Genomic DNA, 44,838 nt, shown 5'->3' with positions numbered 1-44,838 from the left:
GGCCGGACGAACTCCCACTCGACATCGGACAGTTCATGGCGACGTATCACCCGACCATGATCCACCATCCAAGATCAATTGAAGACACCGCCTAGAACACCTTCGCCAGGCGGCGAGCCTGTACGGCTGAGGCGGGTTGGACGGCCCTGTTGCGCCGCCACTCACAGAACCGCGACAGCGCAACGGGGCCGCACGCATAGGCCATACGGGTGACGCACGTCGCCGAAGAAGACCGGCGACACCCACACAACCGCCCGGGGCGACCTCATCGTAGAAGTCGTGGCGGGCAGCACTCGGCGCCGCGTCACCCTTCGGCCGCCACGACATGTCCGGGAGACTCTGGTGGGGACGGTTTCGATGGCTCGTGCGGCCAGCTGTTGCGCGGGCACGGGCCATAGGCGGCAGCCAGTTAACCCACCTGGCGGGACGCGGCTGTGCCGATCAGCGTTCCACGAGGTCTCCTGTGCTTCCATCGCGCCAGGAGGCATATGACATGGCTGAAAAGCGACAGCAGGACACCCACTCCCGGCTCACCCCGTCCGGGCGCCGTACGCTGGCCGCGGCCGCCGTTGCGCCGGTATTCACCAGTGTGCCTGCCAGGGCGCGCGCCCTGTCCGCCGGACCGGAGGACCCCTCCCCGGCCGAGCCGGTCATGACCCAGCCGACGGGCTGGGCGGGCGTGGGTGACGCTCTCGGCCCGACCGGCGACCTGAGGCGGTTCATGCACCACACGGGCTTGCCGTGCCGGGACCGCACGGCCTTCTCTCGCGGCACTCGGATCAACCGCTCGCTCGTTGTGGGCACGCGCGTGTCCTTCATCCGTCACCCGGATGGCAGCACGCTTTTGATGGGCGACGCCGTGGTCACCGAGCGCGAACTGCAGATTTTCAGATGTCCACCGCGAGACTGTCGCCGACGGCCGTGCGATCCTGCCTCCGAGACCGGTCGCCACCACTTCCGTCAACTTCCAGCCGCTCGGCGGCGGAAAGGCTGCCCCCAGCGGTGACCTGGTCGTGATCGCCAAGGAAGTCCAACCCGTCCTCGTGGCCCAGCCGCGCGGTGGCGTCAAGCTCGTCGAGGCGCGCTACCACAACCTCACCGACGATCCACACATGTTCTTCGTCCACTACTGGGCCGTCGGCGATGCCGTCAGCCTCGCCAAGGCCATTCGCCGGGCCGTGGACACCACCAACGTCGTACCCATGCCCGGAGGAGCCGCCTGATGACCGCGGACAACAAGACAAACATCTGCCCGTTCGACTTCAGCGAAGCCCTGGAGTTCGACCCTGTGCTCGCGGACCTGATGGACCGCGATTCCCCCACTCGCATCCGGCTTCCCTACGGCGATTCGGACGTCTGGCTGATCACCGGATTCGACGCCGTCAAGCAGGTGACCACCGATCACCGGCTCAGCCGGGCCGCCATCATCGGCCACGACTACCCCCGGCTGACCCCGGAGCCCATCGTCTCGCCCGAATCCATCAACGTGATGGACCCGCCGCACAGCAGCCGTGTCCGCCAGCTGGCCTCGCAGGCCTTCACCCAGCAGCAGGTCGACGGAATGCGGAGCCGGATCATCTGGCTCGCGGACGTCCTGCTGGACAGGATGGAGGAGGACGGCTCGCCGGCGGACCTGGTTCAGTACCTCTCCAACCCGCTTCCCCAGCACACCATCCTGGACCTCCTCGGCGTCGAACAGGAGGACTGGCCCCAGATGCAGGAGTCCGTGCGCCAGTTGCTCGTCGTCGGCGCGGGCAACAAGGAGGCCGCGGCCAGCGCCAAGGCCGACCTGACGGCCTACTTCGCCAAACTCGTCGAGCAGCGCCGGAGCTCCCCCGGCAAGGACCTCATCAGCGCGATGGCCGCAGCGCGAGACGGCGAGGATCAGCTTGACGACAGGGAACTGGCGGTCATGGCACTGACGCTGACACTCAGCGGCCAGGACACGGCAACATGCCAGATCAGCGACATCGCCTACCTGCTCCTGACGCGTCCCGAGCTGATGGAACACCTCAGGCGTCGGCCGGAGTCCCTGACTGACGTCCTGCAGGAGATGCTCCGCCACATCCCGTTCCGCAAGGGGGTCGGCATCCCCCGGGTGGCCCTTGAGGACGTGGAGCTGGACGGCGTACGGATCAAGGCGGGCGAGTTCGTCCACGTGTCGTACCTGACGGCCAACCGTGACCCGAAACGCTTCCCGGACTCACACGTCCTCGACCCCGACCGGCCGTACCAGCCGCACATGACGTTCGGCTGGGGCGGACACCGGTGCATCGCGGTGCCCTTGGCCATGGCGGAGATGGAAGTGGCAATCGGGCGCCTCTTGAAGCGCTTCCCCGGGCTGCGGCTTGCGGTGCCGCCTGAGGAAGTACGGTGGGACACGGAGACGATCCGGCGCTTTCCGCTGGAGCTGCCGGTGACCTGGTAAGAACAGGTGTCAGTAGCATCCTCGTCCACCCCTTGTACGAGCCCTGGTACCGGGCTCAACGATGGGGGGCGAGGATGCCCACAAGACTCAGAGCAGCCACTGAAGCAACCGAGCGGCCGACAGCGATGAGGTCCGGACAGCGCGCGACTCGCCGCTCTCCGTGCCGAAACGACCTGAACCACCTCCGGCGCCGCCCGCCGTGCGGCCTGGACGACGTCGGCACAGCGATCGCCTTCCTCGACGATGACACCACCCCGCTGGTTCCACGGCAGTGGCCGTCGGCGCCGGGCCGTGACCCACGTGCTGGCGGAGACCACCCGGCACGCGGGACACCTGGACGTCAACGCCCGGGCCAGGACGCATCTCGGACTGCCGAGGAGGTATTCCTCGTCGCGCGCGTTGCGGCGGCCATACCATCGCGCCAGGCGTCGACGTACCTGGTGCCATGACCGGATGGGTTCGCCGGTTGCAGTCCTTGGACGGACAGCGTCATGCGATGGCTGGCGACCGGCCGAGCGGACAGTCGGTCGCGGCCAGGGCCATGTGCGACGACCACATCGCCCACTGGACCAGACACGGCTACGGCGACTTCGCGGTCAGGGATGCGGCAACGCACGCGTTTCTGGGTCGGGTGGGACTGGGCAATCGGGCCCAGCACGGAATCAACGCCCCTGGCCACCTCGCCGAAGCAGAAGAAGCGGTGGCTGCCGCCGCACTGGTCGCGGCGCAATGCCCCGAAGACGAACCCGTCGACACGCCCTTCGGCCCAGAGACACCCATGCCGGTGTTTCGGGAAGCATTGCGTCCCAGGCGGCCGGTGAGCATCTCGCCGAAGTCGCGGACATGCCCGGCTGCGGCGTCCAGCTCGGGGCGGCGGGCCAGGACGTCCCGCAAGGCGACGCGCTCCTCCTCGCCCAGGACCGTGGGATGGCGGGTGAGAACGGACGTCACCGCCGGTCCAACCGCTCGAACCACTGGGACCACTCGAACCACCAAGGCCTGCGAACCTATGTGGTCACAGCATCAGGCGGCCGTCTCGGCTCACCGGAGATGCCCGGCGAGGAAATCGGTGGCGCCTCGTGAGGTGAGCCGTTAGCTTCCGCCTGAGCGCGGTGAGGTACGAGGCGCGACGGCGAAGGGAACCAATGCATGGAGACCGAAGGCGTGCGGACCGACCGTTTGGGCTTGCTGCTCAGCCAGTTCGACCAGGCCAGGGAGATGGCGCAGGTGCGGCTGACAGGGCTCGGCGACGAGGAGTACTTGTGGGAGCCGGCGCCTGGTTGCTGGTCGATCCGGCGCCGGGGCGAGGCGGCGACGCCCAGGGCGTTCGGGCCGGGCGAGTGGGTGCTCGACTTGGGCGTGGCGGACATCCCGGCGAGCGAGTACGCCGAGGTCGCCCGGCAGGCCGCCGGCGGCATGACCGTCGCCAAGATCGCCGATGACTGGAGTGTGAGTGCCGAGCGGGTCGAGCAGATCCTCGCCCACACCGGTACGCCGGAGCCCGACACGACGCCGATCACGACCATCGCGTGGCGGCTGGCGCATCTGCACTTCCACTTCGCGGGGGGATGGGAGTGGACCTTCGGTGAACGCCGACAGGAGCCGAAAACGCTGGTCGACTTCACTCCCTCCGCCGCCGTGGCACTCGAGCGGTTCTGGGTGCTGATCGGCCGCTGGCGCGACGACGTCGCCGCCCTCACCGACGAGCGACTCGACATGGTCGGTTTCTCGCAGTACCCGTACGGCTCCGACCCCGACGACCCATACATTGCCGTGCTGTCGGGGGCCAACCTCGAATTCATCCATCACATGGCCGAGATCGCGTTGCTCCGCGACCTGTGGCGGGCCCGCTTCGCCACTCCCGGGTAGGCCTGGGCGCGCCGCGAGGGTGTCGAATGGCGTTTCCGGCCCATACGCCGACTTGCGGTGCGTACCTCCAGCGTGAGCTGGCCAGTTGAGCTGACAGGGCAGCGAAGCACCTGGTAGGTGGGTTTCGGCTGAGAAATCCGTCTCCACCAGGGACTTCCTGTACGCCTCTCCCGCCCGGCAGCAACGTTCCAGCACCACCCTGCGCTTGCCGTCCGCTCGCGGAGGAGGGCATGCCGAGCGGCCCGGTCCGAGACCAGGCCGCCCGTCGCGGCCACGACCTCGAGCAGGATTTCCTGACGGCCGAGCCAGCCTTGCAGCGACCGCCGCTGCCTCGGCTCGGCAGTGGCGCGTTCCACCATGATCCACCGCTGGGAGCGGCGGCGGCTGTCATAGGTCTCGGCGTACGCGCACAGTCCTCCCACGTACGCGGCCGCAGACCGGCTCGTGTCGTACAGTTCGGCCAGCGCCTGACGCGGCAACTGGAAGGGCGCCACGACGAGTGTCACGACTACCTGGTCGACGCACACCAGATCGTGGTTCGGGGTCCGGCGGCAGGCGCACGTACCCGGTCACACGGGCGGCGCGAGACGAGCGTACTGCGACATGTCGCGCGTACCCCTGGCAATGCCACGCCCTCAATGCGCTCAGGAGTCGTCGCCATGACCGCAGGCGGCCCCGCAGGACTGATCGCGGGGCGTCAGCCCAGTACGACCTCGCCCGCGTGGACCGCGCGCAGGGCGCGCGCGACAGTCTCCTGGTTTTCGCCGACCGGAGCCACGTACCCGATGACGTTGCGCGCGGCGTCCTCCCCGAGCATCCGGGTGATCACCCATGTGGCGAGATACTGGGACGCCAGACAGCCGCCCGCTGTAGCGATGTTCCCCTCGGCGTGGAACGGCGCGTCCAGCACGGTGACGTCGCAGGCCTCGACAAAGGGCCGGCTCGTCATGTCCGTGCAAGCCGGCATGCCACCCAGCAACCCGAGGCGCGCGAGCACCAGTGCGCCGGAGCACTGTGAACCGATCAGCTGTCGCGAAGGGTCGAGCGGCAGCCTGGAGATCAGCCGGTCGTCGGCGACCACGTCTCGCGCCTTCACTCCGCTGCCGATCAGCACGACGTCGGCTTCGGTCACGAACTCCATCGGGCGCTGCCCGGTCACCTCGACGCCGTTCATCGACGTGACCACCGGCGTCGGCGTCGTGATGAAGGCTTCCAAGCCGTCCTTACGGCACCGGTTGATCAGCGCGGAAGCGATGAAGCTGTCGAGCTCGTTGAACCCGTCGAAGGTGACCACGGCTACCTGCATCACAACTCCTTCAAGTACGGCATCAGGTCCGCAGTCTCCCTAGCGCGCCGTTGCGGAGCGAGGGCCAATCAGCGGCCGGTGGCATGCCTACCGGCGCTCTGCGCTCCGAGCTCCGATCCTCGAGCCTCAGCTCAGCTCAGCTCAGCTCAGCTCAGCTCAGCTCAGCTCAGCTCAGCTCAGCTCAGCTCAGCTCAGCTCAGCTCAGCGAGAGCGAAATCGTGCTCGCCCTCATCAGTGGGCGCGCACGCGACTGTCCGTCGGCAATCTGCGCTCCATCAAGTGCAGCCTCCTCGACGCTCTCACGCAGTTCTGTCTGATCCAGCACTTCGGCCGGTACCGGCACGCCCGAGACCAGGGCCGATGTACCACCGGTGTCGTCCTCAGGCCGGCCGACACCTCTGTGTCGAGCGTGGTGCCCGCGAGCACGTGGTCGTGGCTGCGGCGCTCAGGCACCTCGGCATGATCGGCAGCACTGTCTGGGACCGGTCCAGCGCCTGGATCTGCGACTTCTCGTCCACGCACAGCACCCGTTTCGTGACACACCGGTCCCTGGCTCGTCGCACAGGCAGTCGAGCCGACTGACCAGGAGACGCCGGTGCCAGACACGCACAGTGTCGGTGGTGATGCCCAGCCGCCGGGCGACATCCGCAATCGCCTGCCCGTCCGCACTCTCCAGGACGATCCGCGACCTCAGCACCAACGACCGGGCACTCGAACGACGACGCGCCCACGACTGCAACACCGCCCGCTCGGCATCGGACAGCACCACCGGCGGGATCTTCGGCCCAGGACGACTCACACCAGACCAACGACACATCTCCGACTCAGGACACCAGGGCCTGTCCGGCGGCTCCCCCTGGGGCGTCCGCCCCAGGCTCATCTACGAGAGCCAAAAAAGAATCGGACGGCGATGTCGAGAAACCGTGGCTGGCTCCGTCCCCGTAGTGAACGCGACCACAATGGGTCGGACCAGCACCGAGGAGAAACACGATGGCCAAGTACTTGCTGCTCAAGCACTACCGCGGCGCTCCGGCTGCGGTCAACGACGTGCCCATGGACCAGTGGGCGCCGGAGGAGATCTCGGCCCACGTGCAGTACATGAACGACTTCGCGGCCCGGCTCGAGAAGACCGGCGAGTTCATCGACGGTCAGGCGCTCGCGCCCGAGGGGACGTGGGTCCGGTATGACGGCGAGGGGCGCCCGCCGGTCACCGACGGACCGTTCGCCGAGACCAAGGACCTGATCGCCGGCTGGATGGTGATCGACGTCGACAGCTACGAGCGCGCCGTGGAGCTGGCCGGAGAGCTGTCGGCCGCCCCTGGGGCGGGCGGGAAGCCGATCCACGAGTGGCTGGAGCTGCGTCCGTTCCTCGGCGTGCAGCACACCATCACGGAATGATCGCCGACGTGAACGAGGCTCTCCTCCGGAGCCTCACACCGAGCGTGCTCGGCATCCTCGTCCGCCGCGGAGCCGACTTCGCGGCGGCCGAGGACGCCGTGCAGGACGCGCTGGTCGAGGCGGTCCGCGTCTGGCCGGACGATCCGCCACGGGACCCGAAGGGCTGGCTGATCACCGTGGCCTGGCGCCGGTTCCTCGACGCGACCCGGGCGGATGCCGCCCGCCGCCGGCGCGAGGACCTCGTCGACGAGGAGCCGGCACCCGGGCCCGCGCCCGCGGTGGACGACACGCTCCAGCTCTACTTCCTGTGCGCCCACCCGTCGCTGACGCCGTCGTCCGCGGTCGCGCTCACGCTGCGGGCCGTCGGCGGGCTGACCACCCGCCAGATCGCCCAGGCCTACCTGGTACCCGAGGCGACCATGGCGCAGCGCATCAGCCGGGCCAAGCGCACTGTCTCCGGCGTACGGCTCGACCAGCCAGGTGACGTCGCCACCGTGCTGCGCGTCCTCTACCTGGTCTTCAACGAGGGCTACTCCGGCGACGTCGACCTCGCCGCCGAGGCCATCCGGCTCACCCGGCAACTCGCGGCCGCGATCGACCACCCGGAGGTGGCGGGGCTGCTCGCCCTCATGCTGCTCCACCACGCCCGGCGCGCCGCCCGGACCGCGCCCGACGGCAGCCTGGTGCCGCTCGCCGAGCAGGACCGCGGCCGGTGGGACACCGAGTCGATCGCCGAGGGCGTCGAGATCCTGCAGGCGGCCCTCGTCCGCGACCGGCTGGGCGAATTCCAGGCCCAGGCCGCCATCGCGGCACTCCACGCCGACGCGCCCACCGCCCAGGAGACTGACTGGGTGCAGATCGTCGAGTGGTACGACGAGCTCGCGCGCCTCACCGACAGTCCGGTCGTCCGGCTCAACCGCGCGGTGGCCGTCGGCGAGGCTGACGGACCGCGCGCCGGCCTGGCCGCGCTCGCGGCACTGGACGACGCACTGCCCCGCCACAGCGCGGTGGCGGCCTACCTCCACGAGCGCGACGGCGACCTGACCACGGCGGCACGGCTGTACACCAAGGCGGCCCAGAAGGCACCCAACCTCGCCGAACGCGACCACTTGACGCGCCAGGCCGCCCGGCTCAACGCCCGCGGGGGTCGCTGACGGTCGCAGTCGGGCACCGCGAGTCTCTTTCCCTTGAGTCGGTGCCTTACCGGCTCTCCCTCGTAGGGAACAGTGGGACCGTCCGTTGCGGGCTCGCCCGCACGGCGGAAGCGTGTTGGCCTACCCACGTCATGCGAAGGAGGGTGTGCGGCACCCACGTCGGTGGGGCCTTCTTGCCGGCATTGCGTGGGCGAAGACTCGGGTTGTCGGTGATCGCCGATACCCGGATTCACCCCACTCCGGAGGGTCCTGCGACCACGACTTCCATCCCGCCCGACCGCAAGATCGTCCTCGTGACAGGAGCGTCCAGCGGCATCGGCGAGGCGACCGCCCGCGTCGACATGCGGCTGCGCGCCCGTTCCGGCATCCGCGTGGAGCCAAGGCGGCGGCCGGGTTCGCGTTCGGACGTCGTTGGAACGACTCGGGCGGTCGCTTCACACGGTCACTGGCTTTCCCCGCAACGTAGCGAGTGCATCTCGACGGTGTTTCCGGCGGTGTACCGAACTTGGGATTTGGTCAAGAATGAGATTCAAGCCTTGTCGCCCGTCGGATCACCGACACACCATGTGCCGAACATAACGACCTTGTCAGCAGGAGGCCCGGGTGTCCGCTGGTCTGTCCAAAATAGAGATGGATACCACCACTCTCGCAGCGGAGTCCGAGCGGAACAAACTCCGCAAACACTTCGGCCGCTTCGACATCCTGTTCTTCCTGGTCTGCACCCTCGTCGGCCTCGACACCATCGGTACGGTAGCCGCCTCCGGAGCGGAGGCGTTCACCTGGCTGATCGTGCTGGCCGTCATCTTTTTCGTCCCGTCAGCACTGCTCACCGCGGAGCTGGGCACGGCCTTCGCCGAGGAGGGCGGCCCGTACATCTGGACCAGCCGGGCCTTCGGGCGGCTGGCCGGAGCAGTCAACAACTTCCTCTACTGGGTGACCAATCCGGTCTGGCTCGGCGGCACTCTCTCCGTCTCGGCGGTCGCCGCGTTCACCACCTTCTTCAATGACGGCAAGGATCTGAGCACGCCCGCCTTCTACGTCTTCACCCTGCTATTCATCTGGGTGGGCGTGCTCGCGGCGATCCTCTCCTTCGACGTCGGCAAGTGGATCCCCACCGCCGGGGCGTGGTCCCGTTTCGTGCTGCTCGGCCTGTTCACGCTCACCGTGGTCATCTACGCCTTCAAGCACGGCCTGCATGGTTTCGGCTTCGGCGACTTCTCCCCGACGTATGCCGGATTCGTCGGTCTGGTCCCGGTCCTGATGTTCAACTACGTCGGCTTCGAATTGCCCAACACCGCGGGCGACGAGATGACCGACGCGCAGAAGGACGTCCCGTACGGCATCTTCCGCGCCGCCGGGCTCGGCGTGCTGCTGTACGGTCTGCCGATTCTCGGCATCCTGCTGGTCCTCCCAGTCAAGGCCATCACCGGTCTTGGCGGCTTCCTCGACGCCATCCGCCAGGTTTTCACCGTCTACGGCGGCCACGTCGCCTCCGACGGCACGGTCACCCTCAGTGGGGCCGGGTCCGTGCTGGGCGATCTGGCCGCGGTGATGTTCATCCTGACCGTGCTCTCCTCGGGCGTCACCTGGATCATGGGATCGGACCGTGCGCTGGCGGTCTCCGGGTACGACGGTGCCGCGCCGCGCGGCCTGGGTGTGATCTCCGAACGGTTCGGCACGCCGGTGCGGGTCAACCTGCTCAGCGGAGTGCTCTCCACCGGCGTGCTGGTCCTCGCCCACCAGCTCACCGGTGGTGACGCGGGCAAGCTCTTCGGCGCCGTGCTCGGGCTCGCCGTCTCCACGACGCTCATCAGCTATCTCGGCATCTTCCCGGCGCTGCCGGTGCTCCGCCGCAAGTACCCACAGGTGGAGCGGGCCTACCGGGCTCCCGCTGCCTGGCCGATCACGATCGTGCTGACGCTGCTGATCCTGTTCGCCTCGGTGCAACTGCTGGTCCCGGGCGCGCCCTTCGACTGGTTCAGGTCGGACTTCCGACCCGACGGCTGGAGTTACAGCGAGCGCTGGACCTATCTGCTGACGGAGGCGGTGCCGCTGGCCGTCTTCATCGTCACGGGCGTGATCTTCTGGGCACTCGGCGCACCGACCCGCGCCAAGACCAAGAAGACAGCCGCCACAGGAGTGACCCCGGGTTGAGCGCCCGCTCGCCCTCGCCCATCGGTCCCGGTCACGACCTACACCATCTCCCGGCGAGCCGGCCCGGCCACTGGCCGACGTCGGAGTCCGCGCTCGCTGCGGTGAACCGCGCCCTGAAGGCACCCTGCCAGGCCTGGACCCGCTGATACTGATGCTCAATCCGCCTTGGCAGAGCCGTACGACGCGACGACGTCACTGACCGTGAGCCATTCATCCGACGTGAGGCACGGAGGCCCAGCCCGCTGACCTGGACGCCCTGCCGCAGGGAACTGGCCGGTGACCCCACCACTGAGAGGGGTCGTCGACCGCGCATGTCATGCCTGGCGACGACTGATTCATGCTCACTTCCTGACGCCTCAGGCTGCCCCGCAATGATCAACTGACTCGACGCCGTCAGCATCGGGGATGTGCTCCTCTTTCCAGACCGGGAGTTCGGCCCACGCATTGATCATGTCACCGTGGCCTGGGCCAGGCCCCTCATCCAGATTCTCGACCGCCGGCCAGACGGCGTCGCCACCACAGGTCAGGACGCCACTGCCGATGAGCGGCGAACGGATCCGGCAGCGTGCGCTCGGCGTACCTGGTGTCCAGGGCACGCACTCGGTGTTCCAGCTCAGCGTGGGCTCGGGCGGGCAACTGCCGCAGGACCTCCCCGAGCACGTCGCGTGCGTGCCGCACGTCGTCGAAGGAGCAGCCGCGGCATGAACACTCCGCATCCTGCGGATACAGGGGTCGTCGGCCGGGTGGTTGCAGAAACGCCCGATACCGCCGCAGCGCACGGTCGGTGGCGCCGGGGTAGACGTAATAGTCGTCCGAGAGCCTCTCTACTCGCCCTATCGCGAGGCTGGTTCGGGCAGAGAGGCCGTGGATCCGGTCCGGAGGCAAGCCCCACGCGACCCGGAGAGACTGTTCAGCGCGCAGCGCGCCGGGCCGCTTACGCGGCATCGGCCTTTCGGCACATGGACATGAGCATCATCATGTCAGCGCATACGGTCCGACGGATGTCAGGACGCCGCATCCGGTGTCGGTCACCCCCAGGGCTCAAACCGGCATGTTGTCCGGGGCGGAGTGCTGTGCGTGGCCATTACGCCCGTCAATGCCCAGGGGGCCATACAGGTGATCTACGAGAAGACAGGAGGGGCGCCGATCTACGGACATCTGGCCGACTTGGATCGGTCCTGGTTACGTGGAAGGTGCCTTGTCGTCAGACCGGTACGGGCGTCTCAGCACCGGGTATGTGAAGGTGAACTGACGGCTGTTGACCCGATCGGCAAGATGCCGGAGGCCCCGGTGTTCCAGAGGCCCACGGTGGTCGCAGTCGGTCAGGGCTGTCGAGGGGCTGGGGTGCACCGGCCCGCAGCCGCATTGACACACCGTTGATCACATGCCGGTGATCCCGCCAGTGGCTCTGCTCAGACGGTCGACCGGCTCTGAACCGCAACACCCTGTGTGACGACGCAGCGCCGCGATGTCCGTGTCAGGACCTACCCTGGACGCATGATCACTGGTGGGCACATCATCGTATACAGCCGTGATGCGGAAGCGGACCGGGTCTTCTTCAGGGATGTTCTGGAGTATCCGCATGTCGACGTGGGAGGTGGCTGGCTGATCTTCAAGCTTCCGCCGACCGAGATCGCCGTGCATCCCACGGACGGCCCGGAGACACAGGAGCTCTATCTGATGTGCGACGACGTCGACGCAACCGTGCAGAGCCTGACCTCGAAGGGAGTGGAGTTCACGCAGCCCGTCACCGACGCGCGCTGGGGGCGGCTGACCAAGTTCCGTCTGCCGGGTGGCGGCGAGGTGGGCCTGTACGAGCCCCGCCATGAGCTGGCTATCGACTTGTGAGCCATCCCGGCACTCGGGATTCGTTCCCGACCTCGCCAAAGGCCGACGAGCGGAGAAGTCACCAGCAGGAGCGCGCCCCTGGAACGCCTGCGTCAGATGCCCTGCCGGTCGTCACTGCGGCTGGCGCAGTCCGGCGATGAGGAGACCGACGAGTCGGCGTGCGTCGTAGCGCGGATCGCTGTCCGCACCGACGCAGAGGTTGCCCACTCCTCGCATCAGCTCAAGGCCTTCCAGGCCGGAGAGGATCTCGCCGCGACCGGCCGCGGCGTCGAGCAGTTGGTTGCACACGGGCACGAGCCGGTCGAGGAAGTAGGCGTGCAGCGTGTCGAAACCGGCGTTGTCGGGCTGCAGCACGGCAGCGAGTCCGTGCTTCGTGACGAGGAAGTCGACGAAGAGGTCGATCCACTGCCCCAGCGCGGCGTATGGAGTGGCGCAGCTCGCCAGTAGAACCGGACCGGCCTCGGCGCAGGCGTCGACCTGGTGACGGTAGACCGCGATGATGAGGTCCGCGCGTGTCGGGAAATGCCGGTAGATCGTGCCCATACCCACGCCGGCCATGGCCGCGATGTCGCGTACCGGCGCCTCTACGCCCGAGGTGACGAAGACTGCGGCGGCAGCATCCAGCAGGGTCTGTCGATTACGCCGGGCATCCTTGCGCTGGGATCCCGGTGCACTTCCCGCGCCCTGACCGCTGTCGTTCACCGCGGCGATCCTTCCATGAGACTTGCGAAACGGAACGGTGCCTCGTATCGCCTACGGAGCGAAGTTCCGTTTTCCTGCATTGTGGCAGACCACGGGATGGGCTCCCAAGCCGTCTGCCGCCAACAGGCTTCGCCCGGACGAACACCCCGAGCGCAGAGAAGATCGAGGACCGCCAGGTCCGTGTGTCCGCTCCTGCCGCCAGAAACGATCTTCCCGTCCTCGTCGTCCCGCACGACTTCGGGCTGCCGATCCAGGACGCTCGGCCTTCCTGTTGAGGCCCCCCACACAGTGGCCGGCCACTCCTGCGGAGCCGAGACGGCGGGCACGTTGCCGGGCGCGCATCCTCGACTTCGACGGTGTTCCCGGTGAGGACATGTCCGACTCCCGCGTCACGGCGGGTGGCCTGCTCACCCTGGCCGGCCTGTGCGCCGGCCTGACCCCGTTCACCGTTGAGCCAGTCGCTTCGCCGGCTCGCTGCGACACGAGTGAGGCGGGCTGTTGGTGAGCCGAGCGTGAAGATCACAACACGTACCCTTATGCACATGGTTGAGCATCGAATGGTTGACGTGAACGGCGTTCGGCTGCACATCGCCGAGCAAGGCGACGGCCCCTTGGTAGTGCTCCTGCACGGCTTCCCTGAGTCATGGCACTCCTGGCACCGCCAGTTCGGCCCTCTGGTCGATGCGGGCTTCCGAGTGGTCGCCCCGGACCAGCGTGGATACGGACGCAGCGACCATCCCGACGACGTCGACGCGTACACCATCCTCCACTTGGTCGGCGACGTCGTCGGACTGATCCATGCCCTGGGCGCGGAGAAGGCGTACGTCGTCGGGCACGACTGGGGCGCGCCGGTCGCCTGGCACACCGCGCTGCTGCGACCGGACATCGTGCTCGGGGTGGCGGGCCTGAGCGTGCCGCCCCCGTTCCGGGGGACGGAGCCTCCGCTGGCGGCCATGGAGAAGAGGTTCGAAGGCCGCTTCTACTGGAACTACTTCAACCGCCCCGGTGTCGCCGACGCCGAGTTCGCCAAGGACACCCGCACCGCGTTGCGGAAGTTCTTCTATTCGGCCTCCGGCGACGCTCCGGGCACCCGCGAGGGCATGCAGCCGCTGGTCGACCCCGAGCGGGGCTGGCTCGCGGCCATGCCGGACCCCGAGGTGCTGCCGGACTGGTTCACCGAGGAGGATCTCGACGCGCTCACCGAGAGTTTCTCCAAGGGCTTCACCGGGGCCCTCAACTGGTACCGCAACCTCGACCGCAACTGGGAACTGACCGCTCCCTGGCACGGCGCCGTCGTCACCCCGCCCGCCCTGTACATCTACGGCGACCGCGACTTGGTTCCGGCGTTCCCCGGCACTCCCGAACTCATCGAGCGCCTCCCCGACCTCATGCCCAACCTCTGGCGCAAGCCCCTCAAACTGGCCGGCTGTGGACACTGGACTCAGCAGGAACGCCCGGACGAGGTGAGCGCGGCGCTCATCGAATTCCTCAGGTCCCGTGCCTGAGCCCGGACTGAGGTGGCTCTTCAGGCCCATTGTGCTGGTGGGATCCGTGATGGCGAACGGTGGTGCTGGGTAGTTCTCCCGCGGGGCGTCGCGCCCGCCGTGGTGAGGAGATCGGCAGTTTCGGGATAAGGGCCTTTGAGTGCCCACTCCAGTGGGGGCCAGCCTGTGCCGTGATCTTCTCGGAGATTCGGATCGGCGCCGTGCGCCAGCAGTTCGCGCACTGTCTCGGTGTGCCCCCAGCATGCGGCCGCGCACAGGGGTGTGCCGTCCGCGCCGAGTCCGCTGCTCTCGGTGTCAGGAGAGGCCCCGGCCGCCAGGAGCAGGCGGGCGATCTCGGCTTCCCCGTTCACGGATGCCTCGTAGAGAGGGGTGGTGCCCTCGCTGTCGGCTCGTTCTGGGTCGGCTCCAGCCCTCAGAACCGCCTTCACGCGGGCGGTGTCACCCACCAGAATCGCTTCGAAGAGACGATGGGTGAGCTTCTTCTGCTGCCGCTGGTTCATGACGGCCGAGGTTAGTGGCCGGGCGCGTGGCGGGGCCAGTCAGTTCCACCCGTTGATGGCCGCGACCAGCATGGTTGCCGCCCAGCGGACCGCAAGCTTGAAATTTCCCTTGGGAACGTCGCACGCGCCACGGCAGGATGGTCGCGTCACCAGCCATACGAGGGGAACGGTGAATGAGGCGAAACCTGCTTGGGAAAAGCAAGGTGCAGGTCACAGAACTGGGCTTCGGTGGCGGACCACTCGGGGGACTCTTCGCTCCGCTGGACGACGAGACCGCCGCGGCAGCCCTTGAGGCAGCCTGGGACAGCGGGATCCGCTACTTCGACACCTCTCCGCACTACGGCATCGGGCACTCCGAGCGCCGTACCGGTGGTCTGTTGCGCGGCAAGCCGCGTGAGGAGGTGACGCTGTCGACGAAGGTCGGCAGACTGCTGGTCCCGCAGGACCCGGCGGGCCGGATGGACGAAAGCTTCATGGTGCCCGCCACACATCGTCGGGTGTGGGACTTCACGCGGGACGGCATTCTGCGCAGCATGGAGGACTCGCTCGAGCGGACAGGCGTCGACCGTATCGACGTGCTGTTCCTGCACGACGCGGAGCAGCATTTCGAGGATGCGTTGCGCGAGGGCTATCCGGCGCTCGCCGAACTACGCGGCCAGGGAGTGGTGGGCGCGATCGGCGCGGGGATGTACCACCCCGGCAAACTGACCAGGCTGGTCAAGGAGTCGGACGTCGATGTAGTCATGCTCTCCGGCCGCTACACGCTTCTGGACCAGAGCGCCCTCGACGAACTGCTGCCCGCCTGCACGGACCGGGCGGTTTCGGTACTCGCGGCGTCGGTCTTCAACTCCGGGCTGCTCGCCACGGCCCGACCTGTCGAGGGTGCCACCTTCGACTACGCGCCCGCCGCGCCGCGGACGCTGGAGCGGGCGCATCGCATCGCCGATGTCTGCGAACCCTACGGTGTGACCCTCCCGGAGCTGGCCATGGCCTTTCCGCTCCGTCACCCCGCCGTCTCGGGCATCGTGGTCGGCATGCGCACCGCCGACGAAGTACGCCGCAACATGGCGGCGTTCGGCGCGAAGATCCCCGCTCAGGTCTGGGACGATCTGCGCAGCGAAGGCCTCTTGGACGAGCGGGCACCCGTGCACGTATGACGATCACCGGACCCATGATGCGCCGACCAACCCTCAGGCCCCGCCCAACGTGTCTCCCCGGCCCGGCAGTTCGCGGCCGAGCGGTGTGACTTGGCGCAGGGCCTCATCAACCAGGACGTGTCGCATGCCGACATCGCTGGATTCGGGCCGTGACGATGAGGCAGCGTCGCATGCGGGCGGTCGGTTCCGCGTGTTGTCGGGCTCGACGCGGGGGTGAGCGGGCTGGAGGGCGGCGAGCCGATTGCAGCGTACCTACCGGCTTTCGGCGGCTACGCCGAGGTGATGACCGCGGACACTCGGTTCGTCAGGTCACCGCGTACCGGGGCGGGAGTGGCCGGCCTGGCCGAGGCAGCGGGGCTGAGCGATCGACCGGTTCCCAGCATGCTGGTGAGCCCGGCAGGAGGTGGAGTCCACGCTCACCCTCACCGTCGACCAGTCGACACGGCCTTGCGCGTCAGCGTCCGCGAGGACGGCAGCGAGAGTTTGTCCCACGTGCCGTCCGCCGACCAGCGCCGATGCCGCTCGTAGACAGTTCTCCACTTGCCGGAACGCACAGGCAGACCTCGCCAACCATCTACGTCACCGAACACCTCACCACCAGCAGCATCGGCACCCACCCCGGTAGACAGCTCAGCCGACTCCCCGCTCGTGGCCCTCCCAATACGGCTCCCGCAGCTTGTACTTCTGGAGCTTGCCGGTCGTCGTACGCGCCAACTCCTCGCGGAACTCCACCGAAGTAGGCGCCTTGAATCCGGCAAGACGCTCCTTGCAGAACCGGATCAGCTCGTCCTGCGTCACCCGCACACCGGGAGCAAGAACCACCAGCGCCTTCACGGTCTCGCCCCACTTCTCGTCAGGCACCCCGATCACCGCGACCTCGGCAACCGCCGGATGGCTGAACAGGACGTCCTCCACCTCGATCGACGACACGTTCTCCCCGCCCGTGATGATCACGTCCTTCTTCCGGTCACTGATCGTCAAATGTCCGTACTCGCCGATCGATCCCCCGTCCCCCGTGTGGAACCAGCCCCCGGACAACGCCCGCGCACTCTCCTGAGGCTGCTCCCAGTACCCCTCCAGAACCACGTTCGAGCGCGCAAGAACCTCACCCTCGGCGTCCGTCCTGAGCGTCACGCCCAGTGCGGGAGCACCGGCCCGCACCAGCTTCTCCGCCCGCTCCGCAGCGCCGAGGCCGTCCCACTCGGCGCGGGCACGGTTGACGGTCAGCAGCGGCGAGGTCTCGGTCAGGCCGTAGATCTGAATGAACTCCCACCCCAGCTCCGACTCCACACGCGCGACCGTCTGGGTCGGCGGCGGAGCGCCCGCGACGATGATCCGCACCCGATCACGGCCGGGGATCTCCCCCTCCCAGGACCCGGCGGCCGCCAGCACCGCACCCACGACCGCGGGCGCCGCGCACATCACCGTCACACCGTGCTCGGCCACCCGGCGCAGGATCTCGGCCCCGTCCACCTTGCGCAGCACGATCTGTGGCACGCCCAGGGCCGACATCGCGAACGGCATGCCCCAGCCGTTGGCATGGAACATCGGCAACGTGTGCAGATACACGTCCCGGTCCGTCACCCCGGCGTGCAACGCGAAGGTGACCGCGTTCACCCAGATGTTGCGATGGGTGATCTGCACCCCCTTGGGCCGGGCCGTCGTACCACTGGTGTAGTTGATGGTCGCGGTGGCGTTCTCGTCCGGCTCCCAGGCCCGCGGGGCAGTGCCGAAGCGGTACAGCTCGGCGTCGGCCGCGGCGCCGAGCGTGAAACGGTGCCTGCAGTCGACATCGGCCAGACGCTCCGTCAACTCCGGATCGACAAGGAGCACATCGGCCCCCGAGTGACCGACGATGTAGCTCACCTCGTCCGCCGTCAGGCGGAAGTTGACCGGGACCAGCACCCGCCCGTAACCACTCACACCGAAGAACGACGTCAGAAGCCGCGCGCTGTTCGGCGAGACCACCGCCACGCGAGCGCCCAGCGGCACACCCAGCGCATCCAGCCCGGCAGCCTGAGCCCGCGCCAGCTCCCCGACCCGCCCGTACGTCAGCCCCTCCCAGACCTCGGCCGGTTGGTCCGGCTCGTCCACCACACCCACCCGGTCGGCATACACAGTGACGGCACGGTCCAGGAAATCATGGACCCCGAACGGGACGATCATCACAGCCTCCGAAGCTTGAACGACACAGAGCCTCTATCCCGCCACGCCCTCGCGTATCCCTACAAGCCATCCGACACCCTGCGAACAGATCCCGATGTGGTTGCCTACGAGCCGGTTGTCGCGGAGTGCGGGAACTCTGGGACACCTGATCACGAGCCTGCTTCCCTCTGACGGACGACCGGCGGACCTCGAGCGGATCGCCGTGCATGTTCGGCGGTCGGCCGCAGGGCTGACGCGGTGGAGACGGTCCGGTCCCCGTTGCGATCCGCCGCTATCGTGCCGGCGTGACTGGCTCTCCGCAGCATCCGCTGCTGTTTCTCGATGTCGACGGACCGCTCATCCCGTTCGGTGCGGCGCCCGAGCAGTATCCGGCCCATGCCACCTGCCTCGAACCGCTCGATGCCGATGCGAATCCGCTCCTGGCCCGGCTCGATCCCGAGCACGGGCCTCGGCTGGCGGCGCTCCCGTGCGAGGTGGTCTGGGCCACGACATGGATGGCCGACGCAAACGAATGCATCGCCCCGCGCATTGGTCTGCCACAGCTGCCCGTGGTGGCCTGGCCGGAACCGTCCGACATCGATGATCAGGACGAGCGGAACGGACTGCACTGGAAGACCCGCACCCTTGTCGAATGGGCGGCGGGACGCCCGTTCGTCTGGGTCGACGACGAGATCACCGACACCGATCGGGCCTGGGTCGCCGCTCACCATCCAGCGAACGCCCTGCTCCACCGGGTCGACCCCCGCCGTGGTCTCACTGATCACGACTATGCGGCGATCGACTCCTGGCTGAGGCGGTTGTTCTGACTCCCCGTCCGGTTGGCGCCGCACGCGAGCCGAGCGATGGGCAACCGCGCCGCATCCATGCCCTGCTGGTCGGAGCACCGAGGAGGCGGGGCGGGCCCGCTCCGCGGCCTCCTCGCCGGACGTGACCCACATCACGCGCCGGAAGTGCATAGCGAGGTGCTCACCAACGTCTTTCCCCAGGTGTACGAAGCTGGCAAGTGCGGGGACGGTGCGGATGGAACAGGCTCAGGCCGAGAGTTTCGACGGGTTCGTTGTGGCCCGTTGGTCGGCGTTGTTCCACCTCGCCCGGCTGCTCTGCGGAGGTGACCGGCACCGTGCCGAGGACCTGCTCCAGGAAGCCCTGGTCAAGCTCTGGTTCGTCTGGCCGAAGGTCGCGGACGAGGCGCCCGAGGCGTACGTACGCAAGGTCCTGGCCCGCGCGGCCGCCCGTTCCGCCCGCCGGCGGTGGTGGGGCGAGCGGCCCGTGGAGCAGCTGCCCGACCTGGCGCAGACCGGGGACGAGTCCGCCGCCGTGGTGGAGCGGACGCGGCTGGAAGCGGCCCTCGCTCAGCTGCCACCCCGGCAGCGGGCCGCCGTGGTGCTGCGTTACTACCAGGACCTGCCCGAGAAACAGGTCGCGGAGGTGCTGGGATGCCCGCTGGGCACCGCCCGGTCCCATGCGTCACGCGGTGTGGCGCGACTGCGTCAGATCCTGGCCGATGTCATCGAGCCGGTGGGGTGAAAGGAAGCATGGATCACTTCGAACGGGAGTTGGCGCGGATGATGCGCGACGCCCAGGAGTACACCCCTTTTGAGCCCGCACAGCAGGACCGGCTCAGGACGGGAGTCCTCGTCCGTCGTCGGGTCCGCGCGGCGCAGAAGGCCGTGGGCTCCGTACTGGTGGCCGCCGGGCTCGGCGTAGGCCTGGTCCTGCTGCCCCACGCGACGGACCGCGACCAGCCCCAGGCTCCCGCGCCGCGGCCCTCGACCGGCTCCTCCTCCCCGACCAGCACGCTGTCTCCGACCCCGCCCCCCAGCAGCAGCTCTACCGAGTCGGCCCCCACCACGCCCACGGCACCGATCACGACGGAGAGTGCGGTGGGGAGTTCGAGCTCGGTCGGCACCGGTCCGTCCGGGACCGCGACTGTCGGTCCACCAGCCACCATCACGGCCACGCCGAGCGGAAGCATCATGTCGTCGTCCCCGTCGACGACGACAGGCGAGCCCTCGTCGTCCGTCAGCGCGACCGGCGTCGGGTAGCCGCCGAGCGCACGGCCGGCCGTCCCGGCCGCTCACCCACTGAATTTCCGCACCGCCCCTTATCCCCGCTCCGCACCGGCCGTACTCCCACATCCCTGCTCCGCCCCGGCCGTACTCCCTGGTCGCAGCTCCGCCGTGAGCGCCTTCGGTATGCCCTGCGACAGCACAGAAACCTGGATGATCCATGACCAAGACCGCACGGTCCGCCCCGATGAACCTCTCGACGGGACTACCCATGGACCGACTGCCGCTCCGCCTGCCGCTGCCGGCGGACCACCCGGAACCCGTACTGGACGTGGTCGTCCCCGTGTTCAACGAGGAGACGGATCTGGAACCGAGCGTGCGGCGGCTGCACGCGCATCTGCGTGAGACCTTCCCGTACCCGTTCCGCATCACCGTCGCCGACAACGCCAGCACCGACGACACCCCGCGGATCGCGGCCCGGCTGGCGACCGAACTCCCGGAGGCCGAGTGGATACGGCTGGCCGAGAAGGGGCGCGGCCGTGCCCTGCGCGTCGCCTGGTCGCGCTCGCGGGCCCCGGTACTGGCCTACCTGGACGTGGACCTGTCCACCGAACTGAACGCGCTGCTTCCGCTGGTCGCCCCGCTGATCTCCGGCCACTCCGACATAGCCATCGGCACCCGTCTGGCCCGTGGCTCCCGAGTGATACGCGGTCCCAAACGGGAGATCATCTCCCGTTGCTACAACGTCCTGCTGCGTTCCACCCTCGCCGTCGGCTTCTCCGACGCGCAGTGCGGCTTCAAAGCGGTCCGGCGCGACGTCGCCGAGCGGCTGCTACCCCTGGTGGAGGACTCGGAGTGGTTCTTCGACACCGAACTGCTGGTGATCGCCGAGCGGGCCGGGCTACGCATCCACGAGGTACCCGTCGACTGGGTGGACGACCCCGACAGCCGCGTCGATCTGGTCTCGACGGCCATGGCCGACCTGCGCGGCATCGTCAGGATCGGCAGGGCGCTCGCCCGTGGCACGCTCCCGACGGCGGGGCTGCGGCGCGCCACCGGAGGTAATCCGCCCGGCCCACTGGCCGCCCAGTTGCTGCGCTTCGGCGCCGTCGGCGTGGTGAGCACGGTCGGGTACGTCCTCCTCTACTCGGCCCTGCGCCCGATGACGGGGCCCCAGAGCGCCAACGCGTGGGCGCTGCTCGTCTGCGCCGTCGCGAACACCGCCGCGAACCGGCGGCTCACCTTCGGGCAGCGCGGGCGGGGCGGAGCGCTGCAGCAGCAGGCCAAGGGTCTGGTGGTCTTCGGCCTCGGGCTGGCGCTCACCAGCGGCTCGCTCGCCGCGCTGCACCGCTGGGCACCGGAGCCCGCGCGGCCCACGGAAGTCGCGGTGCTCGTCATCGCCAACCTGGTCGCGACACTGCTGCGCTTCCTGCTCATGCGGGCCTGGGTGTTCACCGCCGCCCCCCGCGGCAACGGAACAGGAGCCGAGCCCCGATGAATGACCCGAGCCTCGCGAACGCTCCGTCGTACGAGGGCAACAGGCTGCACGCCGAAGGCCGTTCGCCCGCCACGGAACCGCCGTACGACACCGGCGTGCCCACGGTCCCGTCCCCCTCCCTCACCTCCCTCACCTCGACCGCCCGCCAGCGGTGGGCGCGACTGTGCCGGGCGGCCGAGCACCACGGTCCGGTGCTCGCGCTGTACGGTGCGCTGAAGCTCATCGGCTTCTGCGTCTTCATGTACCTGCTGGACTCCTCAGGGGACTTCCGCAAGAAGGACCCCCGCTTCGGTGGCGGCGCCCACGCCTGGGACGTCCTGGCCAGCTGGGACGGCTGGTGGTACCAGCAGATCGCCGCGCACGGCTACCACCCCGCGCTCGTCCCGGTACCCGGGGCGGGCGGCCTGATCACCATCGAGGGCAACTCCGCGGCGTTCTTCCCGCTGTACCCCGCCCTGATGCGGCTGGTCTCCTCCTGCACCGGCCTGGGTCTGTTCGGGGCCGGCCTGCTGATCTCGGTCGCCGCCTCTTTCGTCGCCGCCCTGGCGATCCACGCCGTCACCGCACGGATCGGCGGACGGCGGGCCGGGCTCGCCGCAGCCGGCCTCTGGGCCGTGTGGCCCGGATCCGGCATGGAGTGGTCGGGCTACTCGGAGTCCCTCTACGTCGCCCTCGCAGCCTGGGCCTGCTACGCCGTCATGCGCCACCACTGGATCACCGCCGGCATCCTGACCTGCGCCACGGGTCTCACACGTCCGACGGCCACCGCGCTGATCGCGGCGCTCACCGTCGCGGCGCTGCTGGCCGTACACCGGCAACGGCGGGAGGTCCGCCGCTGGGAGGGCGCGCCCGGCCCGGACGGGAAGAGGCGTCGGGTCACGTTTCTGCGCCCGCTGGTCGCCGTGGCGATCGCCCCCCTCGGCCTGTTCGGCTACCTCGGCTGGGTGGGATACCGGATGGGCGACTACAGCGGGTACTTCAAGCTCCAGGAAGGCGCCTGGGCCCACACGTTCGACTACGGCAAGCACACCCTCGACGTGTTCACGTCCCTCCCGGTGGGCCACTTCGACTACCTCTTCGCCTACCCCTTCGAAGATCTCATCGGCGTAGGCACGGTCCTGCTGGCCCTGATCGTCCTGCCTCTGCTGCTCCGGCTCCGCCCGCCGGCGGTCCTCGTCGTCCACACCCTCCTGACCATCGCGCTCGTCCTGGGAAGTCAGCAGATCTTCGGCAACATCTCCCGCTACCTTCTCCCGGCCTTCCCCCTGTTCATCCCGTGCGCCGTCGCCATGCGGCGGCTCAGCACGCCGGTGCTGTGCACCGTCCTCGGAATCGCCGCGCTCGCCTCCGGCTCCTACGCGGGGTACGCCCTGTTCGAACTCGGCGTTCCATAAACGCCATCGGTGCTCAGCAATCGTGATCCGGTGCGGGTGCCGAGCGCGTCCTCCGCCATGTCCCTCTCCCACCACACACGGTCCGCTACCAGACGCAGCCTCGTCGGCCGGTTCGCGGTTTTCGCCGTTCTCTCCGCGGTCCTCACCGCGCTGTTAACGGTGGCGCCGGCCCAGGCCGCCGACGGCTCGATCTCGGGGCTCGCCGGCAAGTGCGTCGACGTGGCGGGGGCCAACAGCGACCAACGGCACCGCCGTATGGCTCTACGACTGCAATGGAACCAACGCCCAGACCTGGTCCAACTCCGGTGACGGAACGCTGCGTGCGTTGGGCAGGTGTCTGGACGTCGTCGCACCCCACGTACTGCGACTGGAGCCAGTCCTACGGCTGCCCGGCCGGCCAGGCCGCCTACGGGCGCGGCCCGATCCAGCTCAGCTGGAACTTCAACTACAAGGCCGCGGGCGAGGCGCTCAGCATCGACCTGCTCGACAACCCCTGGCTGGTGTAGAACGACGCGGCCGCGGCCCGGAAGACCGGCCTGTGGTACTGGAACACCCAGTCCGGTCCCGGCACCATGACCCCGCACAACGCCACGGTCAATGGCGCCGGCTTCGGCCAGACCATCCGCTCCATCAACGGCTCCCTCGAGTGCGACGGCAAGAACCCGGCCCAGGTACAGAGCCGCGTCACGCCTACAACCGGCTCACCTCGATCCTCGGCGTCAGCCCCGGCAGCAACCTCTACTGTTGACACCCGCCGCTCAACAAGGAGTCAGCATGCGCAAGTTGAGATCCCTCACCAAGGTCCTCCTCGGCACACTCGGCGCGATGACGCTCGTCGTGGCGGTCCCGGCGAGTGCCCACGCAAACGTCCTGACCCTGCTGCCCCAGAACGCCGACGGCCTGGAGCAGACCTTCTCCCCCGCCTACGACTACGACGGCGACGGCTGCTACGCCACGGCCGCCATCGGAGCCGACGGCACCCTCAATCCCGGCCTGGCACTCGGCGGCGACGTCAACGGCCACTGCCACGACTACGCCCAACTCGCCAACTCCAACACCTACTCGCGCGAGAAGTGCAACAACGACTGGTGCGCCGTGATGTACGCCAGCTACTTCGAGAAGGACCAGGCCACTCTGGGGCCCGCGGCGATCGGCCACAGGCACGACTGGGAACACGTCGTGGTGTGGATCAACAACAACCAGGTGCAGTACGTCTCGGTGTCCCAGCACTCCAGCTACCAAGTGGCAGCCGCGTCGGCCATCCGCTTCGACGGCACCCACCCGAAGATCGTCTATCACAAGGACGGCATCTCGACCCACGACTTCCGCTTCGCCACCACCAATGACGAGCCTCCGGAGAACGCCACGGGCGGCTGGTTCTACCCGCGCCTCGTCGGTTGGAACGGCTACCCTGCCGGTTACCGCGACAAGCTCATGAGCGCCGACTTCGGATCCGCCACGATCAAGATCGATGACGGCGACTTCCAGTACGCCCTCACCCAATCGAGGCCGTCCGGCATCCCGTTCGACCCCAACGCCTGACGAAGCGAACGAAGGGGCCCTCGCAGGCTCTCGCCTGCGGGCGCCCTCCACTCCCTCGGAACCAGGGCGCTTCGACACGTCTCGGCGACGCTCCTGGGCGCTGGAGGCGTTGAGGAAGATCAAGTAGAGGCAACCGCCCACGATGACAGAAGTGGAGATGGACCACGCCGCGACCAGGGCCAGTCTCGCGGCGGTGATCCACAACGGCGGGATCACCAGCTTGCGACGGCCGATGCGGTCCAGCACCAGGTAGTCCACGTGACACCGGCGACGGCGGTGAAGGAGCAGACGAGCAGCGCCGCCACGGCGCCGTCCCCTCTGTGCGGCGCGGCGAAGACCCGCGTCCAGAACGTGCCGATGGCGACGTAGGGAAGCACGAGCACGCCCCAGAAGACGCTCGCGAACACGGTGCTGCGCAGGTGCCAGCGGCTGAAGGGGGCACGGAAGCCCTCCCGTCCGGCCATGACACGCTCGTCGAGGTCGGCGACGACATCGATCTGGCCCAGCACGGCATGGCCGACGTACTCCGTGTGGTTCTGACCGACGACGGCGAGCGGCCGCAGACCCGCGCCGACGTCGCCGAGGCAATCGACCACCTCCTCGCCGCCGGTGCGGGGCACGGGTCACCCGCGCGCAAGTAGGCGCCCACGACGTACTGATGACGCTCGGCGGCATCCGCATCATCGCCGACACCGAGCGCCGACGCGATCTCGCCGCGGAACTCATCGACCTGCTGCCGCACGGCAACCTGACGGACTGACCGGTGACGCCGCCCCGGAGCCCACACAGAAGGCGACAGCGACGCCGCCTGGTTGCCATCGGAGCGGCGGCCCCCGACTCCCCTGCGGGATCAGCCCTCCGTACGCACCGGGTGCTTGCTCATGATCGAGACCCGGTTGAACGCGTTGATGGTGATCGCTACCCAAATCACCGCGGAGATCTGGTCGTCGGTGAGGACGTCACGGGCTCCCGCCCAGGCGGTTTCCTGCGCGTCGGCGTCGGTCGGCTCGGTCGTCGCCTCCGCCAGCGCGAGGGCCGCGCGTTCCGCGGAAGTGAACAGCTCGGTGTCCCGCCAGGCGGCCAGTACTCCGAGCCGCTGCGCCGTCTCGCCCGCACGCAGGGCGGCCCGGGTGTGCACGTTGAGGCAGTAGGCGCAGCCGTTGATCTGCGACACGCGGAGGTTGATCAGCTCCACCACGGTCCGGTCGAGCCCGGCGTCGGCGGCAGTCGCGCGCACCGCTCCCGACGTCTCGACCAGTGTGTGATAGGCCTTCGGGCTCTGCTTGTCGATGAAGATCCGCTGCGTCGCGGTTCCTGTCGCGTGGATGCTCAACCCCGGACTCCGTCCTACTATGCTGCGAGTATCATTGTTGAATCTGAAACTATCATGGTGACGGAAGGCGGTCCCCGGTGAGCGATGTCGAAATCCTCTCCCCACGTGACGTGCCCCTGGGCGGACCGCGCGCGATGACCGTGCGGCGCACGCTGCCGCAGCGCGCGCGGACCCTGATCGGAGCATGGTGCTTCGCCGACCACTACGGTCCCGACGACATCGCCGAGACGGGCGGCATGGACGTCGCCCCGCATCCGCACACCGGACTGCAGACGGTGAGCTGGCTGTTCAGCGGGGAGATCGAGCACCGCGACAGCCTCGGCAGCCACGCGTACGTACGGCCCGGCGAGCTGAACCTCATGACGGGCGGGCACGGCATCAGCCACTCGGAGGTGTCCACCCCCGGTACCACGGTCCTGCACGGCGTCCAGCTGTGGGTTGCGCTGCCCGAGGAACACCGGCACACCGAGCGGGACTTCCAGCACTACGTCCCCGAGCCCCTGCGGATCGACGGGGCCGAGATCAGGGTCTTCCTGGGTTCCCTCGCCGGCCAGGAGTCCCCGGTGCGCACCTTCACACCCCTGCTCGGCGCCGAGGTCGTCCTCGACCCGCGCGCGACGATCACCTTCGCCGTGGACCCCGGCTTCGAGCACGGGCTGCTCGTCGACCACGGAGACGTCCGCATGGCCGACACCTTGCTGCGTCCGGCGGAGCTGGGCTATGCCCAGGCCGGAACCGCAGCTCTGACGTTGGTGAACGAGTCGGACGACCCGGCTCGGGCCGTACTGCTCGGCGGAACCCCGTTCGAGGAGGAGATCGTCATGTGGTGGAACTTCATCGGCCGTAGCCACGAGGACATCGTCCGCGCCCGGGAGGACTGGGCGAACGCCTCCGATCGCTTCGGCGCCGTCGAGGGATATCCGGGGGACCGACTTCCCGCTCCCGTTCTTCCGCATGCCACCATCTCGCCGCGCGGCAACCCGCCGCGTCGCCGACCCGCATCCGAAAGGCACCTCATGACCGAGTCTCCCGCCGCTCCGGCCGTCGAGCGGAACGACGCCAGGCATCGCTACGAAATCCTGGTCGACGGCAAGCGCGCCGGCCTCACCGCCTACCGCGACCGCGGTGAACAGCGCGTCTTCTTCCACACGGAAATCGACGACGCCTTCGCCGGGCAGGGCCTGGCCGCGCGGTTGGTCGAGTACGCGCTCAACGACGTGCGCGACGTCGGCATGCGGATAGTGCCCGTGTGCCCCTACGTCGCGAAGTTCCTGAAGAAGCACGACGAGTTCGCCGACATCACCGACCCCGTGACCCCCGAGGTCCTGGCGTGGCTGGACACGGAACTGGGCTGACCCACGCCCCCTGTGGTGCCCCGGCGGACAACGCCAACAGCACCGCTTCGACGAGCCACCGCTCCCCGGCCAAGCCACCGCCGCGCAGGCGTCGGCACGAGGCCGGGGGCACAAGCCGGCACGACCGGGGCGCAGCCGGTATCCGACGCGGCCACATCCAGCTCGTCTACCAGAACCCGTACGCCTCCCTCGACCCGCGCCAGACGGTCGGCGACGGTGTCGTACTGACCTCGCCGGAGCACCCGTACACCCACCATCTGCTCGCGGCCGGCCCCCGCGAGGGCCGACGACCGGGCCGTTCACGGGTAGCCCAAATGTGCTTGTCCGCCATTCCGGCACCGCACCACCTTGCCGGTGTGGATCTCTTCTCACTCTCGTGGACAGCATCGCGCACGGCGGTGGCCGAGCTCCCGGACGAGGATTTCACCCGGCCGTCCGGCTGTACCGGCTGTACCGGCTGGCTCGTACGAGACCTGGTGTGCCACCTGATCATCGACGCACAGGACGTCCTGATCACCCTTGTGACCCCCGCGGAAACGGCACCCACGCGCGACGCGGTGACGTACTGGGACGTCGCCGAAACGCCTCCGGCCGGTGACGACCCGCTCGACGCACTGCCCGTCCGCCTGGCCGCCGCGTACGAGGAGCCGCGGCTGCTCAGGTTCCACTGGGACGACGTCGGCTCCGCCCTGCTGAACTACATCCTCGGAGTCGGCGGACAGAACGCGGCCAACGCCCGCGGACACCACCCGGACCGAGTTCCTCAGCACCACCGCGACCGCTTGGGCCGAGCTCGACCCCGACGAGTACCCCTTCACCCGGACCGTCGCAGACCAACTACGCGGCCACGACGACCGAACAGAGTTCCTCGCCGGTCTCGACCTCATCCTCACCGGGATCACCACACACCAGAACCCGACCGACCCGACACCGCCGTAACCCACCCCCGTCCAGCCCGGGTTCAGCCCATCGGCGCGTGCTCGGGTGAGGGCGACGGCGCGCCGGTCCATCCGTGCAGGGCGGCTTCGAGGCCGGTGACGGCGGCGGTGTCGGTGGTGTCGGAGGCCCAGGCGACCACCCCGTCCGGGCGTACCAACACCCCGGTCGGCGTCGCGTGGTCGTCAATCACGCTGCTCACTCGCCCGGCCCAGGCGGCGGCGAGGCGGGCGAGCGTGCCGTCCGGAGTGCGGTCGAGCAGCAGGAACCCGCCGCCGTGACCGTGGTCGGACAGACGGGAACCGTCCGTCAGCCACAGGTCGGGGACATGGCGACCGACCAGCGGATGGTCGCCGGGCAGGTCGATGCGCTGTGTGACGCCGGAGATCTTCTTGACCGCGTAGGTCGCACCGTCCCGGGTGCTCAGCAGATCGGCAACAACCTCCCGGAGCGCGGCCGACTTGGCATCGCCGCGCAGCACACCGATCTGGGCCCGAGTCCAGTCCAGCACCCAGGCGCCCAACGGACGGCGCTCGGCGTCGTAGGTGTCGAGCAGCCCTTCGGGTGCCCACCCGGCGACCACGGCACCGAGCTTCCAACCGAGGTTCATCGCGTCGCCGACCCCCAGATTGAGCCCCTGACCGCCGAACGGCGAGTGCACGTGCGCGGCGTCGCCGGCCAGAAACACCCGTCCCGACCGGTAGGTCGCGGCCTGGCGGGCGTTGTCCGTCCAGCGGGTCGCGGCGCCGCGCAGCGCGGTCAGCGTCACGTCGGTGCCCGAGACCCGGCGCAGGCCGGCCTGCAACTCCTCAAGGGTGACCGGCGCCATGGGGGTCGCCCCGCGCGAGCGAAGCCGAGCATGGAGGTCGGCGGGAGCGCCGAACTCCACGGTGACCACCCGCCCGGGTTGCGGCCCGTAGCGGTACGCCCCCCGAGTCGACCACACCCATCCGTTCGCGAGCTTCTCCGGGTCGGCGATGTCGGCGACCGCCAGGTGTCCGGTGAGTTCGGGGTCGGTGCCGGGGAAGTCGATGCCCGCGAGGCGGCGTACGGTGCTGCGCCCGCCGTCGCACCCGACCAGCCACCCGGTGCGCAGCGTGCCGGCCGTGGAGCCGACGAGCACGCCGTCGCCGGTGTCTTCGAGCGCGGCGACCTCCACCCCGCGACGCACCGGTACGCCGAGCCGCGCGACATGGTCGGCCAGCAGCTCTTCCAGCTCACGCTGCGGCACCATCCTCGCTCCGTCGACCGCGACGTGCGCGGCGAGGTCGGCATCGGACCAGTCCACGAGGCCGGCATCGAGGACCATCCCCGCGAAATGCCCGGTGAACCGCGACTCGTGCGCTCCCCCGCCACCCCCGGGCCGCTGGTCGTGGGTCATGCGAGCGAACGACCCCACCCGCTCGAGCATCTCTCGCTGCACGCTTTCGGCGGCAGGCAGCAGGCCGCGGCGGTCGAGCGCCTCGGCCGTCGGCACGTTGATCGACCCCGCCTTCATCGCCTCGGACGGCTCGGCCAGTCGCTCGAGCACCTGCACCGTCGCCCCGGAGAGCGCCAGTTCGGCGGCGAGCACGAGGCCCACCGGCCCGGCCCCGACCACGGTTACGTCCACATCCTGGCTCACATCGATATTCACGAACGGTGTTCTATATACGAACGCTGTTCGTGTCAAGTTATAGTGGTCGGGTGAACCCGAGAGAACGACGCGCGGCGCGCCACCAACTGCCGAATCCCGAGGTCGAAGCCGCCCCCAGACAGCGGCACCGCAAGGCCCCGATCACCGTGCAGCAGGTCATCGACACCGCGCTGGGCGTCATCGCCACAGAGGGCTACGAGGCACTGACCATGCGCCGACTGGCCGGCGCCCTCGACACCGGGCCCGCCTCGCTCTACGCCCATGTGGTCAACAAGGCCGACCTCGACGAACTGCTCATCGCGCGGCTGTGCGCCGAGCTCGTACCACCCGAGCCCGACCCCGCAGCCTGGCGGGAGCAGATCCGCGGGGTGTGCACCCAGATGCGCGACCAGTATCTGAAATACCCCGGAATCTCCCGCGCCGCGCTCGCCATGGCCCCCACCGACCTCGAGACCCTGCGCGTCAGCGAAGCCATGCTGGCGATCCTGATCGCCGGCGGCGTCACCCCGCAGACCGCCGCCTGGGCCATCGACGCCCTCTTGTTGTACGTGGCCGCCTACTGTCTGGAGATCTCCATCCTGAATCAGCGCAAGGTCCACAACGAGGCGGACTGGGTTGTCGACACCGACGAGCTCCAGCGCCGACTGACCGCGCTGCCTGCCGAGGCCTTCCCGCACACCACCCGCTACGCGGCCGAGCTCACCGCAGGCGCGGGCCACGACCGGTTCGACTTCACCCTCGCCCTGATGATCGACGGCCTCGCCCACCGCTAGCCAGACATCACCGTGATGTGACGGGGGGTCAGTTCACGGTTGCTGAGCGGAGCGCGGGTACGACCGTGAAGGCTGTCCACGACACGCGTTCGACGACCAGGCGACGCAGCGTGCGTATCTGACGGGGGGTGTTCCAGCCGGGTACGCCGACCACCCTCCCGTGGTGGCCGTAGGCGGCGGCGAAGTCGCCGTCGGCCGGATCGCCGTGGACGATCCGCACCTCCGCGTCGAGTGGGAGGATGCCGTACGTCTGGATCCTGGTGTCGTACTGGTCCGTCCGGAAGTAGGGCACGGGAGCGAACGGTTTGGTGTCGCCGAGCAGGTTGGCGACCGCGGCCATGGCCTGTTCGGTGGCGTTCATGCGCTGTTCCAGGCGCATGCGGGTGCCGAAGTGCGGGTTGTGCCAGGAGTCGACGTCCCCGGCGGCGTAGATGCCGGGAGCGGCCTGGCACAGTGCGTCGCACTCCACCTCGTCCCGCAGTCGCAGGCGCGAGCCGGCCAGCCCGACGGCGTGGGGCCCGACCTCGAAGCACGGTCGGGGCAGCGGCCTCCCGAGGCCGGGCGACCACGGGGCAGCCCGGCGACGCGCCTGCGAACAGTCAAACCAACTCCCCTGGCTGGACTGCGCTCTGGACCAGAAATCGCGGACGCGCCACCCCAAGAGGACCACGATCACGAAGTCCTGCGCAGCGCCCTTGCCCAGCGACACACAGGCCTCAAGAACGCAGGACAACGAAGCCTTGAAGCCTTGTCGGAACACTGCGAAGAGAAGAAGTGGCTTACGAAGAAAAGGCCTACTCGGGCAGTGGGCGGTCGTCGACGACGTGCTTCATGACCAGGGTGGAGGTCAGGCGCTGGATGCCCGGCAGGGTGGCCAGCCGCTGATCGTACAGCTGCTGGAAGGCGGCCAGGTCGGCGGTGGCGACGCGCAGCAGGTAGTCGGGCTCACCGAACAGGCGCTGGGCCTGGATCACGTGCGGGACAGCGGCCACGGCCTCCTCGAACGCGGAGACGGTGTCACGGTCCTCCCAGCCCAGGGTGACGAAGACCAGGGCTTCGAAGTCGAGGCCGACCGCGGCGGGGTCGACGACCGCGCGGTAGCCACGAATCGCGCCCACCCGTTCGAGGTCACGCAGGCGGCGGTGACAGGGCGAGACGCTCAGCTTCACGCGGGCGGCCAGCTCGGTCACCGTCAGACGGCCATCCATCTGCAGCTCGGTAAGAATCTTCCGGTCCAGGGCATCCATGAGAAAGATTCTCCCCCATTCGACGCGATCATGGAGCAAAGACAGAAACACTTTCGGACAGATCACGCCTAATCTCCCTCTCAAGGCAAGGAACACGAGAGGGAACGATCGATGGACACGACGACGGTGGCGGCATTCCTGGCGGTGGATCTGCTGCTGGTGTTCACCCCGGGCGCGGACTGGGCCTACGCGATCACGGCGGGGCTTCGAGACCGGTCGGTCGTCCCGGCGGTCGCCGGACTGATAGCCGGATACGCGGGATACACCGTGCTCGCCGTGGCCGGCCTGGTGGTGATCGTGGCGAACTCGGCCACCGTTCTCACCGCGCTGACCGTGGCGGGGGCCGCCTACCTGATGTGGCTGGGCTGGGGTGTCCTGTCGCGGCCGGCGGTCCTGGGCGCGTCCACGGATGCCATGCCCTCCTCGCGCCGGCAGATCGTGCTGAAGGGAGCCGGGATCAGCGGCCTGAACCCGAAGTCGCTGCTTCTGTACTTCTCGCTGTTCCCACAGTTCATCGACCCCGGGGCGGGCTGGCCGGTCGCCGCGCAGACCGGGCTGCTCGGTGCCCTCCACATGTCCGCCTGCGCCGTGGTCTACCTGGCCGTCGGCGTGCTGGCCCGCACCGTACTGAAGACCCGGCCTTCGGCGGCCCGCGCGGTCACCCGCGTTTCCGGTGTCATGATGATCGTCATCGGTGGGTTCCTGATGATGGAACGCCTGGCCGGCTGACGGACCCGCCCGACCCCGTGATGTCCGCGGAAGAAGAGAAGAACGCCGCGAACGCCTTGCCGAGACGACGAAGCGTCGCCTGCTGGCTTGAGAACGACCAGCGGCCCTGACGTTCCGGGTCGAACGCCCGGATCTCCTTGAGCTGGGCGGACTGCTGTCCGTACGTGACACTCGTCTTCGAGACGTGCCGGTAGGCGTCGCGGCGTTCCTGCAACGCGCCGTTGTAGAGCGAGCAGTGATCGGCCAGCATCGCGGTCAGCGCGGTGAGCCCGCAGCCGCTGCCATCCTGGGTGACCTGGCAGCAGAGGCCGTTTCCCGACGCCAATCCTGTCCTGCTGCACGGACGCCAAGCGGCCCTGGTCGACAGCGGCTTCGTCGGCCACGCCGAGGACACGGCAGCCCGCGCCCGCGCCGGTGACGTCGGCCTGGTCGTGAACACCCATTGGCACTCCGACCACGTCGGTGGCAACGCCCTCCTGCGGGTGGGCGGCGCCGGCATCGCCGCCGGTGCCCCTGAGGCGGACGCCGTCGCCCGCCGGGACCCGGGCTGCTGCGCTGCGGAATATCTCGACCAGTCCGTAGGCCCCTACACCGTCGACGTGGCGCTCGACGACGGTCAGGTCCTGCGCCTCGGTGAAGCCGACCGGGAAGTGGTCCGCACCCCCGGGCACACGCCCGGACACCTCGCGCTGTGGCAGCCGGAAGAGCGGCTCCTCGTGGTCGGGGACGCGCTGTCGGACTACGACGTCGGCTGGGTGAACCTCGCCCTCGACAGGCCCGACACGGCCGCCACCGCTCTCGCCTCTCTGAGAGCCTGTCGGGTGGCAGTTGATTACGCCGAGCACGGGCCGCTGACGGCCTCGGAGTTGTCACACTGGCACACACCACATGATCATTCCGGGGCCGCCGCCGTGCCTGGAGAGCAGATCGCAACCATCACGCGTCTCGCATGACCAGGCACCCCGACACGCCTTCTTTCAGAGGAAGACGCGCGCCACCTCCAGCCACTTCTGAGCGTCCTCGCCGGTCGCCGTCATGTTGGTCTCGGACCAGGGGCGACGCCGGGTGACACACAGGCAGAAGTCGATAGCGCCGCCCTGTACCCGTTGTGCGGCAGCCTCGGGGCCCCACACCCAGGTCCGTCCGTCAGGTGCTGTCAGCTAGACGCGGAAGGGGTCCGCCGGCTCAGGCAGTCCGACGGCGGCGAAGGACAGCGCCCGTCCCAACACCCCCAGCGACGCCACGTGCTGCAGTCGATCCGTCGGACGGTGCGCCACGCCCACAGCATCGAAGACGTCCTGCCCGTGTGTCCAGGTTTCCATCAGACGAAGGGGCGCCATCAGGGCCGGGGTCACCTTCGACATGTACCAGGGGAAGGCGTGGTCCCATGGCGTGTCGCGCAGTGCCGCCGCCAGTTCCGCTCGACCGGCCCGCCACTCGTCCAGGAGTACCGACCGCGGTTTGGCCGCTCCCGCGGCGGCGGCCTTGTCTGCGTACCCGCTGCCTTCGGCTTCCGCCCGCCTGAGCTCGGCGCCGAACGCGTCCGGAGTGCGTAAGGCGCTGAGTGCGTTCGCGTCCGCCCACGCGAGGTGGGCTATCTGGTGGGCGACCGTCCAGCCCGGTGCCGGTGTCGGTATGGACCAGTCGTCCACTGCCCTGACCAGGACGTCGAGCTCGTCGCCCTCAGCCACCAGCGCGGACAGGACACCGGCGTCATCTACATCGGGGACGGCGAGGTTGTAGTTCAACATGTGCGCCATGGTGCCACTCCTTCCTGACCAACGGCGGAGACGAAGTGTGCGGCCGCCCCGGCCCGGACGCGCCGTCAGTGGAGGGCGTCGGAAAGGCGGGTGAAGCTGTGGCCGGTGGCCAGCAGTTGGGGGACGGCGGCGGTGATGCCTCGGGCAGTGCCGCCGTGGGGGTGGTTCATGTGGCAGATGACGATGGATCCGCCGGGGGCCGCGGCGACCGTCGTACGGACCTGTTCGGGGGTGAAGGTGGCGCCGCCGTCGCCGTTGACCGAGAAGCTGACGAAGCGCTCTCCCAGGGCGGTGACGATCCGTGCCGCGACGTCGTCGCAGTAGGCGGTGCCGGAGCGGAAGAAGCGTGGCGGCGTGCCCAGCAGCCGGGTGAGCTTGGTCTGGTTGCCGGAGATCTCGTCGTACACCTCGGCGGCGCTGCGGGTACCGGGGATGCCGTAGGCGGAGCGGCCGGTGACCGAAAGCGGGCGGTGACGGGTGCCGTGGTTGGCGATCTCGAACAGCGGCTCGGCGGCCAGCCGACGGAAGATGGCGGGGTTGGCGTCGATCCAGCGGGAGTTGATGAACAAGGTCGCCGGTATCTCCCGTCGACGCAGGAAGTCGATCAACGCACGGTCGTAGCCGCTGCCGCCCGGGCCGCCGCAGGCGTCGAAGGTCAGCGCGATCACGCGTCGGGCGGTCGGCAGCGCGTGGACCACGGCGGGTGCGTCGAAGCCCCAGGTATGCGGCACCGCGTGCCCGTAGCGGGCCACGATGTCCGCGCGGGTGACGGCGCGGGACGCGGTGGGCGCGGTGGCCGACGGGCTGGCGCCCGGGGTGCTTGTGCCGCTTGCGGTCGCCGCGGTTGTGGAGGGGGAACCGGTGACGGAAGCGCTGCGGTCGACCGTGCTCTGGGGCCCCGCACAGCCGGCGAGCGCCCCTCCCGCCAGGGCCGCCAGCACCGCCCGGCGACTGGGTGTCATCCGTTCCCCTTGTTCGAAGATCCTTGACGGGACACCCCGCTACGGGAACCGTACGCGGCGGAAGGGACATGATCAGTAAGAGGGCGGCAAGGGTTCGCCAACAATCCCTTGTGGATCGTTTGCCGCGCCGGTCACGGGGCCCGGCGTGCTCGAGCGGCGGCGGGACTGCGCCCGCTCGCCGCTCAGATGGTCTTCTCGGCCTTGGCCGCCGCCTCCTCGGTGCGGCGCAGCTCCTGGTAGCGCTTCCACAGTTCGGGCCGGGAGTCGTCCATGTACCAGGCACGCAGGAAGAGTTCGAGGAAGGCGCTCTCCGTCTCGCCGCCGCCGCGGCGGTACAGCTCCGGGTCCGACTCGACCAGCGCGGAGACCGGCCGCCGGCCGTCCGGGGTCTCGGCCACGGTCACCCGGAAGATGGCACGACCGGTCCCACTGCGATGCAGCGTCAGCTGGTCGCCCTCCAGGTACGCGTCCCACTTCTCGTCCATGCTCAGCGCCCGCACACCGTGCCGGACACGCTGCCACTGCCCCGGAGTCCACACCAGCTCCGGCACCGGAACCGGCTCGGGGCGGCGCAGCGGTGTCACGTCGCGACCCAGCCCGGCGCGGCTGAGGTCCTCGCCCGGTTCGCCCTCGCGCACCCACTCCGGTAGCGCCTCCGACGCAGCCCGCCACGCGGCAGGTATCCCCGCCGTGCCCACCCGAGCGGCGACGATTCCGCCGACGATCGCGCAGGTGGTGTCGACGTCCCCGCCCACCGACGCGCACGCCCACAACGCCTCCGCGAAGTCCTCCAGGTGCCGGGCCGCGCACCACAGGGCGAAGGGCACGGTGTCCGCCGCGCTCACCCGCCGGCCGTTGCCCAACCGGTGCGCCGCGTACTCGGCGTGCGGCTGGCCCAGCAGCTCCCGCGCCTCGGCCACCCCCGAACGGACCCGCCCCTGGGGTGTCAGCTCCTCCACCGCCGCCAGCAACTGGGCTCCGGTCACCGGCCGAACGCGCCCGCGGGCGGCGCACGCGGCTCCCACCGCCACGGCGACCGCCCCGGCCACCGCCTCCGGATGGGTGTGCGTCACCCGCGCCGACCGCCCGGCCTGCGCGGCTGCCTCGGCCAGATCCACGGCGAACCAAGCGCCCAAAGGCGCCACCCGCATCGCGGCCCCATTGCCCCACGACCCCTGGCCGTCGAACAGTTCCGCGGCCAGTTCCTGCCACCTGCCGCCCTCGCGTACCAGGCGCAGCAGCCGGTTCATCGCCGGACCGTAGCCTCGGTCGAAGTCGTGCCTGTGGGCGAAACCGTGCGCCAGTTCATGCTGGTCCACGCTGCCGCGCCGACGCAGCACGTCGAAGACCGAGCAGGCCATCTCCGTGTCGTCCGTCCACGGCCACTGCCCGGCAGGCAATCGCCGCTCCCGCAGGCCGGGGAGATTGTCCGGTACGAAGAACTGGGCGCCGAAGGCGTCACCCACCGCCAAGCCGCGCAGGGCGTCGCGGGCGGCGGAGCGGTGATCGAAGGAAGGGCAGGCGGAAGGATCGAGGAAGGGGATTTCAGCGGGCATCTCTCCCATCCTGCCAAGCCGACCTGCCGCAGCGCCACGGCAATTGCCGGGCGTTGGCTGCTTCGCGGGCCTGGTGCTGAGTCATCCCATATGAGGCGTCCCGGGTGTCCTGCCGGCAGGGCACCCGGTCGGCGAGCAGCCGGGAGTGGCGGATGGGACTTCTGGGCATGGTGCGTTGGGGGAACAGACCCCGTGCGCGGAGAGTCAGACTTGCCTCGATCTCTGGTCCTAGGCTGGGTTTCCCACTCCGCCCAGGAGAGTTCCTCCGGTCCGGACAACCGTGTTCCCGTCAGATCCCTGGCAGAGAGCACCCAACAATGGAGCGCGCATGGCCTACGAGGCGATGGGTGATGACGTCTACCAGCCGGACAGGTCGGAGGTACAGGACGACGCCGGACTGCTGGACGTCTCGGACACCCTCGACGACCGCGGCATCGACGAGGCTCTCGACGAGGGCTACTCACCCCCGGAGAAGCCCTGGGGCGTGGAGCACACCGGCGTCACGGCGGCGGAGCGGCAACGAGGGGAGAGCCTGGACGAGCGGCTTGCCGAGGAGGTCCCCGATATCGCCGACCAGGACGGCGACGGTATCGGGGACCTTTGGGACGGCGACGGGGAACTCATCGACGACGAGGTCGGAGACCTGCGGGCGGGCCGCCTCATCGCGCCGGACGAGGGCGCTCATGAGGACACCGAAAAGGACCTGATTGCTTACGACGTCGGCATCGACGGGGCGGGCGCATCGGCCGAGGAGGCCGCGATGCACGTGATCCCCGACTCCGAGTCCTTCTGACCTGCCCGGTCCGTCGACCTCCTGGCCTGCCTGATCTGTCTCCACCGACAGGGACAGAAACGGGCGCGCGGACGTCGGTACGCCGCGAAGCTGCCGTCAGCGGTGGAAGGCGGCACCGAAGTGCGCGCCGGACACGGGCGCGGCCAGGGTGCGCGGTCCGAAGCTCACCGACCTGGTCGCGGTGACACCGGATGCGGTGCCGGGGAAGACCCATACGGCTCCCGAGCCGCTGTTCTCCTCGGGTGCCGAGACGGCGACGTGCCCGCCGACGACGGCGGTGCGGCTGCCGAACCGGTCACCGTTCTCGGCCGTACCGGGCACCCCGGCCGTGTTCTGGCTGAAGACCTGGACCCTGGTGCCGGAAAGACCCGTCGAGCCGCCCCTGAGGACGGCGAAGGTGCCGGCGTCGGTCCGGCCGGCGAGGTCCTCGCCGGGGACACCGGTGACGACGTCGGCGTAACCGTCGCCGGTGACGTCGCCGACGGAGACGTCGGTGCCGAAGCGGTCGCCGCTCTCCCCCGCCCCGGGGACTCCGGGGGTGTTCTGGCCGATCAGCGTGGCGCGCGCCGCGAACCCGTTCGCCGTGCCGCGCACCACGCCCACGAGCCCGCCCCCTGCCGCCGTGCTGCGGCCGAAGACGACGTCCGACCGGCCGTCGGCGTCGATGTCACCGAGGGCGATGCTGTCCGCGGACGCGGTGTCGGGGTAGGCGATGAACGGCCCTGCCACCAGACCGTTCTCAGTCCCCTTCAGCAGTCGCAGACGGGGCGGCGCGATCGCCCCTCCGTCGTCCGAGTCCCACGGACCACTGCTGACCACCAGGTCGGTGGTGCCGTCGCCGTCCACATCGCCCGCTTCCATGGCGTAGACACGGACGTCGAGGTCGACGAGGGGGCCGGTGCGGGCCGCTGAACCGCTTCGGCTGAAGGGCCCGTACCGCATCTGATAGGCCGTCGCCAGGTCCAGGTGTCCATCGCCGTCGAAGTCACCGGCCCGGGTCTCCGCCCGGCCGTGGCCGACCGTGGTGGCGGTAGCGAGCCCGCCCACCCCTCCCCACACGACGGTCTGCAGCCCGACGTCACGCGCACTGCCGATGTCCTCGCCCGGGGCTCCGACCACCAGGTCGGTGAATCCGTCACCGTCCAGGTCGGCGGCCGTGAGCGGGCCGCCGAAGTGGTCACCCGTCTCCGCCGTGCCGGGTATCCCGTAACGGTCCTGGCTGATCACCTGACGCTTGACACCGTTCGGGCCCTCGGCCATGCCGTAGACGACAGCGACGTATCCGGCGCCCGCCTTGCCGTTGACAGTGCCGCCAGGGGCGGCGATCGCGACGTCGGTGTATCCGTCACCGTCGAAGTCGGCACGCACGGACGCCGCGGCATCGGCGGCGAGGGCGCCCGCGGGGGCGTCTTCGGCGTAGGACACCGCTGTCGCCGTCCCCGTCACGGCCATGACGGCGGCGGCGACAGCGACGGCGGACACGTGGAATCTTCGGGAGGACATGGCAAACCCCTAGGAATGGAGGGCAGTGGGCCGCACTTGTCACGCGCACGGCAACCACCAAGACCCGCACGGGGCGCCAACGGTTGTACGCCACCCCTTCACCTGGGATTCATCCCGAACAGTCCGCGCGTATCCCGGGCCGTTCCATCTCCGGGATCTCCAGCGGAAATAGACTCGAGAGGACTGTCAGGAGATCCTCATGGACTACTTCGACCTCGGGACTTTGACCCGGCCCGTGTCGACCCGTGCGCCGGAGGCACAGTGCTGGTTCGACCGCGGTCTGGTGTGGAGTTACGCGTTCAACCACGAAGAGGCGGTCACCTGCTTCGAATCGGCGGCCGCCGCGGATCCCGACTGCGCCATGGCGTACTGGGGTGTCGCATACGCTCTGGGCCCCAACTACAACAAACCTTGGGAGTTCTTCGACGACGTCGATCTGCGGCACACGGTGGAACGGACGCACGCCGCCGTCGAACGGGCGCACGCGCTGTGCGGCAGGGCCACGCCGATCGAGCGCGCACTCATCGAGGCGCTGCGCGAGCGCTATCCCGCCTCGCGCGCCGTCGAGGACTGCTCTGTCTGGAACGAGCCGTACGCCGAGGCCATGCGTGCCGTGTACGAACTCGCGCCCGACGACCCTGATGTCGCCACGCTCTACGCGGACGCGCTGATGAACCTCACCCCGTGGCAGCTGTGGAACCTGCGCACCGGTGAGCCCGCCCCCGGTGCGCGCACGCTGGAGGCGAAGGCCGTCCTCGACCGCGCGTTGCTGACCGAGACGGGCGCCGGTCACCCTGGCATCCTGCACATGTACATCCATCTGATGGAGATGTCGCCGACGCCGGAGGAGGCCCTCACCGTCGCCGACCGGCTGCCGGGACTGGTACCGGACGCGGGGCACCTGCAGCACATGCCCTCCCACCTCGACGTGCTGTGCGGGGACTACCGGCGGGTCGTGTCGGCCAACAGTGCCGCGATCAAGGCCGACGAGAAGTACCTGCGACGGGCCGGCGCGATGAACTTCTACACGCTGTACCGCTCGCACGACTATCACTTCAAGATCTACGGCGCGATGTTCCTCGGCCGGTCCAGGACGGCGCTGGAGACGGCCGCGCAGCTGGAGGCGTCCATCCCCGAGGATCTGCTCCGTGTGGAGAGCCCGCCCATGGCCGACTGGCTGGAGGGGTTCCTCGCCATGCGGGTGCACGTACTGATCCGGTTCGGCCGGTGGGAGGAGATCCTCGCGCTGCCGATGCCCTCCGACCCGCAGTTGTACTGCGTCACCACGGCGATGCTGCACTACGCGCGCGCAGTGGCGTACTCCGCCACCGGGGCGACCGCCGAGGCCGAGGCCGAACGCGAGCTGTTCCGCCGCGCGGTCGCACGGGTTCCCCAGACGCGGACGCTGTTCAACAACACCTGCCGGGACATCCTGGCCATCGCCGCCGCCATGCTCGACGGCGAACTCGAGTACCGCAGGGGCGAGTACGACCTCGCATTCGCCTCCCTGCGGCGCTCCATCGAACTCGACGACCACCTGCCCTATGACGAACCATGGGGCTGGATGCAGCCGACCCGTCACGCCTACGGGGCGCTCCTGCTCGAACAGGGCCGAGTCGAGGAGGCCGAGGCCGTCTACCGGGCCGACCTCGGACTCGACGACACGCTGCCCAGGTCCTCACAACATCCCGGAAACGTCTGGGCACTCCACGGCTTCCACGAATGCCTCGTACGGCTCGGCAAGACGGGGGAAGCCCGCATCATCGCCCAGCAACTCACCCTGGCCACCGCACTGGCGGACGTCCCCATCGAGGCGTCGTGCTTCTGCCGACGCGACACCGCGGGCCCGACGAGCCCCTGCTGCGCCGAACAGCCAAGTGGGAATCGCTCAGCGACCGGCCGCGGGGACCAGACTCTTCGATTCCGGTCCCCGAGCTGAGAAAACAGTGCTGTGACCGGTTCAGTTGACGCTCTGCCCGCCGCCGACCAACAGTGTCTGACCGGTGATGCAAGAGGAGAGGTCCGACAGCAGGGGTGCGAATCACCCTCGGGTTGACGCTGTCGACGCTGTTGACACGGATGCCGTCGGGGCCGAACGGTGGGGCGCCGTCGCCGAGGTGCTGCCGCTGGAACGGGTGCTGCCCCGGGCCCAGGGACTCGCGGAGCAGCTCGCCACCAAGCCGCAACTGCTCACCCGCTGCCTGGCCGTCACCCCGCGACAGCGGATCAGCCGCCGCATCGCCGAAGGCACGCAACTGGGCATGGCGCTCGAGGGCCGCACCGCGGCCGACCGCGCGTACGGAAGCGGGGGACGGAGCGTGACCGCCGCCGACCGCTGGATCGGTGCACTGCACGATTCGTCCCAGCGGCTGGGGCACGCTGTCGCCGACCGGCTCACCGAGGCCTCGTTCGCCGAGGGCTGGACCATCGGCCAGGTGCTGTCCCACCTGAGCAGCGGCGTGGAGATCTCCACCGCCCTCGTGGAACGGGGCCTCAAGCGCGATGAACGGGGCCCGGTCCGCGAAGAGCTGCTGCCGGTGTGGGAGTGGTGGGACGCGATGTCCCCCGTCGAACGGCGCGGGCGACGGGAGGCCGACGAATGCCAGCTGGCGCTTCTGGACTCGGTCGACCCCAGGCAGCGCACGTCCCTGCGCGTCCCGTACTTCGCCGGCCTGCTCGATCTGGCGTCGTACGCCGGCCAGCGGCTGTACGTGCAGGCCGTACACGCCGGGGACGTCATGGTCGCACCGGACCGGCGGGCGGTCCTCGCCGCACCCGACGTGGTGCTGCTCTGGGAGCGGATCGACCTGGTGGCCACCCGCTTCCGCAACGCCGACGCCCTGACCCGCCTCGCACCGCAGCGCGTCCAAGCGAAGCTCACCGACCCCTCCCACCGACCCCACCGCCCTCCTGACGGACCCCGCGGAGTCGGCACTGCGGCTCGCCTATGGCCGCAACCGCCCTCAGGACCCCCTGACCGCCACCGGCACGGTCATCCTCGACGACCTGCGGACGCCCTTCCCCGGTTTTTGACCGGCCTCCGATCGGCCGCAGCCGTCACCGCCCATGGAACAGCTTGCGATCCGCCACCCGCCGTCGGCGGTGAGCCGAGCGGATCGCCACGTCCCGAGGAACGATGGAATCATGAACACTTCACCAGAAACCACTCCAGAAGCCACCGCCAGCGACACGGCGCAAGACACCTACGACGTGATCGTGCTCGGGGCCGGCCCGGTCGGCCAGAACGCCGCCGACCACGCCCGCGCGGCCGGGCTCACCGTCGCCGTGGTCGAGCGTGAACTGGTCGGCGGGGAGTGCTCGTACTGGGCCTGCGTGCCCAGTAAGGCACTGCTGCGGCCGGTCATCGCCGTCTCGGACGCGCGCCGGGTCGACGGTGTCCGCCAGGCGATCACCGGACGGCTCGACACGGCCAGGGTCTTCGCCCGGCGCGATCACTACGTCACCGACTGGGACGATTCCGGGCAGGCCAACTGGGTCAAGTCCATCGGCGCCGACCTGTTCCGCGGGCAGGGCCGGATCGACGGACCGCGCCGGGTGACCGTCACCTCCTCCGACGGCGGGCGCCGCACCCTCGACGCCCGGCACGCGGTCGCCATCGCCACCGGCAGTCGCCCCGTACTGCCCGACGTACCAGGCATCGAGGAAGCCCGCCCCTGGACCAACCGCGAGGGCACCGACTCCAGCCATGTGCCCGGCCGGCTCGCCATCGTCGGCGGCGGCGGAGTGGGCGTGGAAATGGCCACCCTGTGGCAGGGCCTCGGCGCCCAGGTCACTCTGCTGGCCCGCCGCCCGCTGCTGCCTCGGATGGAGCCCTTCGTCGGCGACGTGGTCACGCAAGGGCTCACAGAGGCAGGCGCGGACGTACGCATCGGAGTCTCGGTGGCCGGACTGAGCCGCCCAGACCCGGCGGGCCCGGTCACATTGAGCCTCGACGACGGGAGCCGGATGGAGGCCGATGAGGTCATGTTCGCCACCGGTCGGGCGCCGCGCACCGACGACATCGGCCTGGAGACCGTGGGCCTGACCCCTGGATCGTGGCTCGATGTCGACGAGACCTGTCTCGTCCGAGGAATGGAGGGCACCTGGCTCTACGCCCTCGGTGACGTCAACCACCGCGCCCTGCTCACCCACCAGGGCAAGTACCAGGCGCGGACGGCGGGCGACGCGATCGGCGCCCGCGCCAAGGGGCTGCCGCTCGACAACGGACCCTGGGGCGACCACGCCACCACCGCCGACCAGCACGCCGTGCCGCAGGTCTTCTTCTCCGACCCCGAGGCCGCTGCCGTGGGCCTGTCCGCCGAACAGGCCACCGGGGCCGGCCACCGCGTCTCCGTGGTGGACGTGGACTTCGCCCAGGTCCAGGGGGCGAACCTGTACGCCGACGGCTACCAGGGCCAAGCCCGCATGGTCGTCGACCTCGACCGTGAGGTCCTCCTCGGGGTGACCTTCGTCGGCCCCGGCGTCAGCGAACTGCTGCACTCCGCGACCGTCGCCGTCGCGGGTGAGATCCCCCTCAAGCGACTGCGGCACGCCGTCGCCTGCTTCCCCACCGTCAGCGAAATCTGGCTGTTCATGCTCAAGGCGTACAAGAGTTGGCCAGGGCTCTGAACGGGATGGTTCACCGGGTCGTGGTTCGCGTGGGTGGGCGCCGGGGGGACTTACTTCCACCGCTGCTACTCGGTCGGCGACGACGCCTTGCGGGGATTCAACCGCCGCCGCAAAGCGCTGGGGCGGACGCCGCTTCGCACAGGCGGCCTGGCCGGGACACCCGGCCATCACTCGCCCGCGCCGGTATGGACGACACCGCCTTCGGACCCGGCATGAAGAAGAACAGCCGCAAGGATGTCGCCCGCCAGGGCTTTCTGGCCTTGATGGACGGACGAGCGCGCTGGTCGAAGTTACCGGTCTTCCCCCAGTACATCGCCGGAGCCCAGTCGTCGCGCAGGGACCGCGTGACGCCCGTGTGGTCTGCGGTCCTCTGGAGGCTTGTCTGACCGACGCCCGCTTGGCCGCGTTCGGCGTTGCGCAATGCGGGCAGCAGCAGCTGCGTGAGGCGGTAGCGGCTGAGGTAGTTGACCGCGAAGAACGGGTGCAGTCCGTCCGCCGTGCGCACGTCCTTGAAGACCATCACTCCGGTCGAGTGCGGGATCGCGTCGATGCGGTCGTGTTCTGCCAGGACTCGCGCGGCGGCGTCTCGTACGCCGTCGTGGGTGGACAGGTCGACGGCGTGGAAGGAGACGCGGTCGCTCGCGTCTCCCAGGGACGCCAGCGCCTCTCTCCTCTAGCGTTGGTCGCGGCCGAGGAGGACGACGCGATGGCCCCGGGCGACGAAGTCCTTTGCCGCTTGCAGGCCCATGCCGCTGTTGCCGCCGCTGACGAGGATGGTGTGCATGGCGCTGATTCGACGGGGGCGGCGCGGTCCCGTCCTCGTGGGATCGCACCGCCCGTGAATCGGGTGTGTCGTTCGGATCAGGCGCTGACGAGGTGCTCGGCCCGGTCACGCAGGGTGTGGAGGTCCCAGTACGCCGACGCGATGTCGTCCGGAGCACGATAGGGAATGCCCTCAGGTCCCTGCTCGGCGATCATCACGTTGATGGCGACCGT

The 44,838-nt window shown here is 69.3% G+C and carries 43 protein-coding genes and 5 pseudogenes (1 of these 48 running past the window's edge); 29 read left to right on the top strand and 19 right to left on the bottom strand.

What is annotated here, in order from left to right; genetic code table 11:
* Positions 1 to 325: 325 nt before the first annotated feature.
* From ACIRA5_RS34715 to ACIRA5_RS34695, 5 genes are all read left to right on the top strand, one after another.
* Positions 326 to 1,006: a DUF1259 domain-containing protein gene (locus ACIRA5_RS34715; protein WP_403697736.1), complete on the top strand. Its 681-nt coding sequence runs from the start codon at positions 326 to 328 to the stop codon at positions 1,004 to 1,006.
* Positions 1,007 to 1,013: 7 nt separating this feature from the next.
* Positions 1,014 to 1,223: a DUF1259 domain-containing protein gene (locus ACIRA5_RS34710; RefSeq protein ID WP_403697734.1), complete on the top strand. Its 210-nt coding sequence runs from the start codon at positions 1,014 to 1,016 to the stop codon at positions 1,221 to 1,223.
* Positions 1,223 to 2,428, top strand: a complete 1,206-nt coding sequence (locus tag ACIRA5_RS34705; protein WP_403697732.1) for a cytochrome P450 — start codon at positions 1,223 to 1,225, stop codon at positions 2,426 to 2,428. The genes ACIRA5_RS34710 and ACIRA5_RS34705 overlap by 1 nt, the downstream gene beginning before the upstream one ends.
* A gap of 843 nt (positions 2,429 to 3,271) precedes the next feature.
* Entirely contained in the window at positions 3,272 to 3,511 is a 240-nt protein-coding gene (locus ACIRA5_RS34700; RefSeq protein WP_403697730.1) for a hypothetical protein, read from the top strand.
* 66 nt (positions 3,512 to 3,577) lie between these two features.
* Entirely contained in the window at positions 3,578 to 4,297 is a 720-nt protein-coding gene (locus ACIRA5_RS34695; RefSeq protein WP_403697728.1) for a DinB family protein, read from the top strand.
* Positions 4,298 to 4,994: 697 nt separating this feature from the next.
* Here the strand turns inward: ACIRA5_RS34695 and ACIRA5_RS34690 are convergent.
* Complete coding sequence (locus ACIRA5_RS34690) at positions 4,995 to 5,603, bottom strand: DJ-1/PfpI family protein (RefSeq protein WP_403697726.1); 609 nt, start codon at positions 5,601 to 5,603, stop codon at positions 4,995 to 4,997.
* 83 nt (positions 5,604 to 5,686) lie between these two features.
* Between ACIRA5_RS34690 and ACIRA5_RS34685 the strand changes: the two genes are divergently transcribed.
* Positions 5,687 to 5,920, top strand: coding sequence for a pentapeptide repeat-containing protein (locus tag ACIRA5_RS34685; RefSeq protein ID WP_403697724.1), 234 nt, complete (start codon positions 5,687 to 5,689; stop codon positions 5,918 to 5,920).
* Positions 5,921 to 6,048: 128 nt separating this feature from the next.
* Here the strand turns inward: ACIRA5_RS34685 and ACIRA5_RS34680 are convergent, their stop codons facing one another.
* Complete coding sequence (locus ACIRA5_RS34680) at positions 6,049 to 6,420, bottom strand: helix-turn-helix domain-containing protein (protein ID WP_403697784.1); 372 nt, start codon at positions 6,418 to 6,420, stop codon at positions 6,049 to 6,051.
* 173 nt (positions 6,421 to 6,593) lie between these two features.
* Here ACIRA5_RS34680 and ACIRA5_RS34675 point away from each other — a divergent pair, with 173 nt between their 5' ends.
* The 5 genes from ACIRA5_RS34675 (at position 6,594) to ACIRA5_RS34655 (ending at position 12,157) form a co-directional block, all read left to right on the top strand.
* Positions 6,594 to 7,001, top strand: a complete 408-nt coding sequence (locus ACIRA5_RS34675) for a YciI family protein (RefSeq protein WP_352048906.1) — start codon at positions 6,594 to 6,596, stop codon at positions 6,999 to 7,001.
* An 8-nt stretch (positions 7,002 to 7,009) separates the two neighbouring features.
* Positions 7,010 to 8,155 carry an RNA polymerase sigma factor gene (locus tag ACIRA5_RS34670; RefSeq protein ID WP_403697782.1) on the top strand — a complete coding sequence of 382 codons (1,146 nt, stop codon included), beginning with the start codon at positions 7,010 to 7,012 and terminating at the stop codon, positions 8,153 to 8,155.
* A 630-nt stretch (positions 8,156 to 8,785) separates the two neighbouring features.
* Positions 8,786 to 10,309, top strand: coding sequence for an APC family permease (locus ACIRA5_RS34665; protein WP_403697722.1), 1,524 nt, complete (start codon positions 8,786 to 8,788; stop codon positions 10,307 to 10,309).
* A 540-nt stretch (positions 10,310 to 10,849) separates the two neighbouring features.
* A complete protein-coding gene (locus ACIRA5_RS34660) occupies positions 10,850 to 11,014 on the top strand; it encodes a hypothetical protein (RefSeq protein WP_403697720.1) in 165 nt (54 codons plus the stop codon).
* Positions 11,015 to 11,806: 792 nt separating this feature from the next.
* Positions 11,807 to 12,157: a VOC family protein gene (locus tag ACIRA5_RS34655; RefSeq protein ID WP_403697718.1), complete on the top strand. Its 351-nt coding sequence runs from the start codon at positions 11,807 to 11,809 to the stop codon at positions 12,155 to 12,157.
* A gap of 111 nt (positions 12,158 to 12,268) precedes the next feature.
* Here ACIRA5_RS34655 and ACIRA5_RS34650 read toward each other — a convergent pair whose 3' ends face one another.
* Complete coding sequence (locus ACIRA5_RS34650; protein ID WP_403697716.1) at positions 12,269 to 12,859, bottom strand: TetR/AcrR family transcriptional regulator; 591 nt, start codon at positions 12,857 to 12,859, stop codon at positions 12,269 to 12,271.
* Between the two features lie 542 nt (positions 12,860 to 13,401).
* Here ACIRA5_RS34650 and ACIRA5_RS34645 point away from each other — a divergent pair.
* Positions 13,402 to 14,364 carry an alpha/beta fold hydrolase gene (locus tag ACIRA5_RS34645; protein WP_403697714.1) on the top strand — a complete coding sequence of 321 codons (963 nt, stop codon included), beginning with the start codon at positions 13,402 to 13,404 and terminating at the stop codon, positions 14,362 to 14,364.
* Positions 14,365 to 14,384: 20 nt separating this feature from the next.
* On the opposite strand, the gene ACIRA5_RS34640 is transcribed toward ACIRA5_RS34645, so the two are convergent.
* Positions 14,385 to 14,864 (bottom strand): ankyrin repeat domain-containing protein, encoded by a 480-nt coding sequence (locus tag ACIRA5_RS34640; RefSeq protein WP_403697712.1) that lies wholly within the window; start codon positions 14,862 to 14,864, stop codon positions 14,385 to 14,387.
* 173 nt (positions 14,865 to 15,037) lie between these two features.
* Here ACIRA5_RS34640 and ACIRA5_RS34635 point away from each other — a divergent pair, with 173 nt between their 5' ends.
* Complete coding sequence (locus tag ACIRA5_RS34635; RefSeq protein ID WP_403697710.1) at positions 15,038 to 16,021, top strand: aldo/keto reductase; 984 nt, start codon at positions 15,038 to 15,040, stop codon at positions 16,019 to 16,021.
* A gap of 351 nt (positions 16,022 to 16,372) precedes the next feature.
* On the opposite strand, the pseudogene ACIRA5_RS34630 reads toward ACIRA5_RS34635, so the two are convergent.
* Positions 16,373 to 16,590: pseudogene (locus ACIRA5_RS34630) on the bottom strand (IS5/IS1182 family transposase); the annotation flags it as partial.
* A gap of 61 nt (positions 16,591 to 16,651) precedes the next feature.
* Entirely contained in the window at positions 16,652 to 18,187 is a 1,536-nt protein-coding gene (locus ACIRA5_RS34625) for an AMP-binding protein (RefSeq protein ID WP_403697708.1), read from the bottom strand.
* Positions 18,188 to 18,471: 284 nt separating this feature from the next.
* Between ACIRA5_RS34625 and ACIRA5_RS34620 the strand changes: the two genes are divergently transcribed.
* From ACIRA5_RS34620 to ACIRA5_RS34590, 7 genes and pseudogenes are all read left to right on the top strand, one after another.
* Positions 18,472 to 18,993 carry an HAD domain-containing protein gene (locus tag ACIRA5_RS34620; protein ID WP_403697706.1) on the top strand — a complete coding sequence of 174 codons (522 nt, stop codon included), beginning with the start codon at positions 18,472 to 18,474 and terminating at the stop codon, positions 18,991 to 18,993.
* Positions 18,994 to 19,207: 214 nt separating this feature from the next.
* The gene (locus ACIRA5_RS34615) at positions 19,208 to 19,714 is read left to right on the top strand and encodes a SigE family RNA polymerase sigma factor (protein WP_403697704.1); all 507 of its coding nucleotides are present in this window, start codon (positions 19,208 to 19,210) and stop codon (positions 19,712 to 19,714) included.
* Between the two features lie 8 nt (positions 19,715 to 19,722).
* Positions 19,723 to 20,232: a hypothetical protein gene (locus tag ACIRA5_RS34610; protein ID WP_403697703.1), complete on the top strand. Its 510-nt coding sequence runs from the start codon at positions 19,723 to 19,725 to the stop codon at positions 20,230 to 20,232.
* A gap of 235 nt (positions 20,233 to 20,467) precedes the next feature.
* Entirely contained in the window at positions 20,468 to 21,694 is a 1,227-nt protein-coding gene (locus tag ACIRA5_RS34605; RefSeq protein WP_403697780.1) for a glycosyltransferase, read from the top strand.
* Positions 21,691 to 23,088 carry a hypothetical protein gene (locus tag ACIRA5_RS34600; protein WP_403697701.1) on the top strand — a complete coding sequence of 466 codons (1,398 nt, stop codon included), beginning with the start codon at positions 21,691 to 21,693 and terminating at the stop codon, positions 23,086 to 23,088. The genes ACIRA5_RS34605 and ACIRA5_RS34600 overlap by 4 nt, the downstream gene beginning before the upstream one ends.
* Before the next feature lie 341 nt (positions 23,089 to 23,429).
* Positions 23,430 to 23,836: pseudogene (locus ACIRA5_RS34595) on the top strand (chitinase); the annotation flags it as partial.
* Positions 23,837 to 23,862: 26 nt separating this feature from the next.
* Positions 23,863 to 24,630 (top strand): NPP1 family protein, encoded by a 768-nt coding sequence (locus tag ACIRA5_RS34590; RefSeq protein ID WP_403697699.1) that lies wholly within the window; start codon positions 23,863 to 23,865, stop codon positions 24,628 to 24,630.
* Between the two features lie 212 nt (positions 24,631 to 24,842).
* Here the strand turns inward: ACIRA5_RS34590 and ACIRA5_RS34585 are convergent, their stop codons facing one another.
* Both ACIRA5_RS34585 and ACIRA5_RS34580 read right to left on the bottom strand, forming a co-directional pair.
* Positions 24,843 to 25,250: a hypothetical protein gene (locus tag ACIRA5_RS34585; protein ID WP_403697697.1), complete on the bottom strand. Its 408-nt coding sequence runs from the start codon at positions 25,248 to 25,250 to the stop codon at positions 24,843 to 24,845.
* Positions 25,251 to 25,480: 230 nt separating this feature from the next.
* Positions 25,481 to 25,963 carry a carboxymuconolactone decarboxylase family protein gene (locus tag ACIRA5_RS34580; RefSeq protein ID WP_403697696.1) on the bottom strand — a complete coding sequence of 161 codons (483 nt, stop codon included), beginning with the start codon at positions 25,961 to 25,963 and terminating at the stop codon, positions 25,481 to 25,483.
* Between the two features lie 77 nt (positions 25,964 to 26,040).
* On the opposite strand from ACIRA5_RS34580, the gene ACIRA5_RS34575 reads away from it, so the two are divergent.
* Both ACIRA5_RS34575 and ACIRA5_RS34570 read left to right on the top strand, forming a co-directional pair.
* Positions 26,041 to 27,318: a bifunctional pirin family protein/GNAT family N-acetyltransferase gene (locus tag ACIRA5_RS34575; RefSeq protein ID WP_403697694.1), complete on the top strand. Its 1,278-nt coding sequence runs from the start codon at positions 26,041 to 26,043 to the stop codon at positions 27,316 to 27,318.
* 356 nt (positions 27,319 to 27,674) lie between these two features.
* Positions 27,675 to 28,257, top strand: a pseudogene (locus ACIRA5_RS34570) (maleylpyruvate isomerase N-terminal domain-containing protein).
* Positions 28,258 to 28,279: 22 nt separating this feature from the next.
* Here ACIRA5_RS34570 and ACIRA5_RS34565 read toward each other — a convergent pair.
* Entirely contained in the window at positions 28,280 to 29,884 is a 1,605-nt protein-coding gene (locus tag ACIRA5_RS34565; RefSeq protein WP_403697778.1) for an FAD-dependent monooxygenase, read from the bottom strand.
* A 56-nt stretch (positions 29,885 to 29,940) separates the two neighbouring features.
* Between ACIRA5_RS34565 and ACIRA5_RS34560 the strand changes: the two genes are divergently transcribed.
* Positions 29,941 to 30,663, top strand: coding sequence for a TetR/AcrR family transcriptional regulator (locus tag ACIRA5_RS34560; protein ID WP_403697692.1), 723 nt, complete (start codon positions 29,941 to 29,943; stop codon positions 30,661 to 30,663).
* 28 nt (positions 30,664 to 30,691) lie between these two features.
* On the opposite strand, the gene ACIRA5_RS34555 is transcribed toward ACIRA5_RS34560, so the two are convergent.
* Both ACIRA5_RS34555 and ACIRA5_RS34550 read right to left on the bottom strand, forming a co-directional pair.
* Complete coding sequence (locus ACIRA5_RS34555; protein ID WP_403697690.1) at positions 30,692 to 31,132, bottom strand: oxidoreductase C-terminal domain-containing protein; 441 nt, start codon at positions 31,130 to 31,132, stop codon at positions 30,692 to 30,694.
* Between the two features lie 325 nt (positions 31,133 to 31,457).
* Positions 31,458 to 31,910, bottom strand: a complete 453-nt coding sequence (locus ACIRA5_RS34550; RefSeq protein WP_403697688.1) for an Lrp/AsnC family transcriptional regulator — start codon at positions 31,908 to 31,910, stop codon at positions 31,458 to 31,460.
* A gap of 111 nt (positions 31,911 to 32,021) precedes the next feature.
* On the opposite strand from ACIRA5_RS34550, the gene ACIRA5_RS34545 reads away from it, so the two are divergent.
* Entirely contained in the window at positions 32,022 to 32,639 is a 618-nt protein-coding gene (locus tag ACIRA5_RS34545; protein WP_403697686.1) for a LysE family translocator, read from the top strand.
* Between the two features lie 37 nt (positions 32,640 to 32,676).
* Here the strand turns inward: ACIRA5_RS34545 and ACIRA5_RS34540 are convergent.
* Positions 32,677 to 32,898: pseudogene (locus ACIRA5_RS34540) on the bottom strand (RNA-guided endonuclease TnpB family protein); the annotation flags it as partial.
* A gap of 4 nt (positions 32,899 to 32,902) precedes the next feature.
* On the opposite strand from ACIRA5_RS34540, the gene ACIRA5_RS34535 reads away from it, so the two are divergent.
* A complete protein-coding gene (locus tag ACIRA5_RS34535; protein ID WP_403697684.1) occupies positions 32,903 to 33,592 on the top strand; it encodes an MBL fold metallo-hydrolase in 690 nt (229 codons plus the stop codon).
* Between the two features lie 24 nt (positions 33,593 to 33,616).
* Here the strand turns inward: ACIRA5_RS34535 and ACIRA5_RS34530 are convergent, their stop codons facing one another.
* The 4 genes and pseudogenes from ACIRA5_RS34530 to ACIRA5_RS34515 all read right to left on the bottom strand — a co-directional run.
* Positions 33,617 to 33,799, bottom strand: coding sequence for a hypothetical protein (locus ACIRA5_RS34530; protein WP_403697777.1), 183 nt, complete (start codon positions 33,797 to 33,799; stop codon positions 33,617 to 33,619).
* The gene (locus tag ACIRA5_RS34525; RefSeq protein ID WP_403697682.1) at positions 33,800 to 34,399 is read right to left on the bottom strand and encodes a maleylpyruvate isomerase N-terminal domain-containing protein; all 600 of its coding nucleotides are present in this window, start codon (positions 34,397 to 34,399) and stop codon (positions 33,800 to 33,802) included.
* A gap of 65 nt (positions 34,400 to 34,464) precedes the next feature.
* Positions 34,465 to 35,361, bottom strand: a complete 897-nt coding sequence (locus ACIRA5_RS34520; RefSeq protein ID WP_403697680.1) for a polysaccharide deacetylase family protein — start codon at positions 35,359 to 35,361, stop codon at positions 34,465 to 34,467.
* Positions 35,362 to 35,996: 635 nt separating this feature from the next.
* Positions 35,997 to 36,917 (bottom strand): annotated as a pseudogene (locus ACIRA5_RS34515) (ADP-ribosylglycohydrolase family protein); the annotation flags it as partial.
* A gap of 328 nt (positions 36,918 to 37,245) precedes the next feature.
* Between ACIRA5_RS34515 and ACIRA5_RS34510 the strand changes: the two are divergent.
* Complete coding sequence (locus ACIRA5_RS34510) at positions 37,246 to 37,710, top strand: DUF5709 domain-containing protein (RefSeq protein ID WP_403697678.1); 465 nt, start codon at positions 37,246 to 37,248, stop codon at positions 37,708 to 37,710.
* A 96-nt stretch (positions 37,711 to 37,806) separates the two neighbouring features.
* On the opposite strand, the gene ACIRA5_RS34505 is transcribed toward ACIRA5_RS34510, so the two are convergent.
* Positions 37,807 to 39,213 (bottom strand): VCBS repeat-containing protein, encoded by a 1,407-nt coding sequence (locus ACIRA5_RS34505; RefSeq protein ID WP_403697676.1) that lies wholly within the window; start codon positions 39,211 to 39,213, stop codon positions 37,807 to 37,809.
* A 199-nt stretch (positions 39,214 to 39,412) separates the two neighbouring features.
* Between ACIRA5_RS34505 and ACIRA5_RS34500 the strand changes: the two genes are divergently transcribed.
* The 3 genes from ACIRA5_RS34500 (at position 39,413) to ACIRA5_RS34490 (ending at position 43,842) form a co-directional block, all read left to right on the top strand.
* Entirely contained in the window at positions 39,413 to 41,152 is a 1,740-nt protein-coding gene (locus ACIRA5_RS34500; RefSeq protein ID WP_403697675.1) for a hypothetical protein, read from the top strand.
* Between the two features lie 178 nt (positions 41,153 to 41,330).
* The gene (locus tag ACIRA5_RS34495; protein ID WP_403697673.1) at positions 41,331 to 42,512 is read left to right on the top strand and encodes a hypothetical protein; all 1,182 of its coding nucleotides are present in this window, start codon (positions 41,331 to 41,333) and stop codon (positions 42,510 to 42,512) included.
* Positions 42,424 to 43,842, top strand: a complete 1,419-nt coding sequence (locus ACIRA5_RS34490) for a dihydrolipoyl dehydrogenase family protein (protein ID WP_403697775.1) — start codon at positions 42,424 to 42,426, stop codon at positions 43,840 to 43,842. The genes ACIRA5_RS34495 and ACIRA5_RS34490 overlap by 89 nt, the downstream gene beginning before the upstream one ends.
* A 97-nt stretch (positions 43,843 to 43,939) precedes the next feature.
* Here the strand turns inward: ACIRA5_RS34490 and ACIRA5_RS34485 are convergent, their stop codons facing one another.
* Together ACIRA5_RS34485 and ACIRA5_RS34480 are read right to left on the bottom strand one after the other, a co-directional pair.
* Positions 43,940 to 44,503 (bottom strand): SDR family NAD(P)-dependent oxidoreductase, encoded by a 564-nt coding sequence (locus ACIRA5_RS34485; protein ID WP_403697773.1) that lies wholly within the window; start codon positions 44,501 to 44,503, stop codon positions 43,940 to 43,942.
* A 200-nt stretch (positions 44,504 to 44,703) separates the two neighbouring features.
* Positions 44,704 to 44,838, bottom strand: the 3' end of a protein-coding gene (locus ACIRA5_RS34480) for an SDR family oxidoreductase (RefSeq protein WP_403697671.1). It continues 531 nt past the right edge of the window; only the last 135 of its 666 coding nucleotides appear in the window; the start codon falls outside the window, past its right edge; it ends in the stop codon at positions 44,704 to 44,706.

It is taken from the genome of Streptomyces sp. NPDC096311 (assembly GCF_044763085.1).
In the GTDB taxonomy this organism is placed as follows: Bacteria; Actinomycetota; Actinomycetes; order Streptomycetales; family Streptomycetaceae; genus Streptomyces.
This window is presented reverse-complemented; position numbering and strand designations above follow the sequence as displayed.

What these genes read in the sequence shown, in the direction of transcription:
- ACIRA5_RS34665 (WP_403697722.1), top strand. Translation starts at nt 8,786, where the DNA reads ATGGATACCACCACTCTCGCAGCGGAGTCCGAGCGGAACAAACTCCGC.
- ACIRA5_RS34660 (WP_403697720.1), top strand. Translation starts at nt 10,850, where the DNA reads ATGAGCGGCGAACGGATCCGGCAGCGTGCGCTCGGCGTACCTGGTGTC.
- ACIRA5_RS34700 (WP_403697730.1), top strand. Translation starts at nt 3,272, where the DNA reads ATGCCCGGCTGCGGCGTCCAGCTCGGGGCGGCGGGCCAGGACGTCCCG.
- ACIRA5_RS34685 (WP_403697724.1), top strand. Translation starts at nt 5,687, where the DNA reads ATGCCTACCGGCGCTCTGCGCTCCGAGCTCCGATCCTCGAGCCTCAGC.
- ACIRA5_RS34605 (WP_403697780.1), top strand. Translation starts at nt 20,468, where the DNA reads ATGGACCGACTGCCGCTCCGCCTGCCGCTGCCGGCGGACCACCCGGAA.
- ACIRA5_RS34655 (WP_403697718.1), top strand. Translation starts at nt 11,807, where the DNA reads ATGATCACTGGTGGGCACATCATCGTATACAGCCGTGATGCGGAAGCG.
- ACIRA5_RS34615 (WP_403697704.1), top strand. Translation starts at nt 19,208, where the DNA reads ATGGAACAGGCTCAGGCCGAGAGTTTCGACGGGTTCGTTGTGGCCCGT.
- ACIRA5_RS34545 (WP_403697686.1), top strand. Translation starts at nt 32,022, where the DNA reads ATGGACACGACGACGGTGGCGGCATTCCTGGCGGTGGATCTGCTGCTG.
- ACIRA5_RS34640 (WP_403697712.1), bottom strand. Translation starts at nt 14,864, where the DNA reads ATGAACCAGCGGCAGCAGAAGAAGCTCACCCATCGTCTCTTCGAAGCG.
- ACIRA5_RS34505 (WP_403697676.1), bottom strand. Translation starts at nt 39,213, where the DNA reads ATGTCCTCCCGAAGATTCCACGTGTCCGCCGTCGCTGTCGCCGCCGCC.
- ACIRA5_RS34645 (WP_403697714.1), top strand. Translation starts at nt 13,402, where the DNA reads ATGGTTGAGCATCGAATGGTTGACGTGAACGGCGTTCGGCTGCACATC.
- ACIRA5_RS34690 (WP_403697726.1), bottom strand. Translation starts at nt 5,603, where the DNA reads ATGCAGGTAGCCGTGGTCACCTTCGACGGGTTCAACGAGCTCGACAGC.
- ACIRA5_RS34705 (WP_403697732.1), top strand. Translation starts at nt 1,223, where the DNA reads ATGACCGCGGACAACAAGACAAACATCTGCCCGTTCGACTTCAGCGAA.
- ACIRA5_RS34635 (WP_403697710.1), top strand. Translation starts at nt 15,038, where the DNA reads ATGAGGCGAAACCTGCTTGGGAAAAGCAAGGTGCAGGTCACAGAACTG.
- ACIRA5_RS34520 (WP_403697680.1), bottom strand. Translation starts at nt 35,361, where the DNA reads ATGACACCCAGTCGCCGGGCGGTGCTGGCGGCCCTGGCGGGAGGGGCG.
- ACIRA5_RS34510 (WP_403697678.1), top strand. Translation starts at nt 37,246, where the DNA reads ATGGCCTACGAGGCGATGGGTGATGACGTCTACCAGCCGGACAGGTCG.
- ACIRA5_RS34600 (WP_403697701.1), top strand. Translation starts at nt 21,691, where the DNA reads ATGAATGACCCGAGCCTCGCGAACGCTCCGTCGTACGAGGGCAACAGG.
- ACIRA5_RS34675 (WP_352048906.1), top strand. Translation starts at nt 6,594, where the DNA reads ATGGCCAAGTACTTGCTGCTCAAGCACTACCGCGGCGCTCCGGCTGCG.
- ACIRA5_RS34550 (WP_403697688.1), bottom strand. Translation starts at nt 31,910, where the DNA reads ATGGATGCCCTGGACCGGAAGATTCTTACCGAGCTGCAGATGGATGGC.
- ACIRA5_RS34680 (WP_403697784.1), bottom strand. Translation starts at nt 6,420, where the DNA reads ATGTGTCGTTGGTCTGGTGTGAGTCGTCCTGGGCCGAAGATCCCGCCG.
- ACIRA5_RS34500 (WP_403697675.1), top strand. Translation starts at nt 39,413, where the DNA reads ATGGACTACTTCGACCTCGGGACTTTGACCCGGCCCGTGTCGACCCGT.
- ACIRA5_RS34715 (WP_403697736.1), top strand. Translation starts at nt 326, where the DNA reads ATGTCCGGGAGACTCTGGTGGGGACGGTTTCGATGGCTCGTGCGGCCA.
- ACIRA5_RS34590 (WP_403697699.1), top strand. Translation starts at nt 23,863, where the DNA reads ATGCGCAAGTTGAGATCCCTCACCAAGGTCCTCCTCGGCACACTCGGC.
- ACIRA5_RS34695 (WP_403697728.1), top strand. Translation starts at nt 3,578, where the DNA reads ATGGAGACCGAAGGCGTGCGGACCGACCGTTTGGGCTTGCTGCTCAGC.
- ACIRA5_RS34610 (WP_403697703.1), top strand. Translation starts at nt 19,723, where the DNA reads ATGGATCACTTCGAACGGGAGTTGGCGCGGATGATGCGCGACGCCCAG.
- ACIRA5_RS34525 (WP_403697682.1), bottom strand. Translation starts at nt 34,399, where the DNA reads ATGGCGCACATGTTGAACTACAACCTCGCCGTCCCCGATGTAGATGAC.
- ACIRA5_RS34625 (WP_403697708.1), bottom strand. Translation starts at nt 18,187, where the DNA reads ATGATCGTCCCGTTCGGGGTCCATGATTTCCTGGACCGTGCCGTCACT.